Consider the following 57,671-nt stretch of genomic DNA (forward strand, 5'->3'; position numbering starts at 1 on the left):
AGCTCGATCGCGCAGGAGGTGGAAAAGCTCGAGTGGGCCACCAAGTGGGGTGGCCACTTGAGTGGCCTGGGCGCCTGACACGTTGCGGGGTGGCCCCTGGGTCAGCCGACCGGGGTGAAGTCCCGGGTCCCGAGGAACGTCGGCCGCGCCGAGTCCGCCGCGAACGGCTCGACCGCCGTGTTCTCCACGCTGTTGAACACGAGGAAGATGTTCGACCGCGGGTACGGCGAGATGTTGCCGTTCGACCCGTGCATGCAGTTGCAGTCGAACATGATCGCGCTGCCGGACTTGCCCGCGAGCACGTCGATGCCGTGCTCGTCGGCCATCCGCGTCAGGATGTCCTCGTCGGGGGTACCGGCGTTCTGCATCACGAGCGACGCCTTGTAGTTGTCGTTCGGCGTCTTGCCGGTGCAGGACACGTACGTCTTGTGCGTTCCGGGCATGATCATCAGCGGACCGTTGAACGAGTAGTTGTCGGTCAGCGAGATCGAGATGCTGACCGTCCGCATCCGCGGAAGACCGTCCTCGGCGTGCCACGTCTCGAAGTCCGAGTGCCACGCGAAGTCGCCGCCGCCGAACCCGGGTTTGAGATTGACGCGGCTCTGGTGGATGTACACGTCCGAGCCGAGGATCTGGCGGGCCCGGCCCACCACCCGCGGGTCGCTCGCGATCCGCGCGAAGACCTCGCTGGACCTGTGCACCTCGAAGATCGTGCGGACCTCCTGGGAGGCGCCCTCGATGATGGTGCGCTCGTCAGCGCGGATCACCGGATCGGTGGACATCCGCCGGAGCTCCGCCCGGAACTCCTCGACCTCCGCCGGCGTCACCAGGTCCTCGATCGCGAGGTACCCGTTCCGGTCGAAACCGTCCAGGTGCTCCTGCTCCAGCGGGCCGTCGGCCGCACTGCCCCAGACGACCTTGTCCTGGCGCGGGATCTCGGACGCCGGCCCCTCGACGCGCGTCGGGTACAGGTCGGCGGGCTGGTCCGCGGTGTGCTGGGTCTGGGTCTCGGTCTTGCTGATTGCATCCGTCGTCATACGGCGGCCTCCTCTTCCTTGATCAGCGGGTAGACGCCATCGGCGTCATGCACCTCCCGCCCGGTCACCGGTGGGTTGAAGGTGCAGATCAGGCGCAGATCGGTCGTGGGACGCATCGTGTGCTTCTCGTTGCCGTCCAGGAGATACATCGTGCCGTCCGAGATCTCATGGATCTCGCCCGTCTCCCGGTTCTCGAGCTGTCCGGTACCGCCGACGCAGTACACGGCCTCGAAGTGGTTCGCGTACCACATCTCGGTCTCGGTGCCCGCGTACATCGTGGTCTCGTGGAACGAGAAGCCGACGCCCTCCTTGGCGAGCACGAGCCTCCGGCTGCGCCAGTTCTGCGACTTGACGTCGCGGTCGGTGCCTTCGAGATCAGCCAGTCGGGTGACGATCATTTGGTGTTCCTTTCCTCGGGGGCGGTCCTCGCCCCTGCAGTCCCGGGGCCCACGTCGCGGGACCCCGCAGCGCAGGGCTCCGCGACGCAGCGAGCTGCGTCGCGGAGCCCTGCGGAGTCCTACTTGGCGACGGCGAGATCCGCGACGGGCGCGCCGAGCACCTCGGTCGCCGCAGCCGCGATGATGTCCACGCCGGAACGCAGCTCGTCCGACGAGATCGTCAGGGCGGGCATCGTCTTGAGGACCTCGTCCTCGGGTCCGGACGTCTCGACCAGCAGGCCGCGCTGGTACGACGCCGCGGCGATCTTGGACGCGGCCGTGGTGTCGGGGAACTTGATCCCGGTCAGGAAGCCACGACCCTTGACGATGGCGCCCTCGTACCCGTTGGCGATCCGGCTCAGGCCGTCGTGCAGCTCGGCGCCTCGCTCCCGGGCCTCCTCGACGAACACGTCGTCGGACCAGAAGTGGTTCAGCGCGGCGGTCGCGGTGACGAACGCCGGGTTGTTGCCGCGGAACGTGCCGTTGTGCTCGCCGGGCTCCCACTGGTCCAGTTCCGGGCGGATCAGGGTGAGCGCCATCGGGAGCCCGAAGCCGGAGATCGACTTCGAGAGGCACACGATGTCGGGCGTGATCCCGGCCTCCTCGAAGCTGAAGAAGTCGCCGGTGCGGCCGCAGCCAGCCTGCACGTCGTCGAGGATCAGCAGGATCTCGTGCGCGCGGCACAGCTCGGACAGCGCGCGCAGCCACTCGGGCCGCGCGGCGCTGAGGCCGCCCTCGCCCTGGACCGACTCCACGATGATCGCGGCGGGCTTGTCGACGCCGGAACCGCTGTCGCTGAGCACGCGCTCGAGCCACAGGAAGTCCTCGGTGGCGCCGGAGAAGTAGTCGTCGTACGGGATCTTCGAGCTGTTCGTGAGGGGCAGGCCGGCGCCGTTGCGCTTCATCGAGTTGCCGGTCACGGACAGCGCGCCCAGCGTCATCCCGTGGAACGCGTTGGTGAACGACAGGATGTGCTGACGGCCGGTCACCTTGCGCGCGAGCTTGAGCGCGCTCTCCACGGTGTTCGTCCCGGTCGGCCCGGGGAACATGACCTTGTAGTCCAAGTTGCGCGGCGCCAGGATCCGGTCCCGGAACGTCGTCAAGAATTCGCGCTTGGTCGCGGTGTGCATGTCGAGCGAGTGCACGATCCCGCCGCTCCGCAGGTACTCGATCAGCGCCTCGAGCAGCACCGGGTGGTTGTGCCCGTAGTTGAGCGCACCTGCCCCGGCGAAGAAGTCGAGATAACTTCGGCCGTCCTCAGCGTGCATGGAGCTGCCCGCGGCGGTCGTGAACGTCGCGGGCCAGTTCCGGCAGTAGCTGCGGACCTGGGACTCGAGCTCGTCGAAGATGCTGGTCGAGGACATGCCAGTAGGCATAGCGGTATTCGGGCGCATGGCTCCTTCCACGGTCCGGCCTCGGTGACCGGACTCGGCTGTGGTAGATCGGTTTTCTGCAGTTATGTGGGTTTTGACCTGAGCGCGGTCAGGAGAGCGGGCCGATGCGGAACACCAGCTCCGCGTCGTGGCCGTCCGGGAACGCTTCCGTGGGGAACACGGTCCGTACGTCGACGGGCGCACCCTGGGCCGACGCGAAGGACATGAACAGGGCGATGGACGCCGTGTTGTCCGAGGTGATGGTCGTCTCCACGTGCGTGCACTCGGGGTGCCGCTCGGCGAGGTGCGCGAGCATCCGGGAGGCGAGCCGCTGTCCACGGTACGCGTGGTCCACGGCAACCTGCCAGATCATCAGTGTGGTCGGCTCGTCGGGGCGGATGTAGCCCGTGACGAACCCGCCGGGTTCGCCGTCGACGCTCACGAGCACCGAGGTCCGGGCGAAGTCTCGAGCCCAGAGAAGATACGCGTAGGACGAATTCAGGTCCAGCGTCTTGGAGTCGCGCGCAAGGCGCCACATCGCTGCTCCGTCTGCGACGGTGGGCTCCCTCAGTGCCACCGTGGTTTCGGTCGGATGGATGTGCTTGAGTTCCTCTTCGAGGTTCTGCATGACAAATCGACCGTAACGAACTTGCGCGGAGATTGCACATTGCGATCCTGTGACGATCCCGTTACTGGCGTGTTCACGCGGCAAATGCGCGGTAACGCCAGAGGGCTCGATCTGCCGCTGACCAGCACCAGCACGCGGCTCCCGCGGGGTCAGCGCATGACCGATAGACAGACATGTCACAGCACGGTCACATTCTGAGACGGCAGGCTAGTGTGCCGGGGTGACCGAGCCATTCATCCGCCCGTACCGCGTCGCCGACCGTGCCGACGTCGCCGACATCTGCGTCCGCACCGCCGCGGCCGGAGGAGACGCACGCGGCGTCTACTCCTCCGATCTCCTCATGCCCGACGTCTACGCGCTGCCGTACGTCGACCACTCCCCCGACCTCGCCTGGGTCGTCGAGCACGAGGGGCGCGCCACCGGCTACATCATCGCCGTGGCCGACACCGCGGCCTTCGTCGACTGGTGGGCCCGCGAGTGGACGCCCGGCTTCATCGCCCGCCATCCCGCACCTGGCCCGGCGACCGGCCGGAACCCCGGCTACACCGAGGCTCAGCTCGTGCACGACGGCACCGACCCGGAGCGCATGGTCCGCGGCCTGCGCCACGGCGAGCTGGCGACGCACCCCGCCCACCTGCACATCGACCTGCTGCCGGTGCTGCAGCGCCGGGGCCTGGGCTCGCGCCTCATCGACACGCTCCGCGGCGCCCTCGCTGACCGCGGCGTGCCGGGCGTGCACCTGGGCTACGCGGCAGACAACACCGCGGCCGGCTTGTTCTACGACAGATACGGCTTCACCCATCTGCCGTCGTCAACCGCCCAGGCCCCGCTCCTCGGCATCCGCACCCGTTGAGTGCGGGGTATTTGCGCTGCCAGATGCGTTGAGCGCACAAATACCCCGCACTCAACGGTGCTCCTGGGCGGCATCCACCCATGCCCGGCGGACCTGCTCGAAGCGGGTGGGCAGCGGCGGGCGCAGCGCGCCGTACTGCGCGTTCGTCCGGTGCACGAACCGGCGCCACGACAGCACCAGCCCCTGCCGGGTGATCGGCAGCCCGGACGCGACAGTGGTGCCGTTGTCGTGAGTGTGGTGCACCGTCAGCAGCAGCGCCCGCGGCACCGAGCCCTCCAGCTCGGCCGCGAGCTCCTCCCGCACCACCATCCAGTGCTTCAGCAGGACCACGAGGTCCGCTGACAGCAGGTGGCGCCGCGGCGTGCGGTGCTTCCCGTGCCGTACGAGCACGCTGCCCTCCGCCGCCCGCCCCGAACGCGCCGGCCCGAGGTCGATGTCCTCGACGCGCACCCGCAGCAGATCCCCGTACCGCGTACCCGTCGCGCGCACCAGTCCCGTGATCACCGCCAGCCGGACCGTCTCCGGCTTGGCACCCGGCCGCATCGCCTCGCCTGTCAGCTCGCGCCAGACCCACTCCGCCTCCTCGAGGCTCACGGGCGGGCGTGGGTACCGGTCGAGCTCCCCGCTCGAGGCCTGTGGTGAGCCTGCGTGATTGCTGGTCATGGTGGGAATCTACGCTTGGCACACTATTAATGGAAGGGGAAACGCCGCGTACTCTCGTTCGGTGGATCCTGTGGACCTCCCCCGTACCATCGCCCGGCCCGTCGACCACGAGGTGGTCATCAAGAAGTCCCGCTTCCTTGCCCACCTCGCCCCCGCCCGCAGCGTCGCAGAGGCCGACGCCGTGATCGCAGGGCGGCGCAAGGCGCTGTGGGACGCGCGCCACCACTGCGTGGCGATGGTGCTAGGCACCCGGGCGGACCAGGCCCGCTCCTCCGACGACGGCGAGCCCAGCGGCACGGCCGGCGTCCCCATGCTGGAGGTGCTGCGCCATCGGGGCGTCACCGACCTGGTCGCCGTGGTCAGCCGCTACTTCGGCGGCGTGAAGCTCGGAGCCGGCGGGCTCGTCCGGGCCTACTCGGGCGCGGTGGCCGCCGCCCTCGACGTCGCGGCCGGGTCGGGGGCGATGCTCCGCCGCGAGCTGCTGTACGAGGTCGAGGTCCCGGTCCCGCACGGGGACGCCGGCCGCATCGACAACCTGCTGCGCGACTGGGCCACCGGGCACGGCGCGGTCATGGAGCCACCCGCCTACGACGCCGTCGCGCACCTGCGCCTGCTGGTCCCCCCGGGGCAGCTGGACACCCTGGCCGCCGACGTCGCGGCCGCCTCGTCGGGGGCCCACTCCCCCGCCGTCGGCGATGCCCGCGTGGTCGACGTGCCGATACGTCCGTAGCGACCCCAACACGGTGCATCGCATCGTCGGCGTCTCGCGTGCCGAACGTCGGGGTGGGCGGTCAGGAACCGACCACCACCGCGCGGACCGCCTGGCCGACCTCGTCCCACCAAGGGGCGGCCCGCACCGAGCCACGGTGCCCCCTGGCGAGCTCCCTGGCCCGGACGAGCCCTGCGGCATCGACGACGCCCCGGTAGCGGGCGCTGTCGATCACGGCGATCGCCGTCCGACGGTCCAACGTCGGGACGGCCTGCGCCAGGGCCCGCTCCGGTTCCGTGTACCGGAGCCCGTTCCGTTCGAAGTGGCGGTCACCCAGGTCCACCTGCCGGATCACGACGTGCTCGGCGCTCCGCCCGTACCGGCCGTTCAGGTACGCCATCTCAGGGACGAACTGCCATGGGACGCCGTGCAATCCGGCCACCACGAGAGCGGCCTGTCCCAGAGCCACCGAGCCAGGACCGGCGAGCAGCTGCGCCAACCACACCTTCCAGAGCCGGACGTGGTCGTACTCGCGTGCGGCGATCCGGCCGGCGATGCCGGTCCCGCAGGTATCCACGATGCCCCGGGCGACGCGACGCAGGGTCCCCGCCGCGACGAGCCGGGCCCGGCGTCCCCGGTCCACGCCGTGCGCGTCGCACTGGGCGATGGTCAGGAGGCCCTGTTGTCCGGCCGCCAGGAGCAGCAGCTTCCTCGGCAGGGCAGGGCAGGGAGGGGACGAGACATGGGGACAGTCGACATCGTCGGACGACGCGTCCGGGGCCGACCGGACGTTCCTGGGGACGGGTCGAAGGATCGCCTGCCTGTGGTCGCGCACCGGCCCCCGTGTCCCCGGGGGAAGGGCCTTTCGCGAAGGCTGCCCAATCATTTTCGGGATCCCCCCGGCCTGCTTCCGGCCCTGCCGGCGACCCCAACACGGTGCATCGCATCCTCGGCGTGTCGCGTGCCGAACGTTGGGGTGACTTTCCTGGCGGCAGGCGGACCGGCGACAGACCTCCGACGTCCGCGGACTCAGGCAACCCGAGAGGCGGGCAACCGCAGACCCCTGACGTCCCTGACTCGGGCATCCGCCCGCCTGGGAATCCGCGGCCCCGGTCACCTCCGACACCGGGGAACCGGCGCGTCGGCCTTGACTGGCTTCCCGCGCGGGTGAAGTGTCTGGGACACCTCAAAGGACACGCCAGGCCGCCCCACAGGACACCAGCACCGAGGAGGGACCATGCATCGTCGCATCCGCTCGTCCGCCGTCGTCGTCGCACTGACCGCCGTAGCCACCCTCCTCGCAAGCTGCGGCGGCTCTGCCGAGCAGGACCAGCAGGGGGAATCCATCACCTTCTGGACGCCGCAGTCCACACCGGAACGGGTGGCCGCGCAGGAAGCGGTAGCGGCGCGGTTCACCGAGGAGTCCGGGATCGCCGTCGACGTCGTCCCGCTCGCGGCGGCCGACCAGGACCAGGCGCTGGTCACGGGCGCCGCGTCCGGAGAGGTGCCCGACGTCATCCTGGCCGGCGCGTCGCAGATCACCTCCTGGCAGGCCCAGGGTCTGCTCGACACCGACGTCGTCCAGCTGGCCATGGACGCGCTCGATCCCGCCACCTTCAACCAGAACGCGCTCGGCGCGGTCACCGTGCAGGGCGAGGAGGGCGCCGCGGGAGGCACCGTGGCGGCGGTCCCCAGCGACGGCTGGGTGCACCTCATCGCCTACCGCACCGACCTGCTCGAGGAGGCCGGGGTCGAGGTGCCCACCACGGTCCCCGAGCTCGCCGAGGCAGCGACCACCGTCAAGGAGGAGCTGGACGTCACGGGTATCGCCCTCGGCACCCAGTCCGGCACCGCGTCCGGCACGGAGGGCATCGAGTCGATCTTCCAGTCGGCGGGCTGCCAGCTCGTGTCCGACGGCGAGGTCACCATCGACGCGCCCGAGTGCACCGAGGCTGCCCGGCACTTCAAGGAGCTGCGCGACTCGTCGGTCGCCGGTGACTACGACGTCGAGTCGGCGCGCGCCGCGTACATGGGCGGCGACGCGGCGATGCTGCTCTTCTCGACGCACATCCTCGACGAGCTGGCGAACCTCGACGAGGCCGTGCCGCCGTCGTGCGACCAGTGCGCCGACGACCCGGCGTTCCTCGCGGAGAACTCGGGCTTCATCACCGTGCTGGAGCCGTCGTCAGGCAGCTCGTCGGACACGGCGCAGAGCCCCGCCCAGTTCGGCGCCACCCTCGCCTACGCGGTCCCCGCGCACGCGGACAGCGAGGCGGCACGCCAGTACATCGAGTACGTCATGAGCGAGGGCTACGCCGACACCCTCGCCGTCGCCACGGAGGGCCGCCTCCCGCTGCGGACGGGTACGCCGGAGAGCCCGACGGAGTACCTCGACGCGTGGGGTGACCTGGGCTTCGGGCCGAAGGTCGAGTCCTCGGTCGCCGAGGTGTACGGCGACGACCTGGTCACCGCCATGGGTGACGGCATGGCCGCCGTCTCCCGCTGGGGCCAGGGCACCCCCGATGCGACGCTCGCCGGCCTGGTGGCCACCCAGGGCACGCTGGCCCAGCAGCTGGACCCGCTGTACCGGGGCACTGATCCGGCAGAGGTGACCCAGCAGATGGCCGCCGAGGTGACGGCGCTGCAGCAGGACCAGTGACGACCCGAGCCCCGACGACGGCGGCCCAGCGCGAGAACCGCTCAGGGTGGCTGCTCGTCTCGCCGTCGCTCGCCGTGGTGGGTCTGGTGGCGCTGCTGCCGTTCGCCCTGGTGGTGGTGTTCGGGTTCTCCGAGATCCGGCTGGTCGACATCCCGTTCCTCGGGACGGAGCCGATCGAGTGGACCCTGGACAACTTCCGCCGGGCCGCGTCGTCGCAGGCGTTCTGGGGCGCCCTGTGGACGACCGTGCTGTACGCGGGCCTGACGGCGGTCGGGTCGCTGGCCGTCGGCCTCGTGCTGGCGCTCGCGCTGCGGCGGCCGTTCCGGGGACGCGGCCTCGTGCGCGCCCTGCTGCTGGTGCCGTACGTGCTGCCGGTGGTGGCGGCGGCCACCATCTGGAAGACGGCGCTCAACCCGCAGTACGGCGTGGTCAACGCGTTCGGCCGTGCCTACCTCGGGTGGGACACCCCGGTGGGCTTCCTCAGCACCACGTCGGCCGACGTCTGGGGCATACCCGTGCCGGTGGCGCTGCTCGTCGTGGTCCTGTTCGACATCTGGAGGTCGGCACCGCTCGCGTTCCTGTTCCTCACCGCCAGGCTCCAGTCGGTGCCCGGCGAGATCGAGGAGGCCGCGGCGCTCGACGGCGCGAACCGCCGGCAGTCGCTGCGGTTCATCCTGCTGCCGCAGCTGCGCGCCGTGGCCCTGCTGCTGCTCCTGCTGCGCTTCATCTGGTCGTTCCAGACGTTCGACGACGTCTACCTGCTCACCGAGGGGGCCGGGAGCACCCAGGTCATGGCGATCCAGGTGTACACCGAGCTCGTCACCAAGGCCGACATCGGTAGCGCCGCCGCGTTCGGCCTGCTGATGAGCCTCATCCTGTGCGTGCTCCTGGCGGGGTACGTGCTGCTGTCCCGACGGACGGAGGAATCATGAGCCGGGTCACGAGTGGAGCACCATGAGCGGCGTCCGCCCGACCCCCCTCGCGCGAACCGGCCGCGCCGTCGTGGTCGCGATCGCGCTCCTGTGGTCGCTCGGCCCTGTCTTGTACGGCGTCGTGCTGTCCGTGCGGCCCTACGCGGAGGTGACCAGAGACCCCCTGGGGCTGCCGACGGAGCTCGACCTGTCGGCGTTCGCCACGGCCATGCGGGACGAGTCCGACGGCGGGTTCGGCCTCGGCCGGTTCGTGCTCAACTCGCTCGGCGTCGCCCTGGGGACGGTGCTGCTGAGCATCCTGGTCTGCGTGCTCGGTGCGTACGCCGCCGCGCGCCTGCGGTACCGCGGGCGGGCCCTCACGAACGGCATCATCCTTGCGGTCTACCTGTTCCCGGGGATCGTGCTGGCCGTGCCGAAGTTCGTCATCCTGTCCCGCCTCGGCCTGACGAGCACCCTGGTCGGGCTGCTGATCGTCTACGTAGCGGCCACGGTGCCCGTCGCCCTGTACATGATGCGGAACTTCTTCCTGGCACTGCCGCAGAGCGTCGAGGAGGCGGCGATCATGGACGGCTGCACGCTCGGCCAGCTCCTGGTCCGGGTAGTGCTGCCGATCGCGATCCCCGGCGTGGTCGCCACCGCCATCTACGTGTTCATGATCGCCTGGAACGAGTACTTCTACGCGCTGCTGTTCCTGGTGCAGCACCGCGACCTCTGGACGGCGCCGCTCGGTATCGCGCAGCTCGGCGACTTCCAGGTGCCCGTCACGGTGCTCCTGGCCGGCTCGATTGCCGTGACGGTCCCCGTGGTGATCGTGTTCTTCCTGGCGCAGCGGTACATCGTGTCCGGCCTGGTCCAGGGCGCGGAGAGGTGAGTACGGCGATGAGCACAGCGACAGCTCCGGTCCGGCTCGCCGTCCTCGGCGCGGGCGGCCGTGGCGCCGAGGCCTACGGCCGCTGGGTCCGGGCGCACCCGGACCGCGCCCGGGTCGTGGCGGTCGCAGAGCCGGACCCCGCCCGCCTCGACGCCCTGGCCGGCACGACGGCGGCTCGCTACGCCGACTGGCGCGGCCTGGTCACGGACCTGGGGCGGCTGCGGCCCGACGCCGTGGTCGTCGCGCTCCCTGACGCACTCCACGTCGCCGCCGCCACGGCCGTGGCCGACGCCGGGCTGCCCATGCTGCTGGAGAAGCCCGCCGCCCCCACGCTGGCCGGCCTCCTCGACCTGGCCCTCGTGGTGCGCCGGACGGACGCCCGCATCGCCGTCGGGCACGTGCTGCGGTTCGCGCCGTTCTGGCGTGCCGTGCGCGCCGTCGTCGCCGCCGGGGCCCTCGGCGACCTCGCGACGATCGAGGTACGCGAGAACATCGGGTTCTGGCACTTCGCGCACTCGTTCGTGCGGGGGAACTGGCGCAGCGCCGCGATGTCGAGCCCGATGGTGCTCGCCAAGACGTGCCACGACCTCGACCTGATCCGCTGGCTCGCGGGCGCGGCGCCCCGGACGGTCTCGAGCGAGGGGTCGCTGCTGCACTTTCGCCCGGAAAACGCGCCCGACGGCGCACCCGCTCGCTGCACCGACGGCTGCCCCGCCGCCGCGGACTGCCCGTTCTACGCGCCCCGCTACTACGTCGACGCCCTGCGGGACGTCACGGGCCATCCGGTCATGATGCTCGGCGACGACCTGTCCCCCGCCGGCCGTCTCGCCGCCCTGCGCCGCGGGCCGTACGGGCGCTGCGTCTACCGGAGCGACAACGACGTGGCCGACCACCAGCAGACGCTCCTGCGGTTCGGCTCCGGGCTCACCGCGACGCTCACGGCCAGCGCGTTCACCGCCGAGAACACGCGGCACCTGGCGATCACCGGCACGCGCGGGCAGCTGCACGGGCACATGGAGTCGGGCGAGATCCGCGTCGACCTGTTCTCGCCGTCGGGCCGGCTGCCCGACGCCCTGGTCGGCCCGGACGCCCCGCCCGACGTCGAGCTGGTCGCGTCCGGCACGGACGGACCGCTCGGGCACGCGACCCACACGCTCGTCGCCCGGCCGGTCCGGGACACCCGGCCGGAGGGCGGGGCGACCGGCGGGCCGGAGGGCGGGGCCGGCGGGCCGGAGGCCGGGCCCGCCGGGCGCGGCGGTCACGCCGGCGGCGACGGCGCGCTCATGGACGCGTTCTGTCGTGCGGTGGTCGACGGCACCGTCGGTTCGGGCGAGCTGTCGTTCTGGACCGCGCTGGACAGCCATCTCATGGCGTTCGCCGCGGAGGAGTCCCGCACGGGCGCGGGTGTCGTGGACTTCGGGGCCTGGGCCGCCACGGTGCTGGATCCGCTGGACCGGGAGGCGCCATGAGCGGGACGGGCGGGAGCCCGACGGGCGCTCCGATTCCCGCACCGTGGGCCGAGGCCGTCGGGGGTGTCGCCGAACGGGCCGGCCTCGACCGGCGGCTGGTCACGGTCGAGCGGCTGGTCGACGGGCCGCCCGGGACTGCGCAGCCTGGCACCGCGTCGCCCAGCACCGCCGACTACCGGGCCGAGGCCGGCCGGCTCACCGTCCGCGGAACCGACGCCGTGGCCGCGTCGGTCGCGCTGGCCCGGTATGTCCGGGCGCACCTGGGTACACGACTGAGCTGGCAACGGCCCTACGTGGGCAAGAGCTCGCTGCCGGACGCTCCTCGCACCACGATCTCGTCGCCGCACGAGGTGCGGTACTACCTGAACGTCGTGACCTTCGGGTACTCGGCGCCCTTCTGGGGCTGGGACCGCTGGGAGCGCGAGATCGACTGGATGGCGCTGCACGGCGTCACGCACCCGCTCATGCTGGTGGGACACGAGGCGGTGCTGGGCGAGACGTTCCGCAGGGCCGGGCTGCCCGACGCCGAGGCGGCCGCCTGGCTGGGCGGCGCCGCACACTTCCCGTGGACGTTCATGGGAGGCATGCACTCGTTCGGCGGGCCGCTGCCGTCGCGCTGGGCCCAGCGGCGCGTGGAGCTGGCCCGGCGTGTCCTCGGCCGCATGCGCGAGCTCGGCATGACGCCGGTGCTTCCCGCGTTCGGCGGCCACGTCCCGCCGGCCCTCGTGCGCCCGCGCCCTGGCAGCGCGCACCACGCCTCCGAGTACCCGGCCGGCGAGATCGAGTGGCAGGGCTGGCGCATCCCGGTCCTGCACCCGGGCTCGGCACGCTTCCAGGAGCTGTTCGCGTCGTTCGCGCAGGTCCAGCGCGAGCTGCTCGGCCCGGGGTCCGGGTACTTCGCGGTCGATCCGTACATCGAGTCGGTCCCGCCGTCGGGCGACGTCGAGTACCTGCGGGCCGCGGGACGCGGCACGTACCGGGCCCTGGCCGCCGCTGACCCCGACGCGGTCTGGGTGCTCCAGGGCTGGCCCTTCCACTACAAGGGCGCGTTCTGGACGCCGGACCGCGTGGCCGCGTACCTGCGCGACGTGCCCGCCGACCGAACGCTCGTCCTCGACCTCTGGGGCGAGCACGTGCCGCTGCACGGCGCCCTCCTCGCCGACGGCGCCCCGCTCGCCGGGCGGCCCTGGGTCTGGTGCGCGCTGCACAACTTCGGGGGCAGGCCCGCGCTGTTCGGCGACCTGCGCGGCCTCGTCCGGGACATGCGCGCCCTGCTGGACGGCGTCCCCCACCTCCGTGGCGTCGGGCTGGCCCCGGAGGCCATCGAGAACAACGAGGTCTTCTACGAGCTCGCGACCGACCTCGCCTGGGACGACGCACCGCTCTCCCCCGCGGACCTCGACGTCTGGCTCGACCGCTTCGTCCTGGACCGGTACGGGCTGTCCGACCCGCATCCGGGCACGGAGTCGGAGCCAGGAACGGAGCGGAGCGGGCCGTCGGGGCTGATCGGTGCCGTACGTGAGAACCCGGCACAGACAGCGCTACGCGCTTGGCACACTATTAATTCCACGCTCTACGGTCCCGGCCGCACCCGCTCCAGTCCGACGCCCGTGATCGCCCGCCCCTGGGCCGCGGCCCTCCCGTTCCCCGCCCAGCGCAGCGCGGGCGAGGCGATCCCTGGCGGCACGACGGCGGACGGCGGCGCGGCGGGCACCGAGCCGCCCACGCCGTCGTCGAACGTGGACGCCGAGAACGATCCCGCGATCCCGGCCGCGCTCCCCCGCCTCGCCGAGGCGGTACGGGACCTCATCGAGGTCCGCGACACCCTGCCGGGCCCGACGCCGGGCTCCGCAGCCGACCCGGCCCGCGACGTGCTGAGCGCCGACATCGCCGAGCTCACCGGCCACGTCCTCGCACAGGGCACCCGGGTGCACGTGCGCGGCATCCTGGCGGCGGCGCGGGACGGCGACCCGGACGGCGTCCGCGCCCACATGCGCCGCCTGCGCGTCGACCTGCTGACGCTCGACGACCTGGCGGGCGCCCGCACCGAGACCCGGGTCGCCACCTGGGTCGACGCCGCCCGCGCCTGGGGTGACACCGACGCCGAACGGGCCGCCATGGAGCGCGAGGCGCGGAGCCTGGTCAGCGTCTGGGGTGAGCAGCACAACGGCCTGCACGACTACTCCGGCCGGCACTGGCAGGGCCTCGTCCAGGGCCTGTACCTGCCGCGCTGGCAGGCATGGGCGGACTGGCTGGCCGACGCCGCGGCCGTGGGCCCGGTCCCGCCGGACGCCGACCCGAGCGCGCTCCGCGAGCGGATCGTCGCGCTCGAGGAGGCCTGGCGGGCCGACACGATCTCGGGGCGGCCGGAGCCCGGTCCGGGCCCGGGCCGGGGCCCAAGCAGGGATGGTCGGTAGAACGTCAGGTATTCGGCACCTCGGAATGCCGATCACCTGACGTTCTACCGACCACACTCGGTGCCTTCCCGGGCAGCCGGACGCTTCCGGGCAGCCGGGCTCAGAAGCCTTCCGGGCCCACCGTCGCGCCGTCGGGCACCGTGCCGCCGTCGCCCGCGAGCTCCGCCTTGCCCTCGACCCGCACGCCCGCTCCGAAGGTCCAGTCGCCTCGCACGGTCAGGGAGTCGGCGTCCCGCAGCGACGGCGCGCCCGCTGCGAACCGCTCGGTGAAGCCGTCGATGAGCTTGTAGTGCGCCTTGTCGAGGTCCACGAGCGGCGCGAGGGCCTGCGCCTCGAGGCGGTAGTCGGGCGTCAGGTCGTAGACGTCCGAGCGCAGCACGAGCAGGTCGTTGGTCGTCTTCACCGGCAAGAACCGGGACCGCTCCACCTCGATCGCCGTCGCACCCTCGAAGACGCCGACCGCGGCGCCCATCGCGGACTCGATCTGCACGACCTTGGGCGACGACGAGTCCGCCGGGTCTACCGTCTTGTCGTTGCGGATCAGCGGGAGCTCCAGCACCCCCGACGTCCGCTCGAGCTCTGCGGCCAGCGCCTCGAGGTCGAACCAGAGGTTGTTCGTGTGGAAGAACGGGTGGCGCGTGGCGTCGAGGGAGGCGGCGACGTCGTCGGGGTGGGTCTGCGCGGTCTCGCGCTGGACCATCCGGCCGTCGGCCTTGCGGATCACGAGCTGGCCGCCCTTGACGTCGGCGGGCGTCTTGCGGCACAGCTCGGCGGCGTACGGGGCACCGGACGCGGCGAACCAGCCGGCGATCGTGGCGTCCGGCGTGGCGCCGAGGTTGTCCGAGTTCGAGACGCACAGGTACCGGAAGCCGGCCTCCAGCAGTGCGACGACGACACCCGACGTGTGCAGCGCCGGATAGAGGTCGCCGTGCCCGGGTGGGCACCACTCGAGGTCGGGGTCCTTCTCCCAGGTGACCGGCGTGAGGTCGGCGGTGAGCAGCTTGGGCTCGCGATTCTGCAGGAAGTCGACGGGCAGCCCGTCGACGGCGATGTCCGGGTAGCGCTCCAGCGCCGCGAGCGAGTCGTCGCGGGTGCGGAACGAGTTCATGAACAGCAGCGGAAGCCGGGCGCCGGTGGCCTCCCGGGCCGCCCGCACCTGGCCGACGATGATGTCGAGGAACGTGAGCATCTCGGGCTGGCCCGCACCGGCAGCAGCGCCGGCCCCCGCGTCAGAGCTCGGCGCGACCCGCACCGGCAGCAGCGACTTCGCCTGGTCCATGCCCATGGACGTGCCGAGCCCGCCGTTGAGCTTGAGCATCGCGGTCCTCGCGAGGGCTGCGGCAGCGGAGTCGTCGCCGATGGTCAGCTCCGCGCGGTTCGGGATGTCGACCACCGGGTCGACGTCGTCCTCGCGGATCAGGCCGCTCTCACCCGACTGCAGCAGGTGGTAGAACCGCGTGAACGTCTCGATGGCGGCGGGCGCCACGCCGGCTTCGGTCATCTTGGTACGGGCCTGCTCGAGCCCGGTGGGGTCCGTCATGGGCACAGGCTATGCGAAGCCTGGGACACTCGAAGCGCGGGGTCGCGCGACGGGCGGCTACTCGAAGCGCGACGGGTCGCCGGCGCCCTCGCGGACCACCTGGGGGTAGCCGTCGGACCAGTCGACGACGGTGGTCGGCTCGGTCCCGACGTCCCCGCCGTCGACGACGGCGTCGAGCAGGTGGTCGAGCTCCTCCTTGATGGTCCAGCCGTCGGTCAGCGGCTCGGTCTGGTCCGGCAGGATCAGGGTGGAGGACAGCAGCGGTTCCCCGAGCTCGCGCAGCAGCGCCTGCGTGACTGCGGAGTCCGGGATGCGCACACCCACCGTCTTCTTCTTGGGGTGCGCGAGCCTGCGGGGCACCTCGGCCGTGGCCGGGAGGATGAACGTGTACGCGCCCGGTGTGGCCGCCTTGATGGCGCGGAACGCGGAGTTGTCCAGCTTCACGAGCTGCCCGAGCTGCGCGAAGTCCGAGCAGACCAGCGTGAAGTGGTGCTTGTCGTCGAGCTTGCGGATGGTGCGGATGCGGTCCGCGCCGTCGTGGTACTCCATGCGGCAGCCCAGCGCGTAGGAGGAGTCGGTCGGGTAGGCGACCAGGGCGTCGTCGCGCAGCATGGCGACGACCTGCGCGATGCTGCGCGGCTGGGGGTCGACGGGGTGGACGTCGAAGTAACGGGCCATGCCGCCGAGCCTAGCCGGGTGCCCGGAGGGGCGCTCAGGCTCTACTGGTTATCGCCCGCCGCAGCTCGTCCGCGCTGGCGTTCCCACCCGTGCAGACGATGCCGACCCGGCGGCCGGCGAACCGCTCGGGGTCGGCCAGGACCGCAGCCAGCGCGGCGGCACCCGCACCCTCGGCGACGGTGTGCGCGCCGGTGAGGTACAGGTGCTGCGCCGCGGTGATCTGGTCGTCGCTGACGAGCACGAAGTCGCCGAGGTGCTCGCGCATCAGGGCCTGCGTGACCTCGAAACCGCAGCCGACGGCGAGGCCCTCGGCGCGGGTGGCGTTCGCGCGCTCGACGAGGTTCCCGGAGTGCCAGGAGTCGTGCGCGGCGGGCGAGGCGGCGGACTGGACGCCGATCACCTCGGTGTGCGGGGCGACGGCGGCGGCGACGAGGCTCGCGGCGGCCGCGCCGGACCCGCCGCCGATGGGCACGACCAGCACGTCGAGTCCGGGCGCCTGCTGGAACAGCTCGAGGTAGAGCGTGCCGACGCCGGCGATGATGGCGGGCTCGTTCGCCGCGCCGACGAGGCGGGCCCCCGAGTCGTGGGCGAGGGCTGTGGCCTGGGCGCGGGCGTCGTCGAAGGTGGCGCCGTGCAGGAGCACGTCGGCGCCCTGGTCGAGCACGGCCCGCAGCTTGACTGGGTTGGGGTCGTCGGGCATGACGATGGTGCACGCGGTGCCGGTCAGGCGGGCCGCGTAGGCGACTCCCTGGGCATGGTTGCCCGTCGAGTAGGCGACGACGCCGCGGGCGCGCTCGGCGTCGGACAGGGACAGCAGCAGGTTGCTCGCGCCGCGGGCCTTGAAGGCGCCGGTGCGTTGCTGGTTCTCGTGCTTGACGACGATCGCGGCGTCGGTCGCGCGGTCGAGCTCCGCGTACTCCCCGGCGGGGGTGCGCACCACCGTGCCGTCCAGGCGGGCCTGGGCGGCGAGCACGTCGGCGATGGTCGGGTAGGTCGCCGACGGGAGGAGGGCCGGGAGCGTCGCGAGCGTCATGAGACCAGCGTGACCCGCGCATGACCCATAGGTCCAATACCTGTTACGAAGACTTTCGATCGATAGCGCCTATCTTTCTGGGTTAGCCTGGAGGCATGACCGCAGAGCTCGACCTCACCCGGCTGCGCGTCCTCGCGGCGGTCGCCCGTACCGGCTCCGTCACGGCGGCGGCGAAGGAGCTGCACTACGCGCAGCCCTCGGTGAGCCACCACCTGTCCCGCCTGGAGGCCGACGCGGGCCTCCCCCTGCTCCAGCGCCACGGCCGCGGGGTCCGCCTCACGGAGGCCGGGCGACTGCTCGCGAACCGTGCCGAGGAGATCCTCGGCCGCGTCGAGGGCGCCCGCCGCGAGCTCGACGCGCTCGCCGGTCTCCGCGCGGGCCGCGCCCGCCTCGCCGCGTTCCCCTCCGCCCTGGCCACCGTCGTGCCCGACGCCGTCGCGCGGCTCCAGCAGGAGCATCCCGGGCTCTCCGTCGGTCTCGTGGAGCACGAGCCGCCGGACGCCATCGCCGCGCTGCAGTCGGGTGCCGTCGACGTCGCGCTCGTGTTCGAGCACATCGACGTGCGCCACGCCCGCTCGATGGAGGACCTGTCGCGCTACGAGGCGACGACGATCCTCGACGACCCGGTCCACCTCGTCACCGCGGCGGACCTCGACGCGGCCCCCGTCCCCGGGTACGTCCCCGACCTGAAGCTGCTCGACGACGCGGAGTGGATCGCCGGTTGCGAACGATGTCGGGCCGACATGGTGGCCCGCTGCGCCGCCGTGGGATTCGCCCCACGCATCGCCTTCGAGACCGACGACTACGTGGCGGTCCAGGCCCTCGTCGCCGCCGGTGCGGGCGTGAGCCTGCTGCCGGGGCTCACCCTCCGTGCCCACCGGCACCCCGGGATCGCGACGGCTCCCCTGCCGGGCGCGGTGCGCCGCGTCATGGCGCTCACGGTCGGCCCGCCGGCCCCTCCCGCCGCGGCGCTGATTCGGCAGCTCGTCGCAGCGGGCGCTAACGTCCCACTGTGACCGAGGCCGCCCACCCGAGCCCTGTCGGCTGAGAACAGATCCGGCCCGATGCTCCTGCTGTCCACCTTCTTCTACTCCGCCGGCGCCGCCGTCGTGGCCTTCCTGGCGCTCGAGGGCTATCTGGCGGTCGTCGCGGTCGACGACACCTACCCCAGCGTGGTGCTCGCCGCCGTGGCCGCGGCCGGCCAGGTCGCCGGCAAGCTGCTCTGGTACTGGGCGGGCGCCGGGACCACCCGGCTGCCGTGGCTGCGCCGCAAGCTGGAGTCCCCCAAGGTCTCCGCCGCGCTGACGCGCTGGCGCGACCGCACCGACGGCCGCCCCGTGTACACAGGCCTGGTCCTGCTCGCCTCGGCGTTCGCCGGGCTCCCGCCGTTCATGCTGATGTCGGTGGTCGCCGGCGTGCTCCACGTGCGGATGTGGCTGTTCCTCGGCACCGGCCTGGTCGGCAGGTTCTTCCGGTTCTGGATAGTGCTCGAGGCAGCCGACTACGCGTGGCTCCTGCTCTGAGAGTCGAGGGCTCAGAGGCTCAGAGGCTCAGAGGCTCAGAGGCTCAGAGGTCGGTGGCGCCGTCCAGGGCCTCGCGCAGCAGGTCGGCGTGGCCCGCGTGCCTGCTGTACTCCTCCACCATGTGCACGAGGATCCAGCGCAGGGAGATCTGTCCTCCGCGCCCTTCTCGCGCGGCGTTCCGGTCCAGGGCGCCCGACCCGGGCGGCGGCGTCTCGGCGAGCACCCCGTCGAGGATCCGCTCGGAGGTCGCGACCGCGTCGTCGAACAGGCCGGTGAGCTGTTCGGGAGTGTCGTCGAGGGCGCTGTGCCAGTCCCAGTCGTCGTCCGCCGACCAGTCCACGGTGTCCCAGGGCGGGGCAGGCTCGTTGCCCGCCAGCCGCACGTTGAACCACACGTCCTCGACGTACGCGAGGTGCTTGAGCATCCCGGCCAGGGTCATGGTCGACGGCGGGTGCGGCGTCCGTAGGTGTTCCACCGTCAGTCCGGCGCACTGCCGCCGGATCGTGGCGCGGTAGAAGTCGATGAACGAGCGCAGCATCGTGATCTCGTCGGCGGTCAGCGGCGGGTCGGTCCTTGGCACGGGGGCGGTACTTGGCACGGGGACGGTCTCCGGGGCGGTATCGGGGTGTGGGCTCATGGCGCGACAGTACCGATCGCCAGGATGTGCTGGCTCATGTCCGGTACTCCGGGAGTCGTCGACAGCGCACGGGCGAGCGTGAGCGCCGCATCGATCAGCCCGGACGCCTCCGGGGCGTCCAGCGCCACCCGCTCCAGCGCCCCGCCTGCGGGTCCTTCGACGCCGTGCACGACGACGTCGGCGAGCCCGGCCTCGGTCGCCTCGGCGGCGAGCTCGGCGGCGTCGTGGAAGTGGGCCGCCGGGAACGCGATGTCGTCCGGGGCTACGCCGTGCTCCAGCACCGCCTGCCAGGCCGGCGGGCCGAACAGCTCGTAGCCCCCGCCGACCAGTGCCGCGAGCCGCGTGATGGCGGCAGCGGCCACGGTGCCGCCCGGTCGGGTCACGCGCACCGCCTCGCGCAGGGCGAGCAGCCGGTCCTCGCGGGTAGCGAGGTGGTAGAGCGGGCCGAGGAGGAGCGCGGCGTCGAACTCGTCGTCGCCCAGGTCCAGGCCCTCCGCCGACAGGTCCCTGGCGTCGCCGACGCGCGCCTCGAAGGTCCCGTGCGCGCCGGCACGAGCGACCTGGCCCGCGACCGGGTCGACCAGCAGGACGTCGTAGCCGTCGTCCGCCAGCGGCGCAGCGTGCACCCCGGTGGCGCCGCCGACGTCGAGCACCCGCGCGCCCGGGCCGAGCCGCTGCCGGATCAGCTCCTGGGTCCTGATGTGTTCCACCGGGCCCTGTGCCGTACCGGTGGTGAGCCGGGCGTGCTCGTCCCAGCCCGTCCGCCCGGCGTAGTACTCCTGGACGCGCAGGTCGACCGTCCGCTGGTCCGTTCCCGTTCCCCATGCGTGCTGCCCGGTCCCGCCGCCGCCGTCCTGCGCGCTGTGCTCCATGGCGAGACCGTAGCGGCGCCCTCCGACAGGCCGCCACGTGTTTCCGGCAGGAAAACACTTGGGCGTTTCACCCGAGCCGAATCGTTACGTGTCCAGTACGCCTCTTTTGCTCGGAGTGTGAGCATGGCAACATGCGCAGGGTGCACCTGATCCGAGAATTCGCACCTGACGCCTACGAGTTCGCGCTGTCGTCCTGGTCGTGGATCGGGACCGGTGACAAGACCCCGCGCTTCGCGTCCTGCTTCGGCGACATGTTCCTCGAGTCCCCCGACGGCTGGTGGTTCCTCGACACGGTCGAGGGCACGCTCGAGCGCCGCTGGGGCTCCATGGACGCCATGTTCGCGGAGCTCGAGGGCGACGACGGACGCGCCGAGTTCCTGCTCGAGGAGACCCTGAACGCCGCGCTCGGGCAGGGCCTGCGGCTCGGCGACGACGAGGTCTTCGCGTTCCTGCCGCCCCCCGCGGTCACGGGCACCATGTCCGTGGACTCCCTCGCGCCGCTGCGCTTCGCCATCGCCGCGAACCTCGCCGGACGCATCCACGGTGAGCTGAACGGTGTACAGCCCGACGCCGGCGCGTCCGCGCTGTTCGCGGCCCAGCAGGCCGCGGCCCAGCAGGCCGCGGCGCAGAAGTTCGCGGACCAGGAGTTCGCGGACCAGAAGTTCGCGGACCAGAAGTTCGCGGACCAGAACGCCGCCCGGGGCGGGGCCCCTGCGTTCGATGCGCCGAACCCCCAGACCGACCGATGGGAACCGTCCGCACAGCAGGTCAACACCGGTGCTTATCCGGCCTACCGGCCGACGCCGGTACCGGCCTCCGTGGACGCGAGGCACGACGGTGCCGGGCGCGACGGTTTCGGGCACGACGGTTTCGGGCACGACGGTTTCGGGCACGACGGCGCTGGGCACGACGGTTTCGGGCACGACGGCGCTGGGCGTGACGGTGCCGGGCACGGACGGGCTGCGCACCAGGCCGGCTACGGGGCCCAGTACGCCGCGGGGTCGGAGCTGGACTACGGGTCGGGTCAGCCGCATGCCTACGGATCGGGTGGCTACGCGGCCGCACCTGCGGCCGTGTACGCGACACCCGCATCGGCTGGGGCGCACGCCGCGGCAGCGGGCGGGCCTGGTGGGTACTCGGGACACTCTGCGCACCCTGCGCACTCCGGATACGACTACGTGGACAACTCGCACACCGCCGACTCCGGCCAGTTCAGCCAGTACATCGCCGACCAGTACAACACCGGCCAGGTAGCGGCCGTCGAGTACGGCGGTTCCGCACCAGTGCAGCCGAAGCCGCACCAGGACGGACGCTGGTCCTACGCCTGAGGGCGTCGGGTCTGAGGTCTGAGGGTCTGAGGCGCAGGCCGACGATCGCTGTCGAGTCGCCAAGGCTCACCGGCTCGGGCCGACCCCGCTCGACAGTTTCTGCTCGACCTGCCCTGCCGGTCCAGGCCTGCCGGTCCACGCCTGCCGGTCCGGGCCTGGCGGTCCACGCCTGCTGGTCCAGGCCTGCCGGTCCACGCCTGCCGGTCCACGCCTGCCTGTCCGGCCCCTGGTCAGGCCCGCGGGGTGCATCATGGGACGGCCATGAGCTGGTCATGAGGCGGCAGTGGTGCGGCAGTGCTCAGACGGCCGTGGCAGCAGGGCGGAACAGCCAGGAGCCACGACCGGCGCCACCCCCGGCGCCTGCCGGAGTGTCGGTGGGCACGGCTATGGTCGGTGGAGCTCGTGCTCCTCGTGGGCCTTGGTGCTGGCGCTGACGCTGACGAGTGCTGGGACCGGTCCGCGTTTTCCACAACTTGAGAACTGGGCGTGCGGGAGCATCAGATCGAACGTATATTCGATGCATAGGCGATAGTACCTGTCGCCGAGGGTCATATCGTAGACGACGGAAGGGGCGCGACCATGGTCGAGGGTGCCAACGCGAGCCACGGGCTGACGGCCGTGCTGGAGCGATCACTGGGCCGCGCCCTGAGCTCGCGATCCGCCCTACTACCGGATTCGGCGAGTCGCAGCGCGCCGGTGATGTCATCGCTGCCTTCCTGTAGCTGGGGTGCGGTGTGCTTCGACGGAGAGGGCGTGCTGCCAACGGCGACCGTGTCGTGGCCTGGTCACGGCCCAGCTGTCTCGGTTGTGGCCACGAGTGGGTCAGGAACGGCTGGCGGTGCCGTCACGGCTGACACATCCAGAGCGGGTTTGCCGACGGAGGACTTGCCGGCGGAGGACTTGCCGGCGGAGGACTTGCCGGCGGAGGACTTGCCGGCGGCAGGACTGCCAACGGCGGACCGGCCGGCGGCAGGGCTGGACAGACTTGTCGTCGGCTCAGGTCTGGTCGAGGCGTTGGGAAGGCTCGAGGTTGCTGACCTCGGGGACGACGTGCTGCTGGACGTGGCGGCGCGCTGGCAGGAGGTGGTCTCCTGGGCCACCGCGATGCAGTCACGGGCCCTGGGTGAGATCGCTCGGCGCCGGTCCTGGACCGAGGAGCACAACGCTGCCGCTGCGGAGATCAGTGCCCGGCTACGCGTACCGCAGGACGAGGCGAACAAGCACCTGGCCCGAGGTTCGGGCCTGGCCGAGCATCCCCAGGTCCTGACCGCCCTGCACGACGCGATGATCGATACCGCGAAGGCCGACATCCTGCTGCGCAGCGGGAACCCGTTGACCACCGAGGAGCGCCAGGAAGCAATCACGCGGTACCTGCCGCAGGCGCCCGACCACACCCGCCGGTGGCTGCGGGACAAGATGAACGAGTTCGCCAACCGTCTGCACGGCAAGACGGAGGTGACCAAGCACGCGATGAAGCGCCGTGCGGTGTTCCTGGACCCGGCCGACAACGCGATGGCATGGATCAGCGCCAACCTGCCCGCGACGGACGCCGCAGCGGTCTGGGACGCGATCGAGCAGGCAGCCCACACCCTGCGCCGTGCCCCCGGGGCGACCCGGACCCTGGCTCAGGCCCGGGCCGACGCTCTGGTCGCCATCACGACCGGCCGCCTCGTCGTCCCGCCCCAGGCACCCTGCGCCCCGGCATCCGGTGACACCGTCGCGGGCAGCGCCACCGGGAAGATTGGGAGCAGCGCCACCGGCACGAGCACGAGCACGAGCACGAGCACGAGCACGAGCACGAGCACGAGCACGAGCACGAGCACAGACAGCGGGCACATCGTGGACGGGGCCACGCAGGACGAGACCACGCAGGACGAGACCGCGCAAGACGAGGCCGCGCAAGACGAGACCATGCAAGACGGGGCCACGCAGGACGAGACCGCGCAAGACGAGACCGCTCTGCCCCGCACGACCGTGCCCGCGTCGGGATGCACCTGTGGCGGGTGCACCTGCGACGGCGCCAGTGTGCGGGTGATCCCGGTCAAGCCACAGATTCGCATCACGGTCTCGGCCAGCATGCTGCTGGGTATCGACGACACACCCGGGCGGCTCGACGGCTACGGGCCGATCCCTGCCGACCTCGCTGCGCAGATCGCTACCGACGCGACCTGGCAGCGGCTTGTCACCGACCCGGTCACCGGGATCCTGACCGACTACTCGACCACCACGTACCAGCCCGGCAAAGTCCTCCGTCAGGCTGTGATCGCCCGGGACGAGGTGTGCGGCTTCCCGCAGTGCGACCGGCATGGCCGCTGGGCCGACCTGGATCACATCGTCCCGTTCGACCACGATCTCGACCCGGCCGCCCAACCACCCGGCACGCCCGGGCAGACCCGCGCCCAGAACCTCCAGCCGCTCTGCCGCGCGCATCATCTGGCAAAGACCCACCACGGCTGGACCCCCGTGCGTGATCCCGCAACCGGTATCACGACATGGACCGCACCCACCGGCCACGTCTACACCCGTCCACCTACCACCGCCGCGCCGACGGACGGGCCGGCGGCCACGGGGCCAGCCGACGGTGCCACACCCGCCGTCGGAGCCACAGTGCCTCGACGTGCCGCGACCGGCCGCGTCAGCAACGACATCACCAGCCTCGCCGACGACACCCGAGCACGCCTCGGGCAACACGCACCCACCGTCGGCCACGACACCACCGGCACCGGGGCCGAGGCCGGGACCCGGGCCGAGGCCGACCCGGGCGGACCATCGCCAGGAAGCTCATCGGCCACCCGTGAGCGGGCACGCCCCTTGCCCGACGAACCACCGTTCTGACGGACGACGGCCGGACGCGCGCACGGGCGGGCGGACGTCGGCCGGACGCGCGCACGGGCGGGCGGGCGTCGGCCGGACGGTCGAGGCGGACAGTACGGAGTTCCCGCTAGCACCCGCACCTGCTCACACCCACCCACCCACACCCGGCCCACGTGGTCACGCCGGCCACCTGACGCCAGCCCCGTCACACCCGCCCGAGCTCCGCCACCCGGCGCAGCACCGACTCCGGGACCGGGTCAGCGACGTAGTCCTCGGTGACGGGCGCGTCCGCGACCCGACGCAGCGGAACGTGCCCGGCCCATCCGGTGAGCTCGAGATCGCCCGGCTCCAGCGACGCGCCGCCCACACGCTCCTTCATCGAGGCCTCGGCCAGCGGCAGCGCCAGCACGGCCGTCGCCGCGAGCTCCTTGCGCGTCGGTGCAGGGATCGTCGCGGCCCGCCCCGGCATCATGTGATCCACGATCAGGTCGAGCGCACGGCGTCGTTCTCCCAGGTCCGTGACCTGTCGCGGCCGCCCGATCACTACCGCCGACCGGTAGTTCATCGAGTGGTGAAAACCCGTCCGGGCCAGGACCAGGCCGTCCAGCTCCGTCACGGTCACGCACACGTCCCGCTCCAGGGCCGGCGTGAGCCAGCCCGCTGCGACCGAGCCGTGCAGGTAGAGCGTGCCGCCGGCGTCGGGCCCGTCCGCGTCCACGGCGAAGGCGGCAGGCAGCACCACCGGGTGCGTTCCCGCGGTGACGCCCAGGTGCGCCACGAGTGCGTCGGTCAGCAGCGCCATGAGCCGACGCCGGTCGTCGACCTGGCGCTTGCGTCCGCGAGTCGGCGTCGTGCGTGCGGTGGGTGAGAGGTGCTGCGTCGTCATGCGACTAGCCTGGCGCTGAAGTGGCCCGTGGGCACGGGCCAGTTCGCAGCGAATCAAACAAGCCACTTGCCGCACCTCACCGGAGCCGGAGACCGCCATGCTTCCCGTCCATCTGGACCGCACGCGCGCCGAGCCGCTTCCCGCGCAGCTCGCGGCCACCGTCCGCGGGCTGGTGACCGACGGCACGCTCACAACGGGCGACCGGCTGCCCTCCAGCCGGGCCCTGGCCGCGGACCTGGGCGTGGCGCGCGCCGTCGTGGAGCAGGCCTACGACCAGCTCCTGGCCGAGGCCTGGGTGGAGACCCGGCGCGGGTCGGGCACGTTCGTCGCCTCCGGCGAAACCCTTCCCGCACCGGCTCCCCCGCCCCGCCCCGCCGCCCGCGGCCCCCAGCTCATCCGCCTCGACGCCGGCACGCCCTGGATCGACCCGCGCCACGTCGCAGGCTGGCGGCGCGCCTGGCGCGAGGTCTCCGCCACGCGGCCGCCGCGGGGCTACCCCGACCCGCTTGGGCTCGCCGAGCTGCGCGACGCCCTCGCCGAGCGGCTCGCCCGCACCCGCGGCCTGACCGTGGAGCCGGACGAGATCCTCGTGACGGCCGGCTCGACGGACGGCCTGCGCCAGCTCCTCGGCGCGCTCGGGCCCGGGGACGTCCTCGTCGAGGACCCCGGCTACCGTGCTGCCGTCGAGACGGTCCGGGCGGCGGGCCGCGGCGTCGTCGACCACCCGGCGCTCGCGCCCGTCACCGGCCTGGCCGGCTGCGCCGCCGCCTACGTCACACCCGCCCACCAGCACCCGCTGGGCCGCGTCATGCCCGCCGGGGACCGGCTCGCGCTGCTGTCCGTCGCCCGGGACGCCGACGCCGTGGTGGTCGAGGACGACTACGACTCCGAGTTCCGGTACGACGTCGCCCCCGTGCCCGCCCTCGCGGCCCTCGACCGGTCACGCGTGGCCTACCTCGGGACCGCCTCCAAGTCGGTCAGCCCGAGCCTGCGGCTGGGCTGGCTCGTCGCGCCGCCGGCGATCCACGAGCGTCTCGTCCGACGCCGCACGATCACCCACGACACCCCGCCGTGGCCCGCCCAGCGCGCCCTGCTGACCCTGCTGCGCGACGGCTGGGCCGACAAGGTGGTCCGCACCGCCCGGCGCGTCTACGCGGACCGCGCGCCGCGGGTCGCCGCCGCCATGGCACCGCACGCAGAGCTGGCCGGTCCGCTGGCCGGGATGTACTCGACGTGGCTCACCGACCCGGCGTCGGCAACCGCGGCGCAGGCGGCCGCCCGCACCGCCGGCTTCAACCTCCCGCTCCTGGCGGACTACTGCCGCACCGCACGCCGGACCGGGGTCGTGCTCGGCTTCGGTGGCGTGACCGACGCCGAGCTCGACCACGCACTCTCCGCGATCACCGACGGCCTGGCCGGTGCGCCCGCCGGCACGCCCACCGACGCCCCGGCGGGCGCACCGGCCGGCCCGTCACACCAGTGAGTCCTGCCAGGCCTCGTGCAGGCGGGCGTACTGGCCGTCGCCGGCGATGAGCTCGGCGGGCGTGCCGTCCTCGACGATCCGCCCGTGCTCCATCACCAGCACCCGGTCGGCGATCGCCACGGTGGACAGGCGGTGCGCGATGATGATGGCCGTCCGGTCGGCGAGCAGCGTCTGCAGGCCGCGCTGCACGAGCCGCTCGCCGGGCATGTCGAGCGACGACGTCGCCTCGTCGAGCACCAGCACCACCGGGTCGGCGAGGAACGCGCGCGCGAACGACAGGAGCTGCCGCTGCCCGGCCGACACCCGCCCGCCGCGCTTGTTCACGTCCGTGTCGTATCCGTCGGGCATGTCGAGCACGAACTCGTGCGCGCCGACCGCCCGGGCGGCCGCCTCGATCTCCTCCTGGGTGGCGCCCGGCCGGCCGAGCGCGATGTTCTCCCGCACGGACCCGCTGAACAAATATGCCTCCTGCGTGACCATGACGACGGCGCGCCGCAGGTCGGCCGACGCCAGGTCGCGCACGTCGACGCCGTCCAGCCGGACCGCTCCGGCCGACGCGTCGTAGAACCGGGTGACCAGCTTGGCGACCGTCGACTTGCCGGCGCCCGTGGTGCCGACCACCGCGACGGTCTGTCCGCCGGGGATGGTGAGGTCCAGGTCGGGCAGGACCACCGGGCCGTCACCGTACTGGAACCGCACGTGGTCCAGCCGCAGCTCGCCCCGCTGCCCGCCGTCGGCCCGCGGCAGCGCGACGGGGTCGGCGGGCTCCGTGACGGTGGGCTCCTCGGCCAGCAGGCCCGACACCTTCTCCAGCGCGGCCGTGGCCGACTGGAACGAGTTGTAGAACATGCCGAGCTGCTGCACGGGCTGGAAGAACCGCTTGCAGTACAGCAGCACGGCCGCCAGCGCCCCCACGGCCAGCGTGCCCTCCAGCACCCGCCAGCCGCCGACCCCGAGCGCCGCGACCACGGTCAGGTTGCCGATCAGGATGAGGCCGGGCTGGAACCGCCCGTTGACGCCGAAGATCTGCAGGTTGGCGTCGCGGTAGTCCTCGCCGAGCTTGCGGTAGTCGGCCTCGGTGGTGGGCTCGCGGCGGAACGCCTGGACGGCGCGCATGCCGGTCATGGTCTCGACGAACTTGACGATGAGCCGGGCCGACGCCGTCCGCTGCTCCCGGTAGAACCGCTGGGACATGCGCTGGAACCAGCGGGTGAGCAGCCAGGCGGGGAGGAACGCGAGGGCGAGCAGGAGACCGGAGCGCCAGTCGATGAGCAGCAGGCTGACGAAGGTGAAGACCATGAGCAGGAGCGACGAGACGACGCCGGTCAGGCCGCCGTCGAGCAGCTCGCGCAGCGCCTCCAGGTCGGAGGTCTGGCGGGAGATGATGCGGCCGGAGGTGTACGACTCGTGGAACTCGAGCGAGAGCCGCTGGGTCTGGCGGAACACGCGGCGGCGCAGGTCGAGGAGCACGGCCTGGGCGATGTGCGCCGCGGCCCGTACGTAGGCTCCTGCGGCGACGCCGCCGAGCACGGCCGCGACGAGGTACCCGGCGCCGCTGAGGACGAGTGGCGTGACCGACCCGTCCTGCAGGGCGGGTACTGCCTGGTCGATGGCGACGGCGACGAGCCACGGGCCGGCCACCTGGCCGAGGGTGGAGGCGATGACGAGCACGGCGGCCCAGGCGAGGGCCTTCTTGTGGGGGCGGAGCAGGTCGCCGAGCAGGTGCATGGACCGGCGTCGGACGCTGCGGGAGGCGTCCTTGCCGAGGCTCGTCTCGTCGTCGGCGGCGGCGTCGGTGGGTCGACGGCGGTCGGCGGGTCCGGTGGTGGGCTCCGTGGTTGCCGTCATGACAGCGCCTCCTGGCTCTGCTTGTCCTGGCACGGCTCGTCGGGGCCGCGCTCGTGGTCCTGCTCGTGGTCCTGCTCGTGCGCCTCGTAGTCGTCCTCGAGGCTCGAGATGATGTACCGGTAGTGCGGGTCGCTCGCCAGGAGGTCGTGGTGCGTCCCGACGGCGGTGATCCGGCCGCCCTGGAGCACCGCGACCCGGTCGGCGAGCGCGACGGTCGAGGGCCGGTGCGCGATGACGAGGGTGGTCGTGGCGACGAGCACGTCCCGCAGCCGGGCCGTGACGGCTTCCTCCGTCGTGACGTCGAGCGCGGACAGCGGGTCGTCGAGCACGAGCACGCGAGGCCGGGCGGCGATGGCGCGGGCCAGGGCGAGGCGCTGCCGTTGGCCGCCGGACAGCGACATGCCTTCCTCCCCGATGCGCGTGCTCACGCCGTCGGGCAGGTCGAGGACGAACCGCGCCTGGGCCACCTCGAGGGCCTGGGTCATGAGGGCCTCGCGCTCGGCCGCCGGCAGGGCGTCGGACACGCCGAGCAGCACGTTGTCCCGCACGGAGGCGGAGAACAGCGTGGGTTCCTCGAAGGCGACGGCCACCCGTTCGCGCACCTGGGCGCGTGTCATGTCGCGGACGTCGACGCCGTCGACCTCGACGACGCCGTCGGTCACGTCGAAGAGGCGGGGCGGGAGCATCGCGAGCGTGGACTTGCCGGAGCCGGTCAGGCCGACCAGGGCGGTCGTGGTGCCGGGCGGCAGCTCCAGGTCGACGCGGTCGAGGACGGGTCGGGTGGCGTCGTCGTACCGGAAGGTGACGTCACGGAAGGCGACGTGCCCGCCCGACGCGCCGGCGGTGCCGGGGATCACGGCGGGCAGGTCGGCCGGTGTCGCTGGGTCGGTCAGCGGGTTGGTGGTGTCCATGACCTCGAAGAACCGGTCGACGGCGGTGCGCGCGTTGAGCGTCATCGACAGCGTCATGCCCAGGTCGACGACGGGGCCGTTGATGACGGCCGTCGTGGCGAAGAACGCGACCAGCGCGCCGATCGTCATGTCACCGGACGCGACCAGGTAGGTGCCGACGACCAGCGCAACGGCCTGGGTCACCTCGGGGATCACGCGCAGGGCGGTGGTCAGTCCCGCGTCGGTGGTGGCCTTGCGGATCTCGGTGTCGCGCAGCCCTTCGGCCTGGTCGGTGAACTGGTCCAGCGCGTCGGGGCCGCGCCCGAACGCCTTGAGCACGCGGATGCCGTGCACGGACTCCTCGACGGTGGTGGCGAGGTCGCCCGACTGGTCCTGGGAGAGCCGCGAGATCCTGCGGTACTTGCGGGAGAACCGGAACGCAAGGACGGTCACGGGGATCGCACCGCACAGGAAGATGATGCCGAGCCAGCCCCCGGTCGCAACGAGCAGGCCGACGCCCACGACGATGGTGACGAAGCTGACCACGAGCTGCAGGATGCCGAACACGAGCCAGCGGCGCAGGAGGCCGAGGTCGCCCATGATGCGGCTCAGCAGCTGACCGCCGGGCCAGCGGTCGTGGAACGCGACGGGCAGGTCCTGCAGGTGCTGGAACAGGGCCACGCGCATCGCGGCCTCGACCCGCGTGCCGGGGAACATCACGAGCGTGCGGCGCAGGAGGATGAGTCCCGCCTCCCCCACGCCGAGCAGTGCGACGAGGACGACGGACCAGATCAGGCCCGACCAGTCGTGCTCGCGGGCGCCCTCGGCGAGCGGGCCGTCGGTGACCCACCGCAGGACGGCGGGGATGGTGAGCGCCATGAGGCTGGCACCGAGAGAGGCGAGCAGCCCGCCGACCAGGCGGGGCATGGCCGTGCGGACGTAGGGATGGAGACGACGGATCGAGGCGAAGGTGCTGCGCTCGGACGAAGGATCAGATCGATTCGAACTGTCGGCTGTTTGAGGCATCGGGTCCATTATCGCGCCGGCCGCAAGTTGTTAGTTCGGGTAAGCACCTACCGTGCGGACCGTACGGCCCCGTGCGTACCCGTGCGTACCCGTGCGTACCCGTGCGTACCCGTCCGGAGCCGTACGGCTCAGCGCACCCGTACCGACAGGCAGGTCACGCACCCCTCGAGCTTCTCGAACTCGGTCACGGGCGTGGTGAGCACCGTGAGACCGCGCCCGCGCAGCAGCTCGGCGGTACCCGGAGCGGACGCGGACATCAGCACCGTGGCCGCGTCCAGCACGACGACGGCGCTGCCCTCCGCCTCGGGGACGGGCAGGAAGTCGGCGAACCGGCTGACGTCGTCGACGACCGGCTCGTAGCCGATGACCGTGCCGTCGGGCAGCGCGGTGACGGCGGACTTCAGGTGCAGCGCCCGGGTCACGGGCACCTCGACGACGCGCCACCCGCGCGGTTCGAGCAGCGCTCGGAGCTGGTCCGCGCCGTCGGCGTTCGTGCGCGTGGTGCGCCCCACGTAGACGGTGCGGCCGACCTTGAGGACGTCTCCGCCCTCGAGCGTGCCCGGCTCGGTGATCTCGGCGAGCTCCCGCACGGCGGCCTCGACCACCGGCCGCACCGACCCGACCTCGCCGCGGCGGGCGAGCGCGCCCGGCCGGGTCAGGACCGCGAGGTCGTCGAAGACCACCACCGCGTCCTCCACGAACACGCCGTCCGGGTGCGCCGCGGCCGCGGGCACCGCACGCACGTCCCAGCCGAAGCCCCGGAACACCTCCACGTACCGGTGCCACTGCTCGGCCGCCAGGTCCGCGTCGACCGGGACGCGCTCCAGGTGGGTGAGCTCGCCGTCGGCCAGGCGGGCCGACGGCGGGCGGACGAGCAGCGTGCGGCGGGAAGTCGATGCAGTGGGCATGCCGCGACGTTAGCGGAACGCACCGCCCGCGAGAGCGCGCTCGCGCGTCAGGTAGGCCATCCGGGCCTCCTTTGGTCCCTGCGGCGACCGGAACGACACCCGCTCGCCGGCGGTGAAGCCCATGGCGATCATGCGGTCCAGCGCCTTCTGGTTGTTCGCGTCTGGCTCGCCGACCAGGCGGCGGGTGCCCGGCCCGGCGAAGAGGAACCCGCGCATGGCGGGCCCGAGCACGGTCCACGGGTCGCGGGGCGAGCCGTGTCGTGCGGTCGGCCCCCGGCTGCCGAGGAAGAAGTGCAGCCCGAGGTCGCCCGGCCGCGCGTCGTAGGCGCCGGCGACGGGGTCGTGCTCGGGGAGGTAGGCCTGGACGAGCACGACGGGCTCGCCGTCCCACCGCACCAGGTAGGCGTGGTGGGTGGGCAGGGACTCGACGAACGTGTACGTGTCCCGCACCTCGTCGCGCGTGTGCTCGCCCATGCCCCAGAACGCGGCGCGGGGCCGGGTGAACCAGCCGTGCAGCACGTCGGCGTCGGTGTCCGGGTCGAGCATGTGCGCGGTGACGAGGCCGTCGGCGCCGAAGTCGTGGCGCCACACCTCCTGGCCGCGTGCCCCGTTCAGCAGCCGGAGCGTGGTGTCCGCGGGGTGCAGGCGGTCCCAGTCGGTGACGACGGGGGTCGTGGCGGCGTCGGCCCAGACCGCGTGCTGGTCGTCGAAGTGCGGGCTGCCCGGGCGACCGTCGGCACCGAAGGGCACGCCCCAGCGGCTGTTGGCGCGGTCGGCGAGGTCCCAGACGTAGCGGGCGACGGAGCCGCGGTAGGCGGTGGGGGCGACGCCGGGTGATCCACCGGTGCAGCGGACCGACTCGTTGTTCCCCGACACGGGGGCCGGCACAACTCCCGCGACCGGGTCGGCGTCGAGGCGCGCGCCCGGCACCGGGTGCAGCGGCGCGGGGACGTGCAGGTCGCCCCAGGTCGGCTCGTCCGGGCCGGGCGGCTGCCCGACGGCGGTCCGCGTGACCTCGGCCAGCGCCGCGCTCGCCTCGGCGGGCCCGTCGATGCCCAGCCAGTCGGCCGCGAGGATGCGGGCGAGCCCTGCCCCGACCGCCGTCGGGACGTCGAGCGCCGCGTCGAGCAGCGGGTCCTGCCCGTGCGGCTCGTGCAGGACGGCGAACGCCGGGTGGGCGGCGAGGCGGTGCGCCATGGCATGGCGCCACCGCATGTACAGGGCCGCGTCGGTGGAGTCCGCGTCGACGTGGGCGCCGGCAGCGACCCAGGCGCGCAGGCGCACGGCGGCCGCGGAGGTGTCGTCCGCGAGGTGCGCGACCAGGCCGGGCGCGCCGAGGTCGCGGGTGTCGCCGTGGATCCGGGCCTGTGTCTCGGGCGACTCGGGGACGGTGGCCGCGGCGAGCAGCTGGCGGATCCGTTCCGCGCGGTGCGGCGCGTAGGACCAGCCCAGGTCGTGCGCCTCCCGGCCGGGGCGCACGTCGCGCGGGCCGAAGCCCGGTCGGCCGTCCAGCTCGGCGGACGCCTGGGTCCGTGGCCGCTCGTTGGCGTCGACGGCGACCTGGGTCACGGGGGTCGGGGCCGGCAGGTCGAGATACCCGTCCGCCGGCTTGACGGCGGGCAGCGCTCGGTCGGCGGCAGCGGGGACCTTGCCCGCGGTCATGCTGAGCACCTCGCCGGTGCTGTCCGCGGCGAGCACCCGGTTGACCGGGTCCACCCAGCCGCGGAACGCGTCGGTGACGTCCCGCGCGGTGCGGGCGTGCAGCAGCGCGCGCCAGGACGCGACGCCGACGTCGGACAGCTCGCGCGCCGGCCAGTGCAGCCGCCAGCCGCCCGGCCCGGCGCCGTCCGCGCCGTCGGTGACGACCTCGACGTGGTGCGCCACCGCGTTGGTGATGCCCCACGCGACGGACGACGCCCCGCCGGAGCCCCCGTCCGTCGACACCGCGTGCCCGAAGTGCGGGATGCCGGGCACCCCGGGGAAGGCGAACCCCAGCACGTCGTAGGGACCCGCCGGGTCGGTGCAGACGAGCCGGACCTGCTGGTACGGGCCAGGGAGCTCGAGCGTGCGGTGCGGGTCGCCCGCCACCAGCGGGCTGCCCGACCGGGTGCCCGAGCCGTGCACCGCCCAGGCGTTCGAGCCGGAGCTCGCCCCGGCGTCGGCCGCGAACAGCGCCAGGACCCGCTCCAGCGGTACACCCGGCACGTGCAGGCGCCGGGCCACGTGCGCGCGCCACAGGAGGCCAGGGAACCCGTTGAACAGCAGGTGCGTGGCGAGGAACACCCCGATGGGCGTCCACGGCTCCCACGGCCGGTGCGGCACCCCCGCCAGCTCGGGCACGTCGCGCCCGCCGGCGCGCAGGCCCGCGCTGACGCCGTCGGCGTACGCGGCGAGCCACGCCCGTTCCGGCCGTTCCAGCGCGTCGTGGATCTCCTGGGCCGTGGCGGCCAGCCGCTCGCGGGCGGCGAACCGGTCCCAGGCGGCGCCCGCCGCACCGGCCAGGTCGGCGAACCGCTCCTCGGCCCGCATCCGGTCCGCCTCGATCTGCAGCCCCCGGTCCTGGGCGGTCACCCAGCCCTGGCCGTAGGCCAGAGCGGTCTCGGAGGCGGCCCGCACGTGCGGGATGCCGAGGTCGTCACGAAACAGGTCGAAGCTCTCGGTCTGTACTGCCACGTTTCCCATCATCTCTCTCTTCGCCGATCAGTTCGCCGATCGGCCCGTCGGCCTGCCGGGTTGGCGAGGGTGCCGGCGTAGATCAGGGACTCCGACTGGTTGGTCAGGTCCACCATCTGCAGGGTGTTGCGCAGCTGCAGGCGGTTGAGGCACGAGTGCGCGAAGCGGGCGGCCCGCAGGTCGACGCCCGAGGACAGGCCAGGGTGCTCGGCGGCGTGCCGGTCGATGGTCTCGGCGACCAGCGCCCAGAACCGTTCCTCGGCCAGCACCCCGTCTTCGGCGAGGATGCCGGACAGGTGCCGCAGCACGCCGTCGAACACGTCGGTGAAGATCGCGAGCGCCTTCTCGTCGTCGTCGACGACCGCCCGGATCCGCTCGACCCGGTCGGGCAGGGGCCGGTCGCCGAGCATGACGACCTCCTCGCCGAGGTCCTTCATGATCGTGCGCCGGACCACGCCGTCCCTGAGCACGAGGACGAGGTTCTCGCCGTGCGGCATGAACGCCAGCTCGTAGCGCAGGAGGCAGTGCACCAGCGGGTACAGGTAGGCGTCGAGGTAGGCGCGCAGCCACTGCTCCGCCGGGACACCGGACTCCCGGACCAGCGCGGTCGCGAACGACGTCCCGGCGGCGTCGCGGTGCAGCAGGCTCGCCATCGTGACGAGCCGCTCCCCCGCGGCCAGGCGCGGTACGGGCGACTCGCGCCACAGGGCCGCGAGCATCTTGCGGTGCGGGTTGGGTTGCGCCTTGTTCAACGGAGCGCGGTGGTAGACGTCGCCCGTGTAGCCGACGGACGCCACCTCGCGCAGCAGGCTGAACCCGGTGCCGCGCAGGGTCTCGTCGCCGGCGACCAGGTCGGCCACCCAGTCGTTGATCGCAGGGGTGGCCCGCATGTAGGCCGGTGACAGGCCGCGCAGGAACCCCATGTTCTGGATCGCGAGCGCCACCTTGACGTAGTGCCGTTCGGGCCGGGTGCGGTTGAACAGGGTGCGGATCGACTGCTGGGGCTGGTACTCGTCGGACCCCGGGCCGAGGGGCACGAGGTCGCCCCGGGCGACGTCGGCGGCGAACGTGATGGCCACGCGGTGCTCCCACTGCCAGGGGTGTACCGGCAGGTAGAGGTAGTCGGCGCTGTCGAGGCCGCGGGCGGCGAGCCGGTCGGCGAAGGCCGCGCGCTCGGCGTCGGACAGCTCGCCGGGTGCGCCGGGGGCGCCGTAGTGCCCGGCCTCGGTCTGGTCGGCGCCGAGCGCGAGGTGGGTGTGCTCGCGGCGGGCGGCGAGCCACAGCATGCGCATGCGCCGCCCGCGCTCGGGCGCGTAGGCGCGGTAGTCGCTCAGCGAGAAGCCGATGCGGCCGTTGTTCGCGACGAAGCCGGGGTGCCCCTCGGACATGGCGGCCTCGACCTGCTGGAACGACTCGGCCACCGCACGGGTGCCCGACGCCGTCCGCAGCGCGTCGAGCAGCCCGCGCACGGACGGGGTGTGCCCGTCGGTCTCGCGCTCGCGCTTGGCTGCCGCGGCGGCCAGCGTGGCGGACAGCTCTTCCAGGTAGGTCGCGCGCAGGGCGTCGGGCACCTGGAGCAGGGGCTGCAGCTCGGCGATCAGCTCCAGCGCGTCCACGGGCAGCTCGACGTCGCCCCGCATGCCGGCGGTGGCCGTGCGACGGACCGACGCCGGGTCGACCACCCAGTGCTCCAGGGCGTACCGGCGGGCGGTGAACCGGTAGGTGACGCCGTCCAGGGCGAGACGGTAGGCGTCCGGTGGGACACCGGCCGTGTCGTCCGTGTCGTCCGGGGCGTCCGGCTCGGGCTGGAACAGGCGCTCGTGCGCGAGCTCCGCGAGCGACTTGGCCACGAGGTGCCGGTGGGCGTGCTCCATGTGGTCGGCGGTCAGGTGGGTGGCGAGCATCGCGGGGCTGGGCAGGTCAGGGTCGGGGAGCGGCCCCTCACCCAGGGCGGAGGCCGCGAAGTCGGCGCGGGTCGCGACGCTCAGGGCCGCGCGCTTGGCGTGCGCGCCACGGCCGAGGTCGATCTCGCGCAGCACCCGGAACCCGGCGGCGGCGTTCTTGGCGGCGATCTTCCGGTTGCCGACGTCGGGCTCGACGACGACGCGGGTGGCGCCCAGGCCTGTGCCGGCCTGCTCTCCGTCGGCCTGCTCTCCGTCGGCCCGCCCGCCGGACAGGCAGAAGCGCATGACGGCGGTCATGACGGCGTCGGTCAGGCCGTGCCGGGGTGTGGCGGGCGGGGCCACGAGCAGGTGCATGCCGAGGTCGCCGGGCTGAGCGTCGTGGACGTCGGCCAGCACGACACGGGCCGGGTCGTAGGTCTCGGTCAGGAAGACCGGCTCGCCGTCGAGGCGGCCGAGCCAGGCCGCCTCGTGGGGGCCTGCCTGGACACCGGCCAGGTACTCGCGCACCTCGTCGACCCGCAGCTCGGCCATCTGCCAGTAGGACGCGCCGGGGTGGGCGAGCCAGCCCTGGACCAGCTCGGCGTCGCGCGCGGGGACCACCGGTTCGAGCGTGATCTCGCCGAGGCGGGTGGTCGTGGTGAACGTGTGCACGGTCGTGGGAGCGGTCACCGGGCGACCTCCATGTCGTCGGTCTCGACAGGCTCGACCCGCGCAGCAGGCTCGACCCGTGTAGCAGGCTCGACCTGCGCAGCGGGCTCGACCTGCGTAGCGTGCTCGACCTGCGTAGCGTGCTCGACCTGCTGATCCACCGGCGGGGCGGGCAGGCCGAACTGCTGGAACGCGATCCGGCGCTCGGTCGCGTACGGCTCGCGCCCCGTGACGTCGGCGAGGATCACGGAGCTGCGCCAGGGGCCGAACCCGAGGTCGGGTGCCGTGACGCCGTGGGTGTGCTCCTCGCCGCCGACCACGTGGATCCGGCGGTCGTCGTCGACGGTGTAGCCGCGCGTGACGGCGTACCGGCCGCGCTGGTCGAGGTTGACCAGGCCGGGCGCCAGGAAGTCGGGCACCGACGGGGCGTAGCCCGTCGCCGCGACGATCGCGCGGGTGCGGTGCTCCGCCGTCGTGCCGAGCTGGGCGTGGCGCAGGGTCAGCACGTACTCGCCCGCCCCGCCCGCGCCGTCGGCGTCGAACCGGGCGGCGACCACCTCGGTGTCGGACAGGAGCGTGGTCGGCACCTCCGCGCCCAGGGCGGACTTGCGGTAGAGCGTGTCGTAGATGTCGTCGACGAGGTCGCCGCTGATGCCCTTGTAGAGGTTGCGCTGCTCGCGGCCCAGCACGTCCCGCTGCTCGATCGGTAGGCCGACGTAGTGGTCCGTGTACTCCGGCGACGTCATCTCGAGCGTCAGCTTCGTGTACTCCATGGGGAAGAACCGCGGCGAGCGGGTCACCCAGTCCACCCGGTGCTCCCCCGCCCCGGTCCCGCAGCCGTCGAGCAGGTCGCGGTAGACCTCCGCCGCGGACTGCCCGCTGCCGACCACCGTCACGGAGCCGGCTTCCGCGAGCGCCGCGCGGCGGGGCAGGTAGTCGCTGGTGTGCACCACGGGTCCCGCGCCGTCGAGCCCCGCACCGTCAAGGCCCTCGAGCTGAGAGGGCAGGCGGGGCTGCGTGCCGGTGCTGAGCACCACGTGCTTGGCACAGTATTTCTCGACGCCGGCGGGCGTCTCGGCGCTCACCTCGAACAGGTAGCCGTCCGGGGCCCCCGGGTCGGCGACCCGCACGACGCTCGTGACCCGACGCCCCCAGCGCAGGGCCGGGAGCTGGTCGGCCACCCAGCGGCAGTACTGGTCGTACTCGGCGCGCAGCGGGTAGAAGGACTCCCGGATGTAGAACTGGTAGAGCCGCCCGGTCGCCTTGAGCCAGGCCAGGAACGAGTACTGCGACGTCGGGTCGGCCATCGTCACCAGGTCGGCGAGGAAGGGGACCTGGAGGGTCGTCCCCTCGATCAGCATCCCGGCGTGCCAGGAGAAGCCGTCCCGCTGGTCGAGGAACACCGCGTCGACGTCTTCGAGGGGCTCGGCGAGTGCCGCGAGGCCGAGGCCGAACGGGCCGATCCCGATACCGAGGAGGTCGCAGGCCTTCATCGGGCATCTCCTTCGGTGCGGGCGAGCCGGGGGTGCACGTCGCGGCACGGTGGCTCGTCGGTGTCGGCGAGGGCCTCCCCGGCGAGCAGGCCGTGCGCGGCGGAGCGGACCAGCTCGAGCACGCCCCGGATGTCGGCGAGCGTGGCGTCGGGGTTGAGCAGCGTCAGCTTGAGGCAGGGGCGGCCGTCGATGACGGTCTTGGCGACCAGGGCGCGGCCGGAGTCGAACAGCACGCGCCGCACCTGCGGCACGAGGGCGTCCGCGCGCTCGGCGTCGAGCCCGTCCGGCTGGTAGCCGAACAGGACGGTGGACAGGTCGGTGGTGCCGACGACCCGGAAGTCGGGGTCGGTGGCGAGGTCGTGGCGCACGGCGGCGGCCAGGTCGCAGACGGCGTCGACGAGGGCGCCGACGCCGTCGGGCCCGAGCGCGCGCAGCGTGACCCAGAGCTTGAGCGCGTCGAACCGGCGCGTGGTCTGGAGCGACTTGTCGACCTGGTTCGGCTCCGCGTTCTCCTGCGGGTTGAGGTAGTCGGCGTGCCAGGCCACCGGCGCGAGGTCGCGCAGCTCCCGCACGATCAGCGCGCTGGACGACACGGGCTGGAAGAACGACTTGTGGAAGTCGACGGTCACGCTGCGGGCCCGCTCGATGCCGTCCAGCAGGTGCCTGCGCGTGGTGCTCACCAGCAGGCCGCAGCCGTAGGCGGCGTCGACGTGCAGCCAGGTCCCGACGGCGTCGCACAGGTCGGCGATCGGGCCGAGCGGGTCGATGCAGCCACGGTCGGTCGTCCCGGCGGTCGCGACGACGGCGATCACGATGTCGCCGGTGCGCTCGGTGTCGACCAGCGCGTTCCCCAGCGCGTCGGGGCACATGCGCCCGTCCGCGTCCACGCCGACGGCGACCACGGCGTCGTCGGGCAGGCCGAGAAGCAGGGCCGACTTGGCGATGCTGAAGTGGCTGGCCGCCGTGGCGAGGATGCGCATCGACCCGAGGGAGACGCCCGCGCGCCGGGCCTTCTCGCGCGCCAGGAACAGCGCCTGGAAGTTGGACTGGGTGCCGCCGGAGGTGAAGATGCCGTCGGCGCGGGACCCGGCCTCCGCACCAGGGCCCGGTCCGGCGGCCCCCGTGACCGCGAACCCGATGCGGCCGGCCGTCCACTCCACCAGGCGGCGCTCCATCAGCGTGGCGACGGTGGACTGGTCGTAGGTGTCCACCGACGTGTTGATGGCGGCCAGCATGGTCTCCGCGCCGACGGCGGGCAGCGCGACCGGGCAGTTCAGGTGCGCCGTGTAGGTGGGTTCGTGGAACCAGATCGCGTGCTGCGCATACAGGTCCGCCGCCTCGCGCAGCGCCTCCCGGGTGCCCGACGGCGGGCCGTCGAGGTCGACGGCGTCCACGAGCCCCTGCAGCTCCGGGCGGCTGGCGCCGGAGAAGGGCTGGGTGACGGAGACCAGCCGGGCCGCGACGTCGTCGGCGACGGCACGAACCGTGTCCGCATAGGTGCTCGCGGTGGCTCCGCGCAACAGGGCCGTCGTGTCGTGGCGCGCACCGGACGATGGCGGGCTGGTCACAGGCTGCGGCACTGCGGGCAGGCGTGAGGGCATGCGGAAGGCTCCTCGTAGAGACGAAAGGAACGCCGCCCGGACCGGACGGCGGAGCGCAACTTAGGTTTGCCTGACCTAACTTAATCGCTCGCGAACCCGCGTCAAGCCATGACGGTGACCCGAAACGTGGCAAGGGTCACTCCGGGCGGCCGCCCGTCGAGGCTCAGGCGGCCGCCGTGGTCAGCCGGCCACTGTGCTCAGCCGGCCACCGTGGTGACGACGGAGTAGATCCCCAGCGCCATGATGGCGACGGCGCTGACGATGAGTGCCACATGGATGAAGCGTCCACCGCGCAGCTCCGGCTCGATACGGCTGCGCAGGTAGAGCGCGGAGACCGCGACCGCGGCGAGGAAGATGCCGCCCGCGATGCCGCCGATCATGATCATCACCAGCGGCTCGTTGATCCAGAGGAAGGTCAGCAGCCACACGATCGGCAGCGCGGCGATGAAGACCCGCATCCACCGGTTGCGCGCGCGGCTGTCGGACCAGTCGAAGACGCCGACGATGGACAGAGCGTTGGCCCAGGACCGCGACCACGACGGAATCGCTGCCCAGATCGTCGATCCGAGGGCTGCCAGCGCGCCGATCAGGAACACGACCCGGCCAGTCTCGCCGAAGACGCCCGCGAAGGTCTCGGACAGCGTCAGGATCATCTCGTTGCCCTCGGGGAACAGCCCCTGCGGGTGCAGGACCGCTGCCCCGAGGACGTAGAACGCCGCGGTCGAGACCGTGTAGACGACCCAGGAGACCAGCGCGTCCTTCTGCATGACGGCGATCCAGCCGCGCGCACGTCGCCGGTACCCCTCGGAACCGTCGTTCGGCCCGGACCACCGGGCGTACCCCTTCTCGAGGCACCAGTAGGTGTAGGCGGTGATCTCCTCCGAGGCGACACCGGTCAGGCCGAACATCGTCAGGGCGATCCCGATCGCACCGATCGGGAGCTGGAGACTGAGCCCTGACGCCAGGTCGGCCCCGGAGTAGGCGAAGTCGCTGAACGGCAGCGCGATGACCACGAGGACGGTGACGACCACGAACGCCATGGTCAGGAAGGTGGCGACGTTCTCGATCAGCCCGTACCGGTTCGCGATCAGGCTCGCGATCGCGATCACCGTCACGACGACTGCCCAGATCGCCATGGCAGCCGGCGAGAGCGGCCCGAGACCGAGGGGCAGGAGGATCGACAGGCCAGCGGCCATGCCGCCGATCAGGCCTCCCGTCTGGATCAGCTTGCTGATCGCCATGAGCGCCCACATCAGGAAGACCCAGCTGACCCGTCCGAGCCGCGGCGGGACGCGGTTGTAGCCCTCCATGCCACCCTCGCCGGTGACGATGGAGTAGCGGGCCATCTCCATCTGGACGGCCACCTTGACGATGGTCGAGACGAACACCAGCCAGAGCAGCACGAAGCCCGCCTGGGCACCGAGCGAGGTCGCGGTGATGAGCTCGCCGGCGCCGACGACGGACGCGGAGACGATCAGCCCCGGGCCGAAGAACTTCGAGGAGGCACGCCAGCCGACGGGCGGTTCCTTCACCGCCGCGGCGTCCAGGGCGTACGGATCGCCGGTGACGAAGCGCTCCGGGGGTGTGTTCTCGACGTCGGAGGGAGGGGTGGGTGCGGTCAACGGTGACTCCTGGTCGCGATGGGGCGCTCCGGTGCGCCGAGGGCGCCCAGCACCTTACCCCTGGATTTCACCCGCGGTGATGCGGGGTCACGGAGCGGCACGGGGGCCCGGACGCCGCCATCGCGCGGTCCGCACCTTATGTCGTTGCTGCCCAGACCGGGCATCTCCTGCTCTGCACAGCAGTGCCCGCCACGATCCGGGAAGCACGTCGACGCCCCTCCACGCAGGACGGATCCGGCTCCGCTTCACACGCGCCACTCCCACACCGACGCGATCGCCACCGCCCAGTAGCGGCGGCGCACCCGCTCCAGCCGTGAGGCTAGGGCAAACCGGCCAGCTCCTCTAAGAAGATTTCCCCCAACGGAACTACGAAGCCAAGAATGAGGGCAGCGCCAAAGATCACCACCTGTCCAACTGCAAGGAAACCCGCAAGAAATCGCAGCTTCTTTGGATCATGCGGCAACCCGTCTGGATCAAAAATCCGACGCACCAAGAACCGGTGCTGCTGCTTGGAAACTTGCTCTGCAGTTCGGTCTAGGTGAAATAGGCGCCAGACCCCTTGAGCAAAGTTGAATATCAGAAACACTGCCAATAACCCAACAAGAACTTGCAACATAAACGCCACCCCTCAGCCTCGGATATTCGGCTGTGTGAGGGGTCAATGTAAAGAAAAGGTGCTCTGACCTGGGAGGATGTGATTGTCGAGATCGCATCTTCACAGCAGGGACGGAGCACCTTTTCGGTGGGTAAGACTATCTCTTGGGACACGGGGTTGGAAGTCGCTGCCGACGGGCGGGGCCTGGTCGGGCATGCGGGGCTGGTCCTGCCGCGCAAGATGGCCGATATCGCGGGCCTGACCGCGGGCCTGGCGAACGCGTTCCGGGCGGGCCGGGCTGACAAGCTCGATCGTGGGGTCGTGGTCGGTGCGGCTGCGGTCGCGATCGTGGGCGGTGCGACGAACTTCTCGCAGGTCGGGTCGCTGCTGGCTCACCATCGCGACACGTTCGGGATCACGGGATCGGATACGACGGTGTGGCGCACCCTGGAAGAGATGTCCGAGGCGCGTGTCTCCCTGCGCGTGGCTCGTGCACGAGCCCGCGCGAGGAAGAAGGTCTGGGCGATGCTCGCCGCGCGCGCCCAGGGGTTCCCGACGGTGACCGTGGCGGGCAAGCCGCTGACCGGGTGGGTGCTGGTCGACGTGGACGCCACGATCGTCGAAGCCCACTCCGAGAAGGAAGGCGCAGCCGGGCACTTCAAGGGCGGATACGGCCACCACCCGCTGCTGGTCTGGTGCAGCAACACCGGGGAGAACCTGCGAGTCCTGCTCCGTAACGGCAACGCCGGGTCCGACACCGCCGCCGACCACGTCCTCGTGCTGGACGACGCGTTCGCCCAACTGCCCGATACCGGTGGGTACTCGCGCGTGCTGGTACGGATCGACGGCGCCGGCGCGTCCCACGAGACCGTCAACCACCTGCTCGCGCTGTCCACGACGCGTCGTAAGGTCGCCTTCACGATCGGGTGGACGATCACCAAGACCGATGAGGACGCGATCGCCGCGCTACCCGACACGGCGTGGGAGTCGTATCTCGACCAGGACGGGACGATCCGGGGCAAGAAGCTGCCCGGCGGCGGGTTCGACCAGTACGGCCACGTCGCCGAGCTCACCGGTCTGAACGGGCGGATCAGCAAGAACGGCTGGCCGGCCGGTCTGCGGCTGATCGCCCGCAGGGTCCCGATCACCGCCCGAGACCAGGCCGCGGGGAAGCTCACCGCACGGGAGAAGTCGGTGGGGTGGAAGTACGCCATCACCGCCACCAACATCAGCGCCCGGGGCCTTGCGCAGGTCCCGGGCGCTGGTCACGCTCAGTTCCTCGACGCCGTCCACCGCCAGCACGCGAACGTCGAAGACCGCGTCCGGACCGGCAAGAGCCTCGGTCTGGGCCACCTGCCCTCCAAGCTCCTCGCGGTCAACCAGGCCTGGCTCGACACCGCAGCGATCGGTACCGATCTCGACGCCTGGACCCGCCTGCTGGGTCTGGCCGACCACGACGACCTGACCCGGGCCGAACCCGCGACCATGCGCGCCCGGATCTATTCCGCCCCGGCACGCCTCGCCCGCCACGCCCGCAAGACCTGGCTCCGCTTCGAGGCCACCCTGCGCGACTCCACGATCATCGCGACCGCCTGGACCACCCTCACCGGGCTAGCGCAAGCGACCTGACCTGGACAAACAGCCCCGCAACCCGGAAGGAGCAGCCCCCGCACGACCCCCGGCCCACGGAACCGGCGCGCGCAGCGACACGCGTGACTCCCCCATGACCACCATCCAATTCAACCCGCCGAACCGGACAGATCAGGCCAACCTACGCACTACCTGAATCATCGAGGCCAACGACGCGAAGGCAGCATCACCGCAGCCCACCGACCCGATCTACGGCTGTAGTACTAGGTCAAGAACCCTCACCTTCAGGACCTCAAGATAGTCACCCGTAATTGGTGCGTACCGCAAGTCGATTCGCCCATTCACTCGTCCGACCGGAAGGCCATCGAATCCTTTTCGCCTGGTGATTCGGCTAGCCAGTTCGGCGAGTACAGGTTGCCCTGCCGCCGTAGACCAGCGACTTCGCAGATCGTCTACTTTATCTGATTCCACAGGATTTCAACGCCTTTCCCGCTGTAGTTCCTGGTTGTGTGGGCCGCCCAGTGACTAACGGTTGTAACGTCATACCACGACACGCCACCGGCTTCTCTCCCACGGTTTACCGGCTCATCCCAATCGGGGGTGTAGAAGTTGGGGTCTGAAGCCGCCGGTCTCGAGCAGGCTTCGGGCGATGTAGTTGGTCAGGTTGCGGAACCCGAGTGCGGAGCCGCGCAGGTGTTCGAGCCGTCCGTTGAGCGCCTCGGTCGGCCCGTTGCTGGTGCCGGGTCGTTCGAAGTAGGCGAGCACGTCAGCGGCTCGCTTCTTCAGGGTCCGGCCCAGGGTGGTGAGCTCGGTGAGCACCTTGGGGACGCCGGCGCTGAGGTCGGTGATCAGCTTCTCCATGAGCTCGCGGCCACGTTGCCGGTCCTCGTGGCGATAGGCGGCGATCATGCGCTGGTAGACACCCCAGGTCGCCTCGACCTCGACGTGAGCGTCATCAACGAACAGCGCGCGTAGCCTGTCGCTCTGCTTGTCGGTGAGCAGGTCCGCGCCGGTGTGCAGCGTGCGCCGCGACTTGTAGAGCGGGTCGTCCCTGAACCCACGGTGCCCGTGGATCGCGAGTTGGACCCGGCGCCGGCACCTGTCGAGGGCGTCACCGGCCAAGCGCACGACGTGGAAGGGATCCATCACCGTGACCGCGTCCGGGATCTCCTCTGCAGCGGCGGTCTTGAACCCGGTGAAGCCGTCCATCGCGACCACCTCGACCGCGTCACGGAAGGCGTCGTCGCGGTCGGCGAGCCAGGTCTTGAACGCCGCCTTCGACCGGCCCTCGACCATGTCCAGCAGCCTTGCTGGGCCGGCGCCATCGCGGACCGGGGTGAGGTCGATGATCACGGTGACGTACTTGTCGCCACGCCTGGTGTGGCGCCAGACGTGCTCATCGACGCCAATGACCTTCACGCCCTCGAACCGCGTGGGGTCGTTGATCAGCAGCCGCTTGCCTTCGGCCAGGACCGCGTTGTTGGCGGTGTCCCACGCGACCCCGAGTCCCTCGGCGACACGGGCGACGGTGAGGTGTGCGACCACGATCCCTTCCAGCGCCCACCGCAGCCCGGTGCGCGAGAGCTTCGCGCGTGGCTCCGCCGCGGCGCTGGTGTCTTGGCGCCACACGTGTCCGCAGTCGGCACAGCGGTAGCGGCGCACTACAACTTCCAGCACGGTCGGTCGCCAGCCCAGCGGCTCGTGGGCCAACCGCCGGATCACGGTGTCACGAGCAGCGCCTTCGCTGCCGCACCGTCGGCACCACTGATCTGGTTCCACCACGCGGCACGCGAGGACCGCACGATCCGGTTCAAGTCGTTGCCCGGTCACGCTCAGACCGAGGCCGTCGAGTCGAGCGAAGGCGGTCAGGTCAGGGCGGCCGAAGCCGGCCGGCGGGGTAGCGTCGGACACGTCGAGGTCTTTCGGATGGATGGCGTAGGAACCTCCGTCGTCGGGAGACCTCGACGTCTATCTGCGGACCGACGCGCCCGGCCGACCTACACCGTCATCTGGGAAGACCCCTGAAACGTCTTCGACGACGACGGGACCGGCTAGGAGGAGGGCGCGGTGAGCTAAAAGAATGGAGCTTGCTCGGCTTCGACGCCGCCGCAAGCTCCGGTGAAACGGTCGGTACTGGTCGGTCGTCGTCGGTCACCACCGGATGGCGGCGCCCCCACTCTCGGCGTTTGCGCAGGTCAGCGGCTCGTTCGCCCAGTGGGCGCATCAAGCGATAGACGCAAAGCCGACGTGATTAGGTCGTCGGTTCGATTCCGACAGGCGGCTCTGGCGAACAGCCCCTGACCTGCGGAAACGCAGGGCAGGGGCGGTTCGGTTCTGGTGGTCGCGCGATGCGCTGGCCTCACGGCTCTGCCCGACACCGACGTCGCTCTCCTCTGCGACGGACCCCTCGCCGGCTGAGCGCTCGCGGCCGGCATCCTGTCCGTGTGCCGATAGGCCTCGCTCCGCTCGGCAACGCGGCGTGGCGTTGTGTCGCGACCTGGACGTGCGAGGTGTCAACGGTGCGTCGGCGCAGCGATCGTTGTGTGCGCAGCGAGATGTTCCATGCCGCACGGGCGACGCGCACGAACGCAACGCCCCGGAACGCCAACGACCCGTCATCGCTGCGACGCGCAACGCGTCTCCCGTCACGGCAACGGATCGCAACCAAGACCCGCCCACGGCGCCTAGCGGGACGGAGGGCAAGTTGACACAGTTGCGCTGCCATGGAACCGCGCTGGCTCTCTCGATGACCACCGGTGAACCAGTGCCGCTCCAGGCTTGCGCCTGGTGTTGCCTGGCCCCCCTCGTGATCGGCCCGTCGGGGATCGTCAACGTGGTGCGGGTGTCGAGGCGGTCGGGTCCGACGGCTCGGCGGGGCGCGATCGTCTCGTGCGTTGGCGGACTACGGGAGCTTGGACGCGAGGACGTCGGCCGCCAGGATCTCGGGTGCTGCGCCGAGGAGGTGCTGGTTGGCCATCAGGGCTGCGACGATGGCGCCGTTGGCGTGGGCGTCGCGAGCGGCCTCGTCGGGGAATGCATCGAAGATCCAAAAGGTGTCGGCGTGGGTTCTAGCCGCGAACCAGACAATCGTTCCCACTTCTTCGTTGGCGAGTGCGACAGCGCCGGCGAGCAGATCGGCGAGCGCGTCGTGCTGTCCATCGGCCGCGACGATCTTGGCGACGAAGGCATACGGAAGTGATGCGGGTGTGGACATGAGGGGTTCTCCTTGAAGTCGGGGTTCTTCGTGGGGCGAGTTCAGCGTATGACGAGCGAGGGCCGATGGGGAGTGGCGTATACGACAGTATTGCTATTGTTCGCGCCATGCGTATCGGACTGATCGCGATCGACGGCTGCTTCGGTTCGGCTGTCGCGTCGGTCATCGACATCGTGCGGGTGGCCGACGGAGCCCGCGGCGATATCGACCCGCGGATCGACCCGATCGAACTCGCCATCCTCGGACCGAAACGGCGAGTGACCACGACGGCATCGATGACCCTGTCGGTTGACCACCCGCTGTCGGAGTCCGGAGAGTTCGACGTGGTCGTCGTCCCTGCGCTTGGAACCCTCACGGCCGCCGCTACCAACGACGCCCTCCAGAGCCGAGATGCTCGTTCGGTCATCGCCTCGCTCGGGCGCCTCGACGACGCGACCACCCGGATCGCCGCGGCGTGCACCGGCGTGTTCGCCGTCGCCGAGACCGGACGGATGCATCATCGGCGGGCGACGACCAGCTGGTTCCTGGGGCCGGAGTTCCTGAAGCGCTATCCGACCGTCGCCCTCGATCTCGACACCATGGTCGTCGTGGACGGGAACCTCGTCACCGCCGGCGCCGCGTTCGCCCACATCGACCTCGCGCTCTCACTCGTGCGATCGATCAGCCCCGACCTGGCCCAACATGTCGCCAAGCTCCTCATCATCGACGAGCGTCCGTCGCAGGCGGCCTTCGTCGCCTACGAACATCTCCGGCACGAGGACCCGATCGTCGTCGAGTTCGAACGCTTCGTGCGCGCCCGCCTGGACGAACCGTTCAACGTCGCCTTCGTCGCGCAGTCGCTCGGCACCAGCCGGCGCACCCTCGAACGACGAGTCCGTGCGGCGCTCAACCTCACTCCGCTCGGCTTCGTCCAACGGCTTCGCATCGAACGAGCTCGGCACCTCTCAGCAACCACGGACCTCACCTCCGCCGAGATCGCGCTACGGGTCGGCTACGCGAACGCCGAGACTCTGCGCTCCCTCCTGCGCAGGGAGCGACGCCGTTCCTGACCTATCGCCATGCCTGTAGCCGGTGTCCTAGCGCCCGGTTGGAACCACCTCTCAGCACGTCGCGTCGACGCTCCTGCGTCGCCCCTGGACGACCCACTCGACACGCCCGCAGCACAGGCCATGTGACGTGCCCCGGCTTCCCGGCCGGTCGGGGTTGGGTGGCTGTGATGTCGCTGCGTTCTCGTCGAGGGGGTCAGCAGACCCGATCAGGGTCGATTGGGATGAGACGCGAAGGCGGTCAGGTCAGGGCGGCCGAGGCCGGCCGGCGGGGTAGCGTCGGTCACGTCGAGGTCTTTCGGATGGATGGCGTAGGAACCTCCATCGTCGGGAGACCTCGACGTCTATCTGCGGACCGACGCGCCCGGCCGACCTACACCCTCATCTGGGAAGAGCCGGTTTACCACGTCGGGCCCCACCTTTCGCCCCATTCGGCGTAGTTCTGCCGCCCAGCATTCTCATAAGTCGGCTGTTGTCGACAAGTTCCTTAACACGTCGATCAACATACTTCCCAAAAGTGGCATTACTCAAGCGAGGATTGGAAAGATGACCAATCTCTTTGCGACTGAGATGTCTGGAGAGCTTATTCGTTCCACGACTTGCCTCCTGCAGTGCCTTGTTGGTGTACCGCTCGAGCGTCCTCGCGATCCAGTCTGGCCGCTTTATCGCCCCACAACAATGCGACCCGTCGGAGCCAGGCCATCCGCTGCACCCGGGTGACCTGGACGCGATGATCACGCCCGGTGCACGCGCCCGGGAGTCCGGCGACCCCGTGCAGATCGAGGCCGCCGACGCCGGCGAGCTCAAGCTCCCCTCCGGTCGGCTCCTGGCCACCGACCCGGACTACCTGACGCAGGAGCTCCCCGCCTGGGAAGGAACGCTGACTACGCGGGTCGCACCGGGCACCTACCCCTTGGAGCTGAGCATCGCCCAGAACCTGGCAGACGACCTGGAGACGGTCGCGGGCGCCCGCATCGTCGTGTCCGACCAGCCCGTCGTGTCCTGGGAGCTCGGGCTGCGCAAGGACCAGCACGAGATCGACCTCGGCGACGGGGAGTACTACGGGTTCGGCGTCGACACGGGGACCGCGTCGTTCACCGACGTCGACGCGATCCCCGCCGTGGCGGAACCTGCCCGGGAGGTGTCAGCCGCCCTGGACGACTGGCACGGAACCGTCGACGACGGCGGTCTGGTGATGTGGCACGCCGGATGCGGCGACGGGTCGTACCCCGTATGGGTGGGACGTGACAAGGACGGCGCGGTTGCGGCCTTCGTCGCCGACATGCTCATTCTCGACGGACCGGACGAGCCGACGGGAGGCCACTGACATCCTCTTCACCAGCAGCCCTTTCCTCTATAACACATTGCCCGGCCATGAGTACAAAATGATTCCTTAAAACAGGAACCAAGATCTTAGATTAGCAAACACCCCGACAACAACCCTCACAAACAGGCGGAGTGTCCTGAGGAACGAAATCCCAGACCGAGCTGCTTCAACTGTGACTCCGATTATCACAAGCAGGGCCGCCACAACAAGCAGCAGGAGAGCCGCCGCGTCGACGCTCGACGGAATGTCCATGACCCAGCTCAGGCCAAGGGTCACCATGCAAGCAATTCCGAGGGAGAATCCGGACTTCGATAATGCATTGAGATCAATCCGATCGAAGTCATCACTCGGCTCACGGGGCGCTTCTTTCACCATGGCAGCATACTAGATCCAGGGCACCGACGGTATCGGCGGGGCACCGTACGGCGAGAGATTGCCGTTTATCCAGCCAATAGCGCCATTTACATCCGGCGCCACCCCTCGCACGTACTCGCGCGCTTGACCGCCAAGCGTGCAGTTCTCTTCGCACGGGCCACTGAAGGAGTCTTGAACCTGGCCGACGCCCCCAAGAATCGTGTTCGGCCCTGTCAATGCACTCCAGCCTCCCGCGGCCCGCTTAGCCTTTCCAGAAAGACCTGGATTGCTTTCTAGAAGATCCTTAGTCCCGCCCACGATCCCTCGCGCACCGGAAGCCACATTTGTAATCCCCGCGTAATACGAACCCCACTGGAACTCGACCGGCATATCAACCACTGCGGTCCAGGAGTCGGCGAGAACGATCTCGGTCTTTTCCATGATTGGCGTTCGCGCCCAGACCCTTTCTTCAAGTTCGGCCCATCGAGCTTCCTGCTCCCTCGTCTTTTCGGACGTCAGGAAACTCAACTCAATCCTTAGCTGGTCGGCGAACATCAGGTTCATGAAATTCTCGCTGACATAGCCCTCGTCTGGACCATCACCGCTGTCGGTGGACCGGTTTTCCCAAAGCGAAATCTGCACCTCGAGACTGTGCTCCTCGGTAATTTGAGCAGTTATCTCCCCCTCTGCAGAAACCGAACATGTATAGTCGGCCACCTGACTGCATTCCGCATAGATGTGTCCATCAATCTCGATCATGGAGATGGGATTGCCAGCAGTGAAAGCGTATCTGTTTCCGGTGTACGCGTCGAAACCGAGAGCGAGGTCAGCTACGGAACTGGCGTACATGTCCCGAGTCGTGAACCGGTTCAGGCCTGGTGCATAGTCGCGGAAGCCCATGTCGTAGGTCCCCGAGGACACATCCCAGCGCTTTGCGCTGTATCGGTAGGCGTTGTACTGCTCGACCTGACCCGGCGTATCGGCGTCCGGCTTGTCGATTCCCGTGTATTCGGCCACATCCGCATTCCCGTACGCGGTGTATCCATACGTGGCGACGGTGTCCCCCGTGTCATCAGTCAAGATCTCGACGTCGGTGTGGGCGTTATACCCGTAGTACGCGCTCTCGCCCGCCTCAACTCCGGCCTCGGGGTCGGCCTGGTGCGTGATCTGGGACAGCCGCTGCCCCCACGGCGAGTACTGGTAAGACTTTGTCATCTGTCCGGCGACTTCCTCGCCCAGCACCTCCGAGGAGAGCCCGAGGTAGGTGTAGTCGGTGGTCTCCCCACCGGCGGTCTTGGACGCCGTGCGGTCCAGCGGGTCGTACGCGTACGTCGTCGACTCCAGCGCCCCGGCGTCGTTGATCTTCTCGGACTGCGCGATGTGGTCGTACCCGTCATACGTCGTCCGGCTGATCGTCTCCCCTGCTGAGACCACGGACGTCTGTCGTCCGAACGGGTCATATCGGTAGGACGCCGTCGCAGTGCCGGTCGTCGCGGTCAGGAGCCGGTTGCGGTCGTAGTTGTACGTCGTCGCCGTCCCGCCCACGTCCTGGGAGATGACGTTGGCGTTGTCGTCGTGCACGTAGGTTTCGGTCTTGGCCCCGTTACCCGTCTTGACGGACTCCGATAGCCGCTCGGCAGGGTCGTACGAGTACGTGGTGGTCGACTCGAGGTACGCCCCAGCAACGTCCGCGTTCGCCTTGGAGGCGATGTCGGTGTGCTTGTTGCCGTTGTCGTCGTAGGTGTACGTGTGCGACGCGACCAGCGCCCCGCCCGACTTCTCCTCACGCAGCGACTTGAGCGCACCGTCCAGGAAATACCCGTTGGTCACGACGTTGCCGTTGGCCTTGGTCTGCGTCGCCTGACGCCCCAGAGCGTCATAGGTGTACCGAGTCACCTTCGCCGCGGCGCTGTCGTTCAGGTCATCCACCGACAGGGACGTCAGCGGTCCGCGAGGGTCGAGCGCCAGGTCGTAGGTGTACTCGGACCGCTGGTCCGGGTGGTCCACCGTGACCGGCTGCCCCAGCACGTCATACGCGTAGTCGGTCGTCGTCGTGGTCTCCTGACCGGTCAGCGACTCCGTGACGCTCTCGACCTGGTTCAGCCCGGTGTAGGTGACCTGGTAGTCATCCGCCCGGGCACCGGAGGACGTGTCGTTGATCCCCGAGAGGTTTCCGTTCACGTCGTACGAGTACGCGAACGCCCTGGCTTCGGTGTCCGTGTCGGCGGCGTTGTCCCGCACCAGCCGCACAGCATCCGCGACGACCTTGCCCGTCGCCGACGGCACCAACGTCACCGTGACCGGGTCGCCCTTGCGCAGCTCGACCTGCCCGACGTCGTTCCAGGCACCGGCACCCGTGGTCTGATCCACCACATAGGCCGGCTCGGTCACCTCACCACCGTGACCATCACCGTCCACGCCGTGCGTCAGCTCGAACTTCGCGTCAGTGGCCGCACCCGACGCCTGCGGGTAGGCGACCGCCAACGAGTACGTCCCATCGGCCGGCACATCCAGCGTCCAGGTGAACTCGTCCGTCGAAGCCCCGGACACCGGGGCGTGCGTGCGGTAGCTGACGCCCTGCTGATCAGGAGCCGTCCACCACGTGTCCCACGTGCCCGTCGCCTTCGCCAGCCCCGTCGTGCTGTTGTCCGTCACCACCGAGTGCGACCCGACCGGGACACCGTCATCAGACTTGGTCTCCAGCTTCCCGTCCGGGAAGTACGACCAGGACATCGTCCGGTTCGCCGAACCATCCGCCGACGTCAGCGTCCGTGCCGTCTGCGCACCCAGGTCGTCGTACTCGTACGTCGTGGAGATGTCCCACGCATCGGAGGACTTCTTGATCCACCCGTTGTCGAAGTACTCCGTGACCGACTCGTTACGCGCCGTCTGTCCCTCCGACGGCGGCATCGACGTCTTCACCACCCGCCCGGCGTCGTCGTACGTCGTCTCCGTGTAGACGTTCGCGTCGTTGTACCGGCTATCGGCCGGGTCGTACGGCTGGAACTGCTTGACCGGCCGGTTCAGCGCGTCGTACTCCGTCCGCGAGGCGAAGTCGTCCGGTTCCGCCGTCGCCACACCCCGCGGCGTGACAACCCGGGTCGTGTTCCCGACCTCGTCGTACTCCACCTGCGTGGTCCGGTACTGCACCACCCCGTCGACGGACTCGTGCGGGGACTTGGTCTCCACCTGCGCCCCACGCTCGTCATACCGAACGTGCGACGTGTTGCCATCCGGGTCCGTCGAGGACACCGCCAGGCCATCCGCGTCATATGTGGTCGAGCTCGCGTTGCCCGCGGCGTCCGTCGCCGAGACCGGCCGGTGGTTCAGGTCGTACTCCGTCGTGGACGTGAAGTCGTCCGGGTCCGCCGAAGCGTTCTTCTTCGGGTCCACCGTCTTCACGACGTTGCCGACCTCGTCATACGTGTAGCTGATGACATCACCGTCGGCGTTCGTCACCGACGTCTGCTGATAGACAGCGTCATACCCATACGTGGTCACGAAGTCCGTCGCGTCCGCCGTCGTAGCGACGCCCTTCGGCTCGATCGTCTTCAGCAGGTTGCCGACCGTGTCGTACTCGTACTGGGAGATCCGCTCCGGCCCGGTCTCGGTGTCCTTCGGCATCGTCGACGTGGTGACCTGGTCGGCCTTGTCGTACGTCGCCGTCGACACCGCGCCGTTCGGCGCGGTCGAGACGGTCACGTTGTCGTTCGCGTCATACACCGCCGCCGGCGTCGTGATCGTCTCGTCCGCCGACTTACGAGTCGTGCCCGCCAGCGGCCGTCCGAACGCGTCGTACGCCTGGGTGACCAGACCGTCCAACGGGTCCTCGACCTGGGTGACCAGGCCGCGCCCGTCGTTCGAGTACGTGGTCCGCGAGACGTTCCCGAGCGCGTCCTCGGTCACCTCCGGGTACCCGAAGTCGGTGTACCCACGGTACTGCGTGACGTTGTCGTTGGCGTCCGTCGCCGTCAGCAGCTGCCCGAAGGAGTCATACGTGTACGACGTCGTGTAGTCCCCCGCGGTGGCCGTCGCGATGCCCTTGCCGTCCGTGACGGTCAGCAGGTTGCCCACCGCGTCGTACGTGAACTGGTTCTTCCGGCCCTCGGGCGACGTGGTCCGCGCGATCTGCGCGACGTGCCCGTCCTCCCAGGTCTGGTACTCCATGACCTGCGCACCAGCCGGCGCCAGCTCGGCGCTCTCCCCGGGCACGCACTCCGACGCGGCAGGCGCACCACCCTGGTCGGCGTTCTGCTCCGCGTCCCGCTGCCAGAGGGGGTACCCGGTCTTGGGGTCGTAGCAGTACGCCGTGACCGCGCCGTTCGCCTCGGTCAGCGTCCGGACGTTGTTGTCCCCGTCCCACGTCAGCGCGACCGTCTCCGACTTCGCGTTCGTCACCGACCGCGGCCGCCCGAAGTCGTCCGAGACGTACTTCGTCGCGTGCCCCTCGGCGTCCGTGACGCTCGTGTTCCACCAGTTCTCGTTCGTCGCGTGCGGCACGTAGTCGAACGTGGTGTCGCCACCGAGTCGGTCGGTGATGGTCTGCACCGACCAGTGGTCCTTCGGGTCGTCGCCCTCGGCCGGGTAGTAGTACCCGATCCTCGTGGTGTTGCCCCGCGGGTCGGTCACCGCCGTCAGCTTCGCGTTCTTGTTGCCCTGGTCGGCGTCGTACGTGAACTTGAACTGCTTCGCGATCGACTCACCGGCGTCATCGGTGGCGCCCGCGCCGTCGATCATCCGGCCCATCAGGCCCTTGTCAGTGTAGTAGAACTCGACCGTGCGACCGGAGACGTCGGTCATGGACCGCACGTGGTCGTAGATCTTGGAGTTGGCCAGCTTGCCCGACCCGTCGACCAGGTTTCCGGTGGTCTCGTCGACGTACCGCCAGCCGGTCTGCCCCTTGTCCCAGTAGTCGACCGTGAGGGTCTGCCGGCCCGCTGGGTCGGTGATGTACTGCAGGAACTTACGGGGCTGGTTCTTCGACTGCCGCTCGGTGTAGGTGAACTGCTGGACGTTGCCGTTCTTGTCGATCACCTGGTTCAGGTACCCGTCGCAGCCGAACACGAAGCTCGTGCCGTCGGGGCGCAGCATCGTCCACGCGTCCTCGACGTAGTCCTGGTTGCCGGGGCAGGTCACGTCGTCGGCTGTCTGCGTCAGCCGGTAGTTCACGCCCGACGGCGCCTCCCACTGGCCGGTCGTCTCGTTGAGCCGGAAGACGTGGGTCGTGCCGTCGCCGTCGGGCAGCATGATCTCGCGCGGGCCGTTGTTCGGGTGGAACTCCAGCGGCGCGCCGAGCCGGATCGGCCCGGACACCTGCGCGGACCACCCGAACCCGGACACCGTGTCCGAGGTGTCCTGCGAGTTGTACGAGAACCGGGCGAACGTCGACAGGCCACGGCCAGGGTTGCTGAACGCGTTGTACGACCACACGGCGTTACCGGCCGCCACGTTGTTCATCAGCGTGCCACCCGCACCCGTGTTCTTCCCGGCATAGGTGTAGAAGCTCTCCAGACCGAGCTGGTCCGACGTCGGGTCCTCGACCGCGACGTTCTGCTTCAGCTTCCCCGCCGGCAGAGCCGCGATCCCGGCCTCGGCCAGGGAGGACTCCTCGGACCGCTCCGCGACGTCGCCCGTCGCGATGGTGTCCAGCCCCTGGGCCGACGCCGCCGCCTCCACCGAGTCCTGCCCTGCTGCCTCCGCGTCCTGGCGGGCGGTCTTCACCTGCGCCGCCGACGCCGTGTTGGCGATCTCCCACGACAACGAGTAGTCCGAACGCAGGTTCCCGTCACTCACGGGCGGAGCAACGACGGACGCCGTCATCTCGGCCGGCTCGCCGGGCGACAGGTCCTGCGGCAGCACCGTCGTCGACGACTGCGAACCGGGCGCCACGGAACCGTCCGGCAGCGTCCAGGACGCGACGAGCTCCTGACCCGCGGTGGTCCACGTGGTCTGCGTCGTGTTGGACACCGTGACCGGCACCTGATAGCTGACGCCAGGCTGCATCCGCTCCGGGGTGTCCGGCGCGTAGAACGTGTCCTCCGGCGCCGTGCTGAGGTACGTCACGGACAACCGCGGACCGGAACGCTCCAGGCCACCGTTGTCCTCGGCCTCCGTCGAGGCGAACAGGGACCGGTCCTGGGACGCGCCCTCGTCGTGCATCCGCACGATCAGGGACCTGTTCCAGGACGGGTTGTTCACGAACGCCTGCGTGACCGCGGTCGCATCCCAGGACAACCGGTCGGGCCCCTCCCCGACGTCCGAGACCGTCGACTGGACGGCGGAGGTGTGCGTGCCGCCCGGGTTCCAGGTCCCGGGACCGGCCCCGTCCGGGTCGTTCCACGTCGCGAGCGTCTCGTCGAAGTCCACCGTCGCGCGGCGTAGCTCGTAGTCGCCCTCGGTCGGGTAGACCATGCTGCCGTCCGCGTCGGTGCGGGTGGTCTCGGTGGTCTCCTGCCACATCCGCAGGAACGCCTCGGTCACCACCGCGTTGTCAGGGATCTCCCACGCCCCGTCGTCCCACTCCATGACCGTACGCGTGACGCCATAGCGTTCCGATGCGTTACCGACCAGGTCCCAGTGCTGGGTCGTGATGTCCTGCACCGTGTCCCAGTTCTGGTTCGGCTCCCCACTGGCCAGCGACGTATCCCCCGAAGCGACCAGCACCTTGGTCGTGTGCCCCGCCTTGGGCAACCGCACGATCTGCGTCGAGGACGGGACGATGCTGCCGTCCTGGCGCTTGACCGCAACCTGGTAGTAGTACAACCCGCCCACCCCGGACGAGTCGGCCGGCGTCGGCACCGCCGTCGTGTCCACGAACTGTGTGGTGCCGGGGTCCACCGGCGCGATCAGCGTCGACGCCGACGGCGTGAACGTCTGCGAGACCGACCGGTGCACCTGGTACTCCACCAGGTCGTCCCCGGTGCCCGAGGACGGGTCCTTGTACGACGACCAGGACAGCTCCGCACCGTTGGCGTGAATCGTGTCCGGAATATCCATCACGACGCCCGGCTGCCCATAGGTCACCGTCAGGCGCGGCATGTTGCGCGTCTCCCCGCCGTACACGTTCTCGCCGGCCTCGTACCGCGGACCGCCCAGCGGCCCGTTGACGCTCTCGTCAGTGGCCCGGATCATGAACCCGTTGTTCGCCAACGACCCGGCAGCCCACTTCTTCACCGTCTGGGTCACGTCATAGTCGTGCCACTTACCGATCTCCCCCGACGTGCGCGTCGCGGTGCCACCCTTGATCAGGCGGATCGCGTCCGCGAGCACCACGCGGTCGGTCTGTACGTCCTCGTCGGTCACCGCGACCCGCGCGCCCGGGTTCAGGGTGTGCGACTGCACCACCGACCAGACCCCACCCGACGTCGCAGTGCCGCGCGTCATATCCACGTTGTAGGCGCGCGTACTCCCGCCCGGGAACGTCACCTCCAGCTTCGCCGCCCTCGCCCGGTCCACCGCCGGGACGTGCGCCACCCGGATCTGCCACACCCCGCCCTCGGGCAGGTTCGGCCGCACCGAGAACTTGTCCGTCGTGCCGTCACCGTTACCGTACGAGAACTGGTACGTACGCCCGTACGCGTACTGCGTCAACGACGTATTGCCCGACGCCGGCCAGTCACCCGAGAAATCCGCATCCGCGTGCGTGTTGTCGAACGTGCGCTGGAACCCCGCGATCCCGCCCTGCAACCCGTTCGCGTTCGACCAGTTCGCGGTGGGCGAGTCCCACGCACCCGTGACCTCCCGCACCTCCAGCGGCACCTCGGTGGCCCAGTCCGTGTGCGCCTGGTCGAAATAGAGCTCCAGGTCTGCGTCCGTGACGGTCGAGCCGGACGGGACGACGTCGTCCAGCTGCGGGAACTTCAGCATCGCCCGCGCCAGACCACCCCCGGTACGCCCCACCGACAGGCGACTGCTCGCGAAGTACTCCGTGCTCGGCGCCTCCGACAGGATCATCGTGTCCTTCGAGAAGTTCCCCGTCGGCGAGATGATGATCGTCGGGTCCACCGTCACCGGCCACACCCGCTCCTCATCGGTCAGCCAGTCCAGGTCCGGCGTCACGGTCAGCGCCCAGGCACCCTTGCCCGACCGCT

The 57,671-nt window shown here is 70.8% G+C and carries 40 protein-coding genes (1 of these 40 running past the window's edge); 15 read left to right on the forward strand and 25 right to left on the reverse strand.

The features are described 5' to 3' along the window. Positions 1–101 precede the first annotated feature (101 nt). From thpD to ectA, 4 genes are all read right to left on the reverse strand, one after another. A complete protein-coding gene (gene thpD / locus AB0F40_RS05870) occupies positions 102–1,037 on the reverse strand; it encodes an ectoine hydroxylase (protein WP_357465145.1) in 936 nt (311 codons plus the stop codon). Further along, a complete protein-coding gene (locus tag AB0F40_RS05875; protein WP_253868175.1) occupies positions 1,034–1,435 on the reverse strand; it encodes an ectoine synthase in 402 nt (133 codons plus the stop codon). Before AB0F40_RS05875 ends, thpD begins: the two co-directional genes overlap by 4 nt. A 119-nt stretch (positions 1,436–1,554) precedes the next feature. Then, entirely contained in the window at positions 1,555–2,838 is a 1,284-nt protein-coding gene (ectB, locus tag AB0F40_RS05880) for a diaminobutyrate--2-oxoglutarate transaminase (RefSeq protein ID WP_357465147.1), read from the reverse strand. A gap of 118 nt (positions 2,839–2,956) precedes the next feature. Continuing rightward, positions 2,957–3,475, reverse strand: coding sequence for a diaminobutyrate acetyltransferase (gene ectA / locus AB0F40_RS05885; RefSeq protein WP_357465149.1), 519 nt, complete (start codon positions 3,473–3,475; stop codon positions 2,957–2,959). A 220-nt stretch (positions 3,476–3,695) separates the two neighbouring features. Between ectA and AB0F40_RS05890 the strand changes: the two genes are divergently transcribed. Next, positions 3,696–4,328 (forward strand): GNAT family N-acetyltransferase, encoded by a 633-nt coding sequence (locus AB0F40_RS05890; RefSeq protein WP_357465151.1) that lies wholly within the window; start codon positions 3,696–3,698, stop codon positions 4,326–4,328. 51 nt (positions 4,329–4,379) lie between these two features. On the opposite strand, the gene AB0F40_RS05895 is transcribed toward AB0F40_RS05890, so the two are convergent. Continuing rightward, positions 4,380–4,991, reverse strand: a complete 612-nt coding sequence (locus AB0F40_RS05895) for a tyrosine-type recombinase/integrase (protein ID WP_357465153.1) — start codon at positions 4,989–4,991, stop codon at positions 4,380–4,382. Positions 4,992–5,061: 70 nt separating this feature from the next. On the opposite strand from AB0F40_RS05895, the gene AB0F40_RS05900 reads away from it, so the two are divergent. Further along, positions 5,062–5,721, forward strand: coding sequence for a YigZ family protein (locus AB0F40_RS05900; RefSeq protein WP_357465155.1), 660 nt, complete (start codon positions 5,062–5,064; stop codon positions 5,719–5,721). A gap of 61 nt (positions 5,722–5,782) precedes the next feature. On the opposite strand, the gene AB0F40_RS05905 is transcribed toward AB0F40_RS05900, so the two are convergent. Then, positions 5,783–6,535, reverse strand: a complete 753-nt coding sequence (locus AB0F40_RS05905) for a type IV toxin-antitoxin system AbiEi family antitoxin domain-containing protein (protein WP_357465157.1) — start codon at positions 6,533–6,535, stop codon at positions 5,783–5,785. Positions 6,536–6,937: 402 nt separating this feature from the next. Here AB0F40_RS05905 and AB0F40_RS05910 point away from each other — a divergent pair, with 402 nt between their 5' ends. Genes AB0F40_RS05910 through AB0F40_RS05930 form a run of 5 tightly spaced genes read left to right on the forward strand, consistent with a single transcriptional unit; the run spans position 6,938 to position 14,048 of the window. After that, a complete protein-coding gene (locus tag AB0F40_RS05910) occupies positions 6,938–8,359 on the forward strand; it encodes an extracellular solute-binding protein (RefSeq protein ID WP_357465159.1) in 1,422 nt (473 codons plus the stop codon). Further along, entirely contained in the window at positions 8,356–9,291 is a 936-nt protein-coding gene (locus AB0F40_RS05915; protein WP_357465161.1) for a sugar ABC transporter permease, read from the forward strand. The genes AB0F40_RS05910 and AB0F40_RS05915 overlap by 4 nt, the downstream gene beginning before the upstream one ends. 22 nt (positions 9,292–9,313) lie before the next feature. Further along, complete coding sequence (locus tag AB0F40_RS05920; protein WP_357465163.1) at positions 9,314–10,162, forward strand: carbohydrate ABC transporter permease; 849 nt, start codon at positions 9,314–9,316, stop codon at positions 10,160–10,162. Positions 10,163–10,170: 8 nt separating this feature from the next. Further along, positions 10,171–11,631: a Gfo/Idh/MocA family oxidoreductase gene (locus AB0F40_RS05925; protein WP_357465165.1), complete on the forward strand. Its 1,461-nt coding sequence runs from the start codon at positions 10,171–10,173 to the stop codon at positions 11,629–11,631. After that, on the forward strand, positions 11,628–14,048 hold the full coding sequence (locus tag AB0F40_RS05930) for an alpha-N-acetylglucosaminidase TIM-barrel domain-containing protein (protein WP_357465167.1): 2,421 nt from the start codon (positions 11,628–11,630) through the stop codon (positions 14,046–14,048). Before AB0F40_RS05925 ends, AB0F40_RS05930 begins: the two co-directional genes overlap by 4 nt. 100 nt (positions 14,049–14,148) lie before the next feature. On the opposite strand, the gene AB0F40_RS05935 is transcribed toward AB0F40_RS05930, so the two are convergent. From AB0F40_RS05935 to AB0F40_RS05945, 3 genes are read right to left on the reverse strand one after another with little or no spacing between them, the layout of a single operon-like run. Then, positions 14,149–15,588, reverse strand: a complete 1,440-nt coding sequence (locus AB0F40_RS05935) for a UTP--glucose-1-phosphate uridylyltransferase (protein ID WP_357465169.1) — start codon at positions 15,586–15,588, stop codon at positions 14,149–14,151. A gap of 57 nt (positions 15,589–15,645) precedes the next feature. After that, positions 15,646–16,266, reverse strand: a complete 621-nt coding sequence (locus AB0F40_RS05940; RefSeq protein ID WP_357465171.1) for an L-threonylcarbamoyladenylate synthase — start codon at positions 16,264–16,266, stop codon at positions 15,646–15,648. A 34-nt stretch (positions 16,267–16,300) separates the two neighbouring features. Continuing rightward, positions 16,301–17,299, reverse strand: a complete 999-nt coding sequence (locus AB0F40_RS05945) for a pyridoxal-phosphate dependent enzyme (RefSeq protein ID WP_357465173.1) — start codon at positions 17,297–17,299, stop codon at positions 16,301–16,303. Positions 17,300–17,394: 95 nt separating this feature from the next. On the opposite strand from AB0F40_RS05945, the gene AB0F40_RS05950 reads away from it, so the two are divergent. Together AB0F40_RS05950 and AB0F40_RS05955 are read left to right on the forward strand one after the other, a co-directional pair. Further along, positions 17,395–18,315, forward strand: a complete 921-nt coding sequence (locus AB0F40_RS05950) for a LysR family transcriptional regulator (protein ID WP_357465175.1) — start codon at positions 17,395–17,397, stop codon at positions 18,313–18,315. 48 nt (positions 18,316–18,363) lie between these two features. Beyond that, positions 18,364–18,822 carry a hypothetical protein gene (locus tag AB0F40_RS05955; RefSeq protein WP_357465177.1) on the forward strand — a complete coding sequence of 153 codons (459 nt, stop codon included), beginning with the start codon at positions 18,364–18,366 and terminating at the stop codon, positions 18,820–18,822. 43 nt (positions 18,823–18,865) lie between these two features. Here the strand turns inward: AB0F40_RS05955 and AB0F40_RS05960 are convergent, their stop codons facing one another. Together AB0F40_RS05960 and AB0F40_RS05965 are read right to left on the reverse strand one after the other, a co-directional pair. Further along, the gene (locus AB0F40_RS05960) at positions 18,866–19,459 is read right to left on the reverse strand and encodes a DinB family protein (RefSeq protein ID WP_357465179.1); all 594 of its coding nucleotides are present in this window, start codon (positions 19,457–19,459) and stop codon (positions 18,866–18,868) included. Beyond that, positions 19,456–20,331, reverse strand: a complete 876-nt coding sequence (locus AB0F40_RS05965; protein ID WP_357465181.1) for a class I SAM-dependent methyltransferase — start codon at positions 20,329–20,331, stop codon at positions 19,456–19,458. The genes AB0F40_RS05960 and AB0F40_RS05965 overlap by 4 nt, the downstream gene beginning before the upstream one ends. 131 nt (positions 20,332–20,462) lie before the next feature. Here AB0F40_RS05965 and AB0F40_RS05970 point away from each other — a divergent pair, with 131 nt between their 5' ends. Together AB0F40_RS05970 and AB0F40_RS05975 are read left to right on the forward strand one after the other, a co-directional pair. Then, positions 20,463–21,659: a hypothetical protein gene (locus tag AB0F40_RS05970; RefSeq protein WP_357465183.1), complete on the forward strand. Its 1,197-nt coding sequence runs from the start codon at positions 20,463–20,465 to the stop codon at positions 21,657–21,659. A gap of 1,014 nt (positions 21,660–22,673) precedes the next feature. Beyond that, positions 22,674–24,494: an HNH endonuclease gene (locus AB0F40_RS05975; protein ID WP_357465185.1), complete on the forward strand. Its 1,821-nt coding sequence runs from the start codon at positions 22,674–22,676 to the stop codon at positions 24,492–24,494. A 184-nt stretch (positions 24,495–24,678) separates the two neighbouring features. Here the strand turns inward: AB0F40_RS05975 and AB0F40_RS05980 are convergent, their stop codons facing one another. Beyond that, positions 24,679–25,359, reverse strand: a complete 681-nt coding sequence (locus AB0F40_RS05980; protein ID WP_357465187.1) for a pyridoxamine 5'-phosphate oxidase family protein — start codon at positions 25,357–25,359, stop codon at positions 24,679–24,681. A gap of 97 nt (positions 25,360–25,456) precedes the next feature. On the opposite strand from AB0F40_RS05980, the gene AB0F40_RS05985 reads away from it, so the two are divergent. After that, positions 25,457–26,842: a PLP-dependent aminotransferase family protein gene (locus tag AB0F40_RS05985; protein WP_357465189.1), complete on the forward strand. Its 1,386-nt coding sequence runs from the start codon at positions 25,457–25,459 to the stop codon at positions 26,840–26,842. On the opposite strand, the gene AB0F40_RS05990 is transcribed toward AB0F40_RS05985, so the two are convergent. The 9 genes from AB0F40_RS05990 to AB0F40_RS06030 form a co-directional block, all read right to left on the reverse strand. Continuing rightward, the gene (locus AB0F40_RS05990; protein ID WP_357465191.1) at positions 26,831–28,690 is read right to left on the reverse strand and encodes an ABC transporter ATP-binding protein; all 1,860 of its coding nucleotides are present in this window, start codon (positions 28,688–28,690) and stop codon (positions 26,831–26,833) included. The two genes, AB0F40_RS05985 and AB0F40_RS05990, sit on opposite strands and share 12 nt — an antisense overlap. Continuing rightward, positions 28,687–30,507 carry an ABC transporter ATP-binding protein gene (locus AB0F40_RS05995; RefSeq protein ID WP_357465193.1) on the reverse strand — a complete coding sequence of 607 codons (1,821 nt, stop codon included), beginning with the start codon at positions 30,505–30,507 and terminating at the stop codon, positions 28,687–28,689. Before AB0F40_RS05995 ends, AB0F40_RS05990 begins: the two co-directional genes overlap by 4 nt. A gap of 227 nt (positions 30,508–30,734) precedes the next feature. Beyond that, positions 30,735–31,514: a dimethylargininase gene (ddaH, locus tag AB0F40_RS06000; RefSeq protein ID WP_357465195.1), complete on the reverse strand. Its 780-nt coding sequence runs from the start codon at positions 31,512–31,514 to the stop codon at positions 30,735–30,737. Between the two features lie 9 nt (positions 31,515–31,523). After that, positions 31,524–34,187, reverse strand: a complete 2,664-nt coding sequence (locus AB0F40_RS06005) for a GNAT family N-acetyltransferase (protein WP_357465197.1) — start codon at positions 34,185–34,187, stop codon at positions 31,524–31,526. Positions 34,188–34,195: 8 nt separating this feature from the next. Beyond that, on the reverse strand, positions 34,196–36,760 hold the full coding sequence (locus AB0F40_RS06010) for a GNAT family N-acetyltransferase (protein WP_357465199.1): 2,565 nt from the start codon (positions 36,758–36,760) through the stop codon (positions 34,196–34,198). Beyond that, positions 36,757–38,232: a SidA/IucD/PvdA family monooxygenase gene (locus AB0F40_RS06015; RefSeq protein ID WP_357465201.1), complete on the reverse strand. Its 1,476-nt coding sequence runs from the start codon at positions 38,230–38,232 to the stop codon at positions 36,757–36,759. The genes AB0F40_RS06010 and AB0F40_RS06015 overlap by 4 nt, the downstream gene beginning before the upstream one ends. Further along, the gene (locus AB0F40_RS06020) at positions 38,229–39,833 is read right to left on the reverse strand and encodes a pyridoxal-dependent decarboxylase (RefSeq protein WP_357465203.1); all 1,605 of its coding nucleotides are present in this window, start codon (positions 39,831–39,833) and stop codon (positions 38,229–38,231) included. The genes AB0F40_RS06015 and AB0F40_RS06020 overlap by 4 nt, the downstream gene beginning before the upstream one ends. A 197-nt stretch (positions 39,834–40,030) precedes the next feature. Beyond that, the gene (locus tag AB0F40_RS06025) at positions 40,031–41,455 is read right to left on the reverse strand and encodes an Nramp family divalent metal transporter (protein ID WP_357465205.1); all 1,425 of its coding nucleotides are present in this window, start codon (positions 41,453–41,455) and stop codon (positions 40,031–40,033) included. Positions 41,456–41,774: 319 nt separating this feature from the next. After that, on the reverse strand, positions 41,775–42,080 hold the full coding sequence (locus AB0F40_RS06030) for a hypothetical protein (protein WP_357465207.1): 306 nt from the start codon (positions 42,078–42,080) through the stop codon (positions 41,775–41,777). Between the two features lie 147 nt (positions 42,081–42,227). On the opposite strand from AB0F40_RS06030, the gene AB0F40_RS06035 reads away from it, so the two are divergent. Further along, positions 42,228–43,679 carry an IS1380 family transposase gene (locus tag AB0F40_RS06035; RefSeq protein WP_357465209.1) on the forward strand — a complete coding sequence of 484 codons (1,452 nt, stop codon included), beginning with the start codon at positions 42,228–42,230 and terminating at the stop codon, positions 43,677–43,679. Positions 43,680–44,225: 546 nt separating this feature from the next. Here the strand turns inward: AB0F40_RS06035 and AB0F40_RS06040 are convergent. Both AB0F40_RS06040 and AB0F40_RS06045 read right to left on the reverse strand, forming a co-directional pair. After that, positions 44,226–45,551 carry an ISL3-like element ISPfr2 family transposase gene (locus AB0F40_RS06040; RefSeq protein WP_026138135.1) on the reverse strand — a complete coding sequence of 442 codons (1,326 nt, stop codon included), beginning with the start codon at positions 45,549–45,551 and terminating at the stop codon, positions 44,226–44,228. A 991-nt stretch (positions 45,552–46,542) separates the two neighbouring features. Further along, the gene (locus AB0F40_RS06045) at positions 46,543–46,854 is read right to left on the reverse strand and encodes an antibiotic biosynthesis monooxygenase (RefSeq protein WP_006247389.1); all 312 of its coding nucleotides are present in this window, start codon (positions 46,852–46,854) and stop codon (positions 46,543–46,545) included. A 107-nt stretch (positions 46,855–46,961) separates the two neighbouring features. Between AB0F40_RS06045 and AB0F40_RS06050 the strand changes: the two genes are divergently transcribed. Both AB0F40_RS06050 and AB0F40_RS06055 read left to right on the forward strand, forming a co-directional pair. After that, positions 46,962–47,903 (forward strand): helix-turn-helix domain-containing protein, encoded by a 942-nt coding sequence (locus AB0F40_RS06050; RefSeq protein ID WP_007079305.1) that lies wholly within the window; start codon positions 46,962–46,964, stop codon positions 47,901–47,903. 727 nt (positions 47,904–48,630) lie between these two features. Continuing rightward, entirely contained in the window at positions 48,631–49,227 is a 597-nt protein-coding gene (locus AB0F40_RS06055; RefSeq protein ID WP_357465212.1) for a DUF4241 domain-containing protein, read from the forward strand. A 66-nt stretch (positions 49,228–49,293) separates the two neighbouring features. Here AB0F40_RS06055 and AB0F40_RS06060 read toward each other — a convergent pair whose 3' ends face one another. Both AB0F40_RS06060 and AB0F40_RS06065 read right to left on the reverse strand, forming a co-directional pair. Then, a complete protein-coding gene (locus AB0F40_RS06060) occupies positions 49,294–49,602 on the reverse strand; it encodes a hypothetical protein (RefSeq protein WP_357465214.1) in 309 nt (102 codons plus the stop codon). Between the two features lie 9 nt (positions 49,603–49,611). Next, positions 49,612–57,671, reverse strand: the 3' portion of a protein-coding gene (locus AB0F40_RS06065; RefSeq protein ID WP_357465216.1) for a DNRLRE domain-containing protein. 1,087 nt of this gene lie beyond the right edge of the window; the window shows 8,060 of its 9,147 coding nt (coding positions 1,088–9,147); the start codon falls outside the window, past its right edge — the gene reads right to left on this strand; its stop codon occupies positions 49,612–49,614.

The organism is Promicromonospora sp. NPDC023987 (assembly GCF_040639055.1).
Classification (GTDB): domain Bacteria; phylum Actinomycetota; class Actinomycetes; order Actinomycetales; family Cellulomonadaceae; genus Promicromonospora.

What these genes read in the sequence shown, in the direction of transcription:
- thpD (WP_357465145.1), bottom strand. Translation starts at nt 1,037, where the DNA reads ATGACGACGGATGCAATCAGCAAGACCGAGACCCAGACCCAGCACACC.
- AB0F40_RS05875 (WP_253868175.1), bottom strand. Translation starts at nt 1,435, where the DNA reads ATGATCGTCACCCGACTGGCTGATCTCGAAGGCACCGACCGCGACGTC.
- ectB (WP_357465147.1), bottom strand. Translation starts at nt 2,838, where the DNA reads ATGTCCTCGACCAGCATCTTCGACGAGCTCGAGTCCCAGGTCCGCAGC.
- ectA (WP_357465149.1), bottom strand. Translation starts at nt 3,475, where the DNA reads ATGCAGAACCTCGAAGAGGAACTCAAGCACATCCATCCGACCGAAACC.
- AB0F40_RS05895 (WP_357465153.1), bottom strand. Translation starts at nt 4,991, where the DNA reads ATGACCAGCAATCACGCAGGCTCACCACAGGCCTCGAGCGGGGAGCTC.
- AB0F40_RS05910 (WP_357465159.1), top strand. Translation starts at nt 6,938, where the DNA reads ATGCATCGTCGCATCCGCTCGTCCGCCGTCGTCGTCGCACTGACCGCC.
- AB0F40_RS05920 (WP_357465163.1), top strand. Translation starts at nt 9,314, where the DNA reads ATGAGCGGCGTCCGCCCGACCCCCCTCGCGCGAACCGGCCGCGCCGTC.
- AB0F40_RS05925 (WP_357465165.1), top strand. Translation starts at nt 10,171, where the DNA reads ATGAGCACAGCGACAGCTCCGGTCCGGCTCGCCGTCCTCGGCGCGGGC.
- AB0F40_RS05930 (WP_357465167.1), top strand. Translation starts at nt 11,628, where the DNA reads ATGAGCGGGACGGGCGGGAGCCCGACGGGCGCTCCGATTCCCGCACCG.
- AB0F40_RS05935 (WP_357465169.1), bottom strand. Translation starts at nt 15,588, where the DNA reads ATGACGGACCCCACCGGGCTCGAGCAGGCCCGTACCAAGATGACCGAA.
- AB0F40_RS05940 (WP_357465171.1), bottom strand. Translation starts at nt 16,266, where the DNA reads ATGGCCCGTTACTTCGACGTCCACCCCGTCGACCCCCAGCCGCGCAGC.
- AB0F40_RS05945 (WP_357465173.1), bottom strand. Translation starts at nt 17,299, where the DNA reads ATGACGCTCGCGACGCTCCCGGCCCTCCTCCCGTCGGCGACCTACCCG.
- AB0F40_RS05950 (WP_357465175.1), top strand. Translation starts at nt 17,395, where the DNA reads ATGACCGCAGAGCTCGACCTCACCCGGCTGCGCGTCCTCGCGGCGGTC.
- AB0F40_RS05955 (WP_357465177.1), top strand. Translation starts at nt 18,364, where the DNA reads ATGCTCCTGCTGTCCACCTTCTTCTACTCCGCCGGCGCCGCCGTCGTG.
- AB0F40_RS05960 (WP_357465179.1), bottom strand. Translation starts at nt 19,459, where the DNA reads ATGAGCCCACACCCCGATACCGCCCCGGAGACCGTCCCCGTGCCAAGT.
- AB0F40_RS05965 (WP_357465181.1), bottom strand. Translation starts at nt 20,331, where the DNA reads ATGGAGCACAGCGCGCAGGACGGCGGCGGCGGGACCGGGCAGCACGCA.
- AB0F40_RS05970 (WP_357465183.1), top strand. Translation starts at nt 20,463, where the DNA reads ATGCGCAGGGTGCACCTGATCCGAGAATTCGCACCTGACGCCTACGAG.
- AB0F40_RS05980 (WP_357465187.1), bottom strand. Translation starts at nt 25,359, where the DNA reads ATGACGACGCAGCACCTCTCACCCACCGCACGCACGACGCCGACTCGC.
- AB0F40_RS05985 (WP_357465189.1), top strand. Translation starts at nt 25,457, where the DNA reads ATGCTTCCCGTCCATCTGGACCGCACGCGCGCCGAGCCGCTTCCCGCG.
- AB0F40_RS05990 (WP_357465191.1), bottom strand. Translation starts at nt 28,690, where the DNA reads ATGACGGCAACCACGGAGCCCACCACCGGACCCGCCGACCGCCGTCGA.
- AB0F40_RS05995 (WP_357465193.1), bottom strand. Translation starts at nt 30,507, where the DNA reads ATGCCCCGCCTGGTCGGCGGGCTGCTCGCCTCTCTCGGTGCCAGCCTC.
- ddaH (WP_357465195.1), bottom strand. Translation starts at nt 31,514, where the DNA reads ATGCCCACTGCATCGACTTCCCGCCGCACGCTGCTCGTCCGCCCGCCG.
- AB0F40_RS06015 (WP_357465201.1), bottom strand. Translation starts at nt 38,232, where the DNA reads ATGAAGGCCTGCGACCTCCTCGGTATCGGGATCGGCCCGTTCGGCCTC.
- AB0F40_RS06020 (WP_357465203.1), bottom strand. Translation starts at nt 39,833, where the DNA reads ATGCCCTCACGCCTGCCCGCAGTGCCGCAGCCTGTGACCAGCCCGCCA.
- AB0F40_RS06045 (WP_006247389.1), bottom strand. Translation starts at nt 46,854, where the DNA reads ATGTCCACACCCGCATCACTTCCGTATGCCTTCGTCGCCAAGATCGTC.
- AB0F40_RS06050 (WP_007079305.1), top strand. Translation starts at nt 46,962, where the DNA reads ATGCGTATCGGACTGATCGCGATCGACGGCTGCTTCGGTTCGGCTGTC.
- AB0F40_RS06055 (WP_357465212.1), top strand. Translation starts at nt 48,631, where the DNA reads ATGATCACGCCCGGTGCACGCGCCCGGGAGTCCGGCGACCCCGTGCAG.
- AB0F40_RS06060 (WP_357465214.1), bottom strand. Translation starts at nt 49,602, where the DNA reads ATGGTGAAAGAAGCGCCCCGTGAGCCGAGTGATGACTTCGATCGGATT.